The following is a 57,671-nucleotide window of genomic DNA, read 5'->3' on the forward strand; positions in this document are numbered from 1 at the left end:
GAGAGGCGGAGTTGGAGCTGCGCGTGCGGGACAACGGGCCCGGGCCCGCGCCCGGCTCCCCCGGTCATGGCCTGCTCGGCATGCGCGAGCGCGCGGCGACCGTGAGCGGGACTCTGCGTACGGGGCCCGCTCCCGGTGGCGGCTTCCTCGTCGAGGCGCGGCTGCCGGTGCGGGCGGAGGTGCCGGCGTGAGTATCCGGATCGTCGTCGCCGACGACCACGAGATCGTCCGGGTCGGATACGCCGGACTCCTCGCCACCCAGGCCGACTTCACGGTCGTGGGTACGGCTCCCGACGGCGCCGAGGCGGTGCGGGTGTGCCGGGAGCAGCTGCCCGACGTGGTGCTCATGGACGTACGCATGCCGGTCATGGACGGCATCCGGGCGACCGCGCAACTGCAGGGCCCGGACGCGCCACGTGTGTTGGTGCTGACCACCTTCGACCTGGACGAGCACGTGTACGACGCGTTGACCGCGGGGGCGAGCGGGTTCCTGCTCAAGGACGTGACGGCGGAGCGGCTCTTCGACGCGGTGCGGGTCGTGGCGGCAGGCGAGGCCCTGCTCGCGCCCGCGATCACCCGGCGGCTGATCGCCGAGTTCGCCCGGCAGCGTCCCCGAACCGGCCCCGCGCGCCCCGGACTTGACGCCCTCACACCTCGCGAGACCGACGTCCTGCGGCTGTTGGCCCAGGGCCTGTCCAACCCCGAACTCGCCGTCCGGCTGCACGTCGGCGAGGAGACCGTGAAGACCCACGTCAGCCGCATTCTGTCCAAGCTCGGGCTGCGCGACCGCACACAGGCGGTGGTGATGGCGTACGAGACGGGGCTGGTGGTGCCGGGGGTGGGCTGACGCCGGAACAGAGGTGGGCGAGACGGCCCGGGGACCCGAGCGGGTCAGAAGCCGCCGCCGAAGTCCCCTCCTCCACCGAAGTCGCCGCCCCCGCCGTCGCCGAAGCCGCCGCTGAAGTCGCCGGAGTCGAAGTCGGCGCCGGAGACGTCGCCGCCGCCGTAGCCGCCGGTGTTGAAGTCGCCGTATCCGGTGCCGTAGTCGGAGGCGTAGGACGGGGTGGCCATCATGCTGCCGAGCAGGGTGCCGACGAGGAGGCCGGGGAGCAGGCCGCCGCCGAAGTAGCCGCCCGCCCACGGGCCGTAGGCCGGGCCCGCGTCCCAGTAGGGGCGGCGGCCGTAGTCGGTGTCGACCTCGCGGATCGCCGGGTCGTGGCCGTCGGCCAGGCGGGCCTGGTCGGCGGCGCAGACGGGCACCTCGCGCGGGGCGCCGCCGGACGGTGTCCACACGGCGTCGGCGGCGGACGGGCCGTGGCGCGGGTCGAAGAAGCAGGGCGGCCGGCGCTCGGGCAGCGGGCGGCCCTCGCGGCGGGCGGCGAGCTGGGCGAGCGAGAAGCGGCCGTCCTCCAGAGCCTCGGTGACCGGACGTACGTCCTCCGGTTTCGTGGCGGCCGCCATGGCCGACTTCGCCTGCTCGTAGGCGTCCAGCGCGCGTTCGTAGTCCGCGCGCATGGCGTCGTCGGCGCCCGCCTCCGCGGGGTGGAAGTCGAGACGGTCCAGTTCCTCGCCGAAGGCCGTGATGTCCTCGTCGACCACGACCCGCAGCCGGTCCAGGGCGGCCCGCCGCTCCTCGGCCTTGCGGCGCCGGCTGCGGCGGACGAGGGCGTACGCGCCTCCGCCGCCGAGCAGCACGACCGCGCCCACGCCGATCAGCGCGCCGGTCGACACCCCGCCGTCGTCGGACGAGGAACCCCAGCTCGCCGGGGCCGAGCCGCCCATGTTGGCGAGGGCGCGGTCGGTGAAGTCGGTCAGCTGGGACTTGGCGTCGGTGTCGCCCTTGACGCTGGTGACCAGGTTCGTCACGGCCGTGCGTGGCAGGACGGCGGAGTCGCCCTTCGCGTCGAAGCGGTCGCCGAGGCGGATCGCGTACAGGCCCGTCACGCCGGTGTCGGTGCGCAGGTTCTGGAAGAGGTCCTGGGTCGGGAAGCCGGCCGGGAGAACGGCGACGAACAGCGGCTTGTCGGCGTCCTCGATCCGCTTCGCGAGGGCGTCGGCGTCGGCGGTGGACAGCTGCGCGGACGCGGCCGGGTCGACGTAGACGGGGCTCTTGCGCAGGGCGTCGGCGATCGTGCCGACGCCGGTCGCGGTGGTGGTGGCGGAGGCGGGTGCGGGGCCCATCGACAGGACTGTCAGGGCGGCTAGCAGCAGGGCCAGGAGCAGCCCCGGGAGGCTTCGGGTCCGTGCGACGACCTTCATACGTCGACGCTACCCGAAGCCTCCCAGAACCCGCCGTTCATGCAGGTGGCAGACCTGTGATCAGGCCGCCCGGTAGGCAGTGACCAGCTTTTCCACCGCCGCTCCGTACTTTCCGGTGAGCGAGAGGTGGTCCGCGTCGGCGAAGGGCTTCGCGGTCGCGGCCGTGATGTTCTGGCCGATCTTCTGCTGGACGATCAGCCGGGCCTTGTCGACGAGCGCGCGGCCCGCCTCGTCGGCTCCGTGCCGGTCGGCGAGCGCGGCCGCCACCGCGAGCGCCTTCAGCGTCGTCGTGCCGCCGCCCGGGACCTTGGTCTTCGTGGTCAGGCCCCAGCCGTACGGGAACTGCGGGTCGTAGGCCGTGTCGCCGACGTTGATCGGCAGCTGGGCCTCCGACTTGGGCCAGGTGACGGGGAGTTGGCCGGTGAAGGACCGCTTGCCGTAGAGGACGTCGGCGACGCCGTCGCCCTCGGTGCCCGGCAGCCAGGACGCCACCAGCGCGTCGATGTCGCCGAGTCGGTCGCCGATCAGCTGCGGGCGCCCGGAGACGATCAGCACCGCGCACTTCATGGCCGCGCACACCTTGTCGACGGCTGCCTGGTCGGCCGGGGTCAGCGCCAGGTCGTTGCCGTTGCCGACGTCTCCGATGCCTTCGGCGTACGGGGTCTCGCCGACGACGACCACACCGACGTCGTAGCCGCTGGTCGCGGCCGAGGCGTCCTTGGAGTAGGTGACGTCTCCGCCGGCGTTCTTCATGCCCTGGAGGATCGTCGTGCCCGTGGTGTTGGTGCCGGACGCGCCCTGCCAGGTGATGGTCCAGCCACCGGTCTGGTTGCCGAGGTCATCGGCGTTCGAACCGGCGACGTAGACCTTCTGGTTCTTCTTCAGCGGTAGGACGTTGTTCGCGTTCTTCAGCAGGACCTGCGACTCGGCGGCCGCCTGCCGGGCCACGGCCCGGTGCGAAGTCGAGCCGATCTTGGAGGCGTTGCTGGTGTCGGCGTACGGCTTCTCGAAGAGGCCGAGCTTGAACTTCTGGGCGAGGATGCGGGACACGGCGTCGTCGATCCGCTTCTCGGTGACGGCACCGGCCTTGACCTGGGCGATCAGGGTCGTCGTGAAGTCCTTGTAGCTGTACGGGACCATCATCATGTCGACGCCCGCGTTGACCGAGGTGCTGACGTGGGCCGCGTAGTCGCCGGGGAGTTGGTCGATGGCGTTCCAGTCGCTGATGACGAACCCGTCGAAGCCCATCCGGCCCTTGAGCACGCCGTTGATCATGTCGGCGCGGGCGTGCATCTTCACCGGGCCCTGGCCGTCGCCGAGGATGTCGAGCGACGAGTACGAGGGCATGACCGTGCCGATGCCCCGGTCCACGGCGGTCTGGTACGGCGCCAGGTGGACGGCCTCCAGCTGCTGCCGGGTGACCTTGGTGACGCCCTGGTCGATGGTGTAGGTGCCGGTGGTGGAGGAGCCGTACTCGGTGCCGCCGTCGCCGACGAAGTGCTTGGCGGTGGCGAGGACCTTGTCGTCGTCCTTCAAGTCCTTTCCGTTGGCGGCTCCTTGGAGGCCCTGGATGACCGTCTCCATGGACTTGACCAGTGCCGGGTCCTCACCGAAGGACTCGTAGGAGCGGCCCCAGCGTTCGTCACGGGTGACGCAGAGGCAGGGGGCGAAGTCCCAGGGGACGCCGGTGGCGCGGACCTCGGAGGCGGTCACCGACCCTGTCTTCTGGGCGAGTTGGGGGTCGCGGGTGGCGCCGATGCCGATGTTGTGCGGCATGACGGTGGCGCCGGCCAGGTTGTTGTGGCCGTGCACCGCGTCCACGCCGTAGATCAGCGGGATCTGGAACCGGGTCGCCTGGGTGCGGAGTTGGAAGCCGTCGATCATCTTGGCCCAGGCCGCTGCGGTGTTGGGCGTGGGTGTCGAGCCGCCGCCGGAGAGCAGCGAGCCGAGGTCGTAGGAGGCGATGTCCGAGGGCGTGCTCATCGCGCCGCGCTCGGCCTGGGTCATCTGACCGGCCTTCTCCTCCAGCGACATGCGGGACAGGAGGTCGGCGACGCGCTTCTTCACCGGCAACTTGCTGTCCAGGTACGGCAGTCCGTGCGCGTTGACGACGACCTCGGGCTGCTCGGCCGGGGCCTTGGCGCCGGTGACCGTGAGCTTGAGCGGGATCGTCTCGGCGTTCTCGGCCGACCTGTCCTTGAGGGTGGGGACCTTGACGGTCCGGGTCGCGCCGGAGGCGGTGCCCGCCGGGAAGGTGAGCGTGCCGGTGACCGGGGTGTAGTCCTTGCCGGGCTGGGCGGTGCCGGTCGCGGCGGTCTCGTAGGCGACGGTCACCGGGTCGTCGATCGGGGCCGAGCCGGTGGTGGCGACGGTGACCTTGACGCTCGCGGTGCCGCCCTCCTTGACCGGGTAGACGGCGGCGTCGGTGGTGACGTTGGCGCGCAGGGACTGGTCGGCCTTGCCGTACAACTCGACGTCGTCCATGGCGAATTGACCTGGAGCGCCGACGGGGAGGGTGACGGCGTACCCCCACGTCTGGGTGAGTCCCAGGACGTGGTCGATGCCGCCGACGGGTTGGTAATCGGTTCGGTATACGAAGTCGGTGAAGGGGATCTCGATCTGTCTCCAGCCGCTGAAGTCGTCCGTGAAGGACGTCGTCCACAGCTCGGAGGCCTCGCCGTGGGCGCCGCCGTCCTTGAGTTCGAGGGCGATCTTCTTGGCATTGTTCTGGCCGTCCCACCAGAATCTGATGCCCTTGTGGGCGGACCAGTCGTGGGCGGGCTCGGTCGCGGCGAAGTCGTGGGTGAAGCCGCCGTAGCCGCTGATGTCGTAGGTCCCGGAGAGGACCTTGACGCCCTCGGGGGCGTCGGCGCGGTCGGCGAACTGGAGTTGGGGCGGGTCGTCGTTGTCACTGCCCCAGGTGAAGATGCCGTCGGCGGGCTGGCTCGCGAACGGGACCTCGCCCTCGAAGCGGTCGACGGGTGCCGGAGCGGGGTCATCTGCCGCCTGGGAGACGGTTGGGGACAGCAGAGCGGTGAGCAAGGCGGCGGAGACGAGCAGAGCGGTTCTTGGCATAGACCATTCCTCGACTCTCTGGTTCACTCATGACTTAGATCACGCCGTGAGTTAACTAACGGCCCACACACCCGTCAAGACGTCACGTCAGACATTTCGGGAAGGGCGACCAGCATGAGGAGAACCCCCCGCGCGATCCGGCTGCTGTTGGCCGGTCTGCTCTCCACGGCCGGCATCACCGCGGCCACCGTCCCCGCACAAGCCGCAGGTGAGCAGGTGACCGCCTATCTCACCACCACCGACGACTCCGGCGGCCGCCACGTCACCCGCGGCCTCCAGGCACAGACGCCGTTCGCCTTCCAGTCCGGTTCGGGCGGCACCGGCGAGAACATCACCGTCGACGAGAACACCCGCTATCAGACCTTCACCGGCGGCGGCGCGTCCTTCACGGACACCGCGGCCTGGCTGATGAACAGCAGCGGGGCGCTGTCCGCGTCGACCCGCAACGCGACCATGACGAAGCTGTTCTCACCGACGGACGGCATCGGTCTATCGTTCCTGCGCAATCCGATGGGCGCGTCCGACCTGGCGCGGTACGGGTACTCGTACGACGACGTGCCGGCCGGGCAGACCGACCCGAACCTCAACTCCTTCTCGATCGCGCACGACCTCGCCGATGTCGTGCCGCTGACCAAGCAGGCGGTGAGCCTCAACCCCTCTCTGACTGTCATGTCCTCGCCATGGACGGCGCCGGCCTGGATGAAGGACAGCGGGTCGCTCAACGGGGGCTGGCTGAAGTCCGAGGACTACGGGGCGTACGCCAACTACTTCGTGAAGTACCTGCAGGCGTACAAGGCCCAGGGCGTCAACGTCTCGTACGTGACCGCGCAGAACGAGCCGACGTGCTGCTCGGGGTATCCGTCGATGAGCTGGAACGGGAGCGGGCTCGCGTACTTCACCAAGAGCGAGCTGCTGCCGAAGCTCCAGGCGGCGGGGCTGACCACGAAGGTGCTCGCGCACGACTGGAACTGGGACGTCTACGACTCCTACGCGGCGCCGACCGTCGACGACGCGGCGGTCCGTTCGCACCCGAACTTCGGCGGGATCGCCTGGCACGGGTACGGCGGCGACATCAACAAGCAGACGACCGTGCACAACCAGTACCCGACGCTGGACGCCTTCGGGACCGAGCACTCCGGTGGCACCTGGATCGCCAACCAGCAGCGCGAGGACATGAACAACATCATCGACTACACCCGTAACTGGGCGAAGTCGGTGACCAAGTGGTCGCTGGCCGTGGACCAGAACATGGGGCCGCACAACGGGGGTTGCGGTACCTGCACCGGGCTGATCACCGTGCACAACGGGGACGGTGCGAGTGGCACGGTGGATTACACCGTTGAGTACTACACGATGGGGCACCTGACGAAGTTCGTTCGGCCGGGGGCTCAGCGGATCGCCTCCACGGCTTCTACGTCCGTGCCCAACGTTGCCTGGCGTAACCCTGACGGGTCCAAGGCGCTCATCGCCTACAACGATGGGTCTGCCGCCAAGACCGTGACCATCAACTGGGGTGGGCAGCACGCGACTTACTCCCTGCCGGGGAAGACGTCCGCGACGTTCACCTGGGCGGGGACGCAGTCGGGGGGCGGCGGTCAGGCCGGCGCCTTCGTCGGGCTGGGGAGCAAGTGCCTTGATGTGGCGGGCGGTTCGAGCACCAACGGGACCGCCGTGCAGCTCTACGACTGCAACGGCTCGACGGCCCAGCAGTGGACCGTGGGGACCGATGGGTCGGTGCGGTCGCTTGGCAAGTGCCTGGATGTGACGTCGGCTTCTACCGCTGATGGGGCGAAGGTGCAGCTGTACGACTGCAATGGGACCGGGGCTCAGCAGTGGGCGTACAACGCGACCACTGGTGACGTGGTGAATGCCGCGGCCAACAAGTGCCTTGATGTGACCGGGAATTCTTCGGCCAACGGGGCTCGGGCGCAGATTTGGACTTGTACCGGGGCTGCCAATCAGAAGTGGCATCTGCAGTAGGTTTTCGCCCCCGCCGCCCCTACCCGTCCCGTCCTTCTGGGGCTCCGCCCCAGACCCCGCTCCTCAAACGCCGGAGGGGCTGGATCTGCCGGAGGGGCTGGAGTTTCCAGCCCCTCCGGTGCTTCAGCCTTCTTACTCCGCCGGCTCCACGCCCGCCCGCAACAACCCGTACGTGTACGCGTCCTCAAGAGCCTGCCACGACGCCGCGATGACGTTCTCCGCCACCCCTACCGTCGACCACTCGCCCGTGCCGTCGGACGTGGAGATGAGGACTCGGGTGGTGGAGGACGTGCCGTGCACGCCTTCCAGGATGCGGACCTTGTAGTCGACCAGGTCGAGCTTGGCGAGTTGGGGGTAGAGCTTTTCGAGGGCTACTCGCAGGGAGCGGTCCAGGGCGTTGACCGGGCCGTTGCCCTCCGCGGTGGCGACGATTCGCTCGCCCTTGGCGTAGAGCTTGACCGTCGCTTCGTTGGCGTGGGAGCCATCGGGGCGGTCCTCGACGATGGCTCGCCAGGACTCGACCTCGAAGTACTTCAGGGGGCGGCCCTCCACCTCGCCGCGCAGGAGGAGTTCGAAGGAGGCGTCGGCGGCCTCGTAGGTGTAGCCCCTGAGTTCGCGCTCCTTCACGCGCTCGACGACCCGGCCCACCAGCGCGCGGTCGCCGCCCAGGTCTACGCCGAGTTCCTTGCCCTTGAGCTCGATGGAGGCGCGGCCCGCCATGTCGGAGACCAGCATCCGCATGGTGTTGCCGACCTGCTCGGGGTCGATGTGCTGGTACAGGTCCGGGTCGACCTTGATCGCGGAGGCGTGCAGTCCTGCCTTGTGCGCGAAGGCCGAGACACCGACGTAGGGCTGGTGGGTGGAGGGGGTGAGGTTCACGACCTCCGCGATGGCGTGCGAGATGCGGGTCATCTCGCGGAGCTTGCCCTCCGGCAGGACCTTCTTGCCGTACTTCAGCTCCAGGGCCGCCACCACCGGGAACAGGTTGGCGTTGCCCACGCGTTCGCCGTAGCCGTTCGCCGTGCACTGGACGTGGGTCGCGCCCGCGTCGACGGCGGCGAGGGTGTTGGCCACCGCGCAGCCGGTGTCGTCCTGGGTGTGGATGCCGAGGCGGGCGCCGGTGTCGGCGAGGACCGTGGCGACCACGGCCTGGATCTGGGCCGGGAGCATCCCGCCGTTGGTGTCGCACAGGATCACGACCGAGGCGCCGGCCTCGGCGGCGGTCCGTACGACCGCCTTCGCGTACTCGGGGTTGGCGCGGTAGCCGTCGAAGAAGTGCTCGCAGTCGACGAAGACGCGGCGGCCCTGGTCCTTGAGGAAGGACACCGTGTCGCGGACCATCTCCAGGTTCTCGTCCAGCGTCGTGCGCAGCGCGAGCTCGACGTGCCGGTCGTGGGACTTGGCGACCAGCGTGATCACCTCGGCGCCCGAGTCCAGGAGCGCCTTGACCTGCGGGTCCTCGCTCGCCTTGCCACCGGCCCGACGGGTCGCGCCGAAGGCGACCAGCTCGGCGTGCCTGAAGTCGATCTCCTGCCGGGCGCGGGCGAAGAACTCGGTGTCCCGCGGGTTGGCGCCCGGCCAGCCGCCCTCGATGAAGCCGACGCCGAAGTCGTCCAGGTGCCGAGCGATGGCCAGCTTGTCCGCGACGGTGAGGTTGATGCCCTCGCGCTGGGCGCCGTCGCGCAGGGTGGTGTCGAAGACGTGGAACGAGTCGTCGAGCTCGCTGGGTTCCGTCATGGTGTCAAGGCTCCTGTGTTGGATCTCGGTCTGTACCGGAATGACCGGCTCCACCGTCCTCCAATGATCCCTCGCGCTCCGCTCCCGGCTTGAGGTGGGCCAGAAAAGCGAAAAACCTCTCGCGGGTGCGAGAGGTCTGCGCGCGGGTCGAGAACGACGGTGTCCGCCCGTACCTGGTCGTACGTGGCGGTCACTGCGGACCGGCGCGCCTGCTGCCAATAATCATGGCGAACGAGAGCACGGGGGCAGTCTGGCACAGCCCCCGTGCTCCGCTCACGGGTGTCTCAGGATGCGGTCGATCACTTCAGACGATCACTTCAGATGACGTACGAACGCGTCCTTGGCGTCGTTGGTGTCGCCTGCCGGGATCAGCGCCGGGTCGCTGGACAGGAACGCGATGCGGCGGGCGCCGTCGGCGATCCGGCCGGGGAGGACGTCGGCCGTGGCCGTGCCGCCGGTGCGGTCCGGGGTGACGAGGGTGGTGGTGTCCTTCCTCAGGTCCCGGACGTAGACGGGATTCTCCGTGCCGTACTGGCTGCCGGGCTCCGTCACCGACGTCATGAACGTGACGTACCGGCCGTCGGGGCTCACGGCGGGGCTACGGGTGTAGGCCTCACCCGCGCCGCCTTGGGTGCCGTGGATGCGCTGGTTCTTGCCGGTGGCGATGTCGTGCACGAAGACGTTCCAGCTGGCGTCGTTGTCGTCGGGGACGAGGTGGGTGTCCCGGGACTCGAAGACGACGGTGCGGCCGTTGCCGCTGATGGACGGTTCCAGGGACTCCTTCTCGGTCCCCGAGCCGTCGTAGGAGCGGTCGATCTGCGTGTACGCGCGCGTGGTGCGGTCGTACATCCAGACGTCGCCCCAGTCGTCGCCGCGCGGGCCGTTCGCGTAGTTGTACTGGTAGACGACCCGGCGTCCGTCGTCGCTGACCGTCGGCTGGAAGGCGTTGCGCGGCTCCCAGGTCGGGCGGGGGTGGCTGATCCGCTCGGTGGTGCCGGCGACGCGGTCGCACAGGAAGACCGCGCTGGTGTTGCCGGCGGTCTCGGTCAGCGTGTAGACGGCGTAGCGGCCGTTGGGGCTGACGGAGAAGGCGCCGGCCGGTCCGGTGAACCCCTCGGGGATCTCGATGCCGAACGCCTTCTGCCCGGGTGTGCCCGGGGTGATCAGGTACGCTTCGTTGTTCTGGTGGTAGACGTAGCTGCCGTCGTTCAGGACCGCCACGATGCCGCCGAAGCCGGCGAAGCGGGTCTTTCCGGTGTGCAGGTCCCGGACGTAGAAGTGAAGGCGACGTAGCGGCCGTTGCGGCTGATCACCACGTTGCCCGTCGCGCCGTTGCCCGCCTTTCCCTCGGGCGTGACGCTGACCGGCTCGGTGTGCGGAGCCCTGGGTGCGGCGCTCGCCACGGTTCCCGTCAGCGCCACCGTGACGGCGACGGCGACGGCCGTGAGCGCGGCGAGCCGCTTGTTCCTGTGCATGGTTGTTCCCCCGCAGTGATCACTGCTTGTCATTGCACTGTCCGCAGGAAGACGTCCGACACCCCGTTGGTGTCTCCCTCCACCAGATCGGGTGATGCCGACTCGAACGCGACGACCGTGCCGTCGTAGTCGACGGACGGGTGCCGGGCCGGGAGGTCGTTGCGGCCGCCCTTGCGGTCGACACTGATGAACTGGGTTTTGCCGGTGGTCAGTTCGCGCAGATACACGGCCTTGCCCCGGACGTACGCGAGGTGGGTGCCGTCACCGGCGAGCGAGGGCTGGGTGCCGCGGACCTTGGTCGTGGTCCGGGCGTCGAGGTCACGGACGTAGATGTCCCGGCCGTGCTGGAAGGCGACCCTGCGGCCGTCCGCGCTGATCGAGGATGCCGACGAGCCGGTGCCGGCCTTCTCCAGGGTGCCGGTGTCCAGGTCGCGGACGTAGACGGCGCCGCCCTGCTCGAAGGCGATGTACCGGCCGCTGTAGTCGATGGACGGGTTGGTCGCCGCCTCGCCCGTGGGCGCGCTGACGACGTCGAGGTCACCGCCGTTGAACTTGAAGCGGTAGACGCGGGGTTGGGGGTGCGGGTCGGCGTCGGTGGCGGGCAGGGTGGCGGCCCAGGTGACCCACTGGCAGGTGGGGTTCACCTGGGGGTGTCCCATCCAGGTGAAGCGGACACCGTCGAGGGACGCGATGGCGGTGACCTTGCCGACCGAGCGGTTGAGGACGAAGACCTCGGGGGCACCGTCCGTCGCATGCGGTGCCACATAGCTGACCATGCGTCCGGAGGTGCAGGGGGTGCCGTCGGACGAGGGTTTCTGCGTACTGGAGTTGACCCCTGAGACGCCGCCGGGCGCGTTGACGAGCACATCGTCGCCCGACGTGAAGGAGACGACGCGTCCGTCCGCCATCACCGGGTCGTGGGACGCCACGGCGAGTTGCCGACCGTCCCGGGGCGTGCTGATCCGTTCGGTGACGGAGGGCATCGGGGGCGGGTTCTTCGCGAGCCCGCCCGAGAAGACGAACACGTCCGCCTCGTCGTTGGTGTCCCCCGGCACCAGGCTGGAAGCCGTCGAAGTGAACGCCACCGCACGCCCGTTGTCGGCCAGCATCTCCGCTCCCGGCGTGGCGTTCGGCGTGAGAGCGGCCCCGCGCAGCCCCGTCCGCAGGTCGCGCACCCGCATGCCGTCCTCGCCCGAGACGACGGCGTACCGCCCGTCCGCGGTGGCCGACGCGGGATTCCCGTCGGCCACCCGCCGGTCCTGGCCGGTGCGCAGGTCGTGGACGTACACACCGCTCTCGGCGTCGAGGAGGACGCGGTCGCCGTCCGCGGTGATGCGGACCAGGAAGGCGGTGCCGAGGTTCTTGTCGACCTGGATCCGCTCGCCCGTCGTCCGGTCCTTGACGAAGACGTCGTTCGGGTCCGTCTCGGAGTCGCTGCGGACGCTGTACGCGACCCGCTCGCCGTCGCCGCTCACCGAGGCCCCGCCCTTGCCGCCCTCCTCGGCCGGCGAGATCAGTTCGTCGGTGCCGGTGGCCGTGTCGCGGACGTACAACAGCCGGGAGTTCTCCGAGCCGTTGCGGTTGCCGATGGTGTACGCGACGTGCGTGCCGTCCGGACTGATCGACTCGATGTGGCCCAACTCGTTGGATCCGGGCGGGTTTTCGGGCCACAGCTTCGTCGAGGTGCCGGTGGCGCGGTCGTACAGGTACGGCGCGGGGAAGCGGGTGCCCGCGGAGAAGGCGACCCGGCTCCCGTCGGCGCTCGGAATCGGTGAGCTGTAGGTGTTTCCGCTGCCGAGGTCGATCTTCGTAACCCCGCCGTCGGCCAGGTCCTTGACCAGCAGGCACGGGGTGAGGCGCGCGCAGCCGAAGCTCGGCGCGTTGGACGTGAACGCGACATGGCGGCCGTCGGCGCTGATCGAGGCGCTGCCCGACGGTCCGTCGGCCTGGCTGCCGTCGGCGGCCGTGCTCGCCCTCTCCACGCGGGGCGCGTGCGATGTGTGCGGTGTGGCGGACGCCGTGGTCGTGGCGTACGCGGTGGTCGCGGCGGTCGCGGTGGTCGCGGCGGACGCGGTGGTCGCGGCGGACGCGGTGGTCGTGGCGGACGCCGTGGTCGCGGTGAGCGCGAGCATCACCGCCGTCCCCAAGCAGACGCCGGACACGCCTGCGGCTCTCGACATGATTCCCCCTGAAGTCCCCGTGGACGCTTCTCCCCCGGCCCTGCGCCGAGGGCTCTCTTCGAGGCAAACGCACCGCCCGCTACAGGGTCAATCGGTCGTGTCGCGTACAACCAGGGCACAACCTCAGACGTCCGCGAGGAGGCTTTCGTCCAGGAACTCCCGTACATGGCCGATAACTTGTGCCCGGTCCGTGCCGCGCAGCCCGATCGCCACGTGGATGGAGAAGCCGTCCAGCAGCGCGCGCAGGCGGGCCGCGAAGCGGTCGGGGTCGACGCGGCGGAACTCGCCCCGGGAGACGCCCTCGGCGAGCAGCGCCACCAGGTCGCGGTGCCAGGCGCCCTCGATGGCGGCCTGCCGGTCGCGGGCGCCCTCGTCGGCGTTCTGCGAGCGGTTCCAGACCTCCAGCCAGAGGGTCCAGTGCGGGTCGCGGTGGCCGTCGGGGACGTACAGGTCGACGTACGCGTCGAGGCGCTCGCGGGCCGTGCCGGCACCGACCAGCAGCCGGCCGCGCTCGGTGCCGAGGCGGCCCTCGCTCCACTCCAGGGCGCGCAGCAGGAGCTCGTCCTTGGAACGGAAGTAATAGAGGAGGTGACCGCTGCTCATGCCGACCTCGCGGCCGAGCGCCGCCATGGTGAGCTGCTCCAGACCGCGCTCGGCGATCATGCCCATGGCTGCGGCGAGGACCTCCTCGCGCGGCGGCGCGTTCTTCCGCGCACCGACCATCGCCCGTCTCCCTAGACCCTCGGCTGCTGTTGCGTGATGCAGTGGATGCCTCCCCCACCCGAGAAGATCGTACGGGCGTCCACCGGCGCCACCGTCCGCTCCGGGAACAGGCGCCGGAAGATTCCGGCCGCGGTCTCGTCCCGCGGGTCGTCGAAGGCGCACAGCACCACGCCGTCGTTGCAGAGGTAGTGGTTGATGTAGGAGTAGTCGGCCCAGTGCCCGTCGGCCTCCAGGACGGTGGGGGCCGGCACCTCGACGACCTCCAGGGCACGGCCCCGGGCATCCGTCGCGGACTTCAGGATGCCGATCGTCTCCTTCGTCACCTCGTGGTCGGGGTGCGCGGGGTCGGGCTGGTGGTGGGCGACCACCACACCCGGGCGGGCGAACGCGGCCACGATGTCCACATGGCCCAGCGTCCCGAAGCCGTAGGGCGGGTAGTCGCCGGTCAGGCCGCGCGGCAGCCAGATCGCCTTGGTGGTGCCGAGCTTGGCGTGGATCTCCGCCTCGACCTGCTCGCGCGTCCAGCCGGGGTTGCGGCCTGCGCCGAGCTGGACGGTCTCGGTGAGCAGGACCGTGCCCTCGCCGTCGACGTGGATCGCGCCGCCCTCGTTGACGAGTTTCGAGGTGTACGTCTTCGCGCCCGCGAGGTCCGCGACGTACGAGCCGATCTTCGCGTCGTGCTCCCAGCGGGCCCAGCTCTGAGCGCCCCAGCCGTTGAACGTCCAGTCCACGGCGGCCAGTTCACCGTTGCCGTCGGTGACGAACGTGGGCCCGATGTCCCGCATCCACGCGTCGTCCAGCTCACGCTCGGCCAGTTCGACGTCCGGGCCGAGCAGCTCGCGCGCCGACTCGCCCTGACCCGGCCCGTGCACCATCGTCACCGGTTCGAAGCGACGCACGGCACGGGCGACGGAGGCCCAGGCGATGCGCGCCTCCGCCAACTCCTCGGCATCGGAGAAGGTCGGGTTGGGGCCGGGCCAGGCCATCCAGGTGCGCTCGTGCGGGGCCCACTCGGGCGGCATACGGAAGCTCATCAGAAGTCCCAGGTTCTAGAGGAAGTACAGGCGGTTGAGGGAGACGGACTCGGCCGGTTCGGAGCGCAGCGGCTCGCCGTCGAGGGTGACCAGACCGGTGCGCTGGTCCACGTCGACCGCTCCGGTACGGGAGTTGAGGCGCAGGTCGGCCGGTCCGATGCCCCGGGTGCCGCGAACGGCCACGCGCCTGCGCCGAGTCGGCATCGAGTCGTTGCCCTGGTCGAGGGCGGCCTGGGCGACGAAGGCCACGGAGATGTCGGCGGGCGTGGAGCCGTGCGCGCCGAACTGCGGTCCCAGGACGAGGGGTTCGCAGGTGTCGGTGGCCGCGTTGGGGTCGCCGACCACGCCGTACGCCGGGAACCCGGACTTCAACACCAGCTGCGGCTTGGCGCCGAAGTACTCGGGGCGCCACAGCACGAGGTCGGCGAGCTTGCCGGCCTCGATGGAGCCGACCTCGTGCGAAAGGCCGTGTGCGATGGCGGGGTTGATGGTCAGCTTGGCGATGTAGCGCAGGACGCGTTCGTTGTCGTGGTCGTCCGGGGCGCCGAGTTCGGCCTTCATCTTCCCGGCCATCGCGAAGGTACGGCGGACGGTCTCACCGGCCCGGCCCATGCCCTGCGCGTCCGACGAGGTGATACCGATCGCGCCCAGGTCGTGCAGCACGTCCTCGGCGCCCATCGTCCCGGCGCGGATGCGGTCGCGGGCCATGGCCGCGTCGCCGGGCAGGTCGGTCTTCAGGTCGTGGACGGAGACGATCATGCCGTAGTGCTCGGCGACCGCGTCCCGGCCGAAGGGGAGGGTGGGGTTGGTGGACGAGCCGATGACGTTCGCGACTCCCGCCATCTTCAGGACGTTCGGCACGTGTCCGCCGCCGCAGCCCTCGATGTGGAAGGCGTGGATCGTGCGGCCGTCCAGCACGCGCAGGGTGTCCTCGACCGACAGGCACTCGTTCAACCCGTCGCTGTGCAGGGCGACTTGGACGTCGTACTCCTCGGCGACCCGCAGAGCGGTGTCCAGGGCGCGGGTGTGGGCGCCCATGTCCTCGTGCACCTTGAAGCCGCTGGCCCCGCCTTCGGCGAGCGCCTCGATCAGCGGGGCGTCCGAGGACGACGAACCCCGGCCCAGGAAGCCGATGTTGACCGGCCAGGCGTCGAAGGCGTTGAAGGCGTGGCGCAGCGCCCAGGGCGAGTTGACGCCGACGCCCCACACCGGGCCGAACTCCTGCCCGATGATCGTCGTCACGCCGGACGCCAGCGAGGCCTCCATGATGCGCGGTGACAGCAGATGGACGTGCGTGTCGACGGCACCGGCGGTGGCGATGAGCCCCTCGCCGGACACGATCGAAGTGCCCGTACCGACGACGACGTCCACCCCGTCGAGGGTGTCGGGATTGCCGGCCCGCCCGATCGAGCAGATCCGGCCCTCCCGGATACCGATGGACACCTTCCGGATGCCCTGCGCCGCGTCGATCACGACGACATTGCTGATCACGACGTCGCAGGTCTCGCGCACGGCGGCGGCCTTGAGGTGCAGTCCGTCACGGGCGGTCTTGCCGAAACCGGCCAGGAACTCGTCGCCGTAGCGCTGGGAGTCGGACTCCACTCGGATCGTCAGGCCCGAGTCGCCGAGGCGGACGCGGTCGCCGGCGCGGGGGCCGTGGGTGGTGGCGTACGCGTAGGGGTCGATGCTCATCGCTCTGCCCCCAGATATCCGCAGGCGGCGGCCCTGCGCAGCGCCTCGTCCCGCGCGCCGGGCGCGTCCAACGGTCCGTCCACGAGCCCCGCGAAACCGATGGCGATCCGCTCGCCGCCGATCGGCAGCAGACCGACCTCGACGCTCTCGCCCGACCCGAAGCGGACGGACGATCCGGCGGGTACGGCGAGCCGCATGCCGTAAGCCTCGGCGCGGGGGAAGTCGAGGCGCGGGTTGGCCTCGAAGAAGTGGAAGTGGGAGGTGACGGAGACGGGGACGGTCGCGGTGTTGGTGACCGTGAGCCGGACGACCGCCTCGGGCTCGGCGTGCACGGGCCCCGGCAGCAGCGCGCCCGGAGCCCGGTTCCCCAGGCTGCCGCCGATGGGGTCGGAGACGACCGCGAGGCGTGAGCCGTCGTCGAAGACGGCCTCGACATGCACCTCGGTGACGACGTCGGCGACACCCGGCAGGACGTCGTCCGGCCCCAGGACCGACCGAGCACGCTCGATCGCGCAGGCCAGTCGAGCACCGTCACGAGCCGCCTCGCACACCGTGTCCGCGATGAGCGCGGTGGCCTCCGGCACGTTGAGCCTCAGGCCGCGCGCCTTGCGGGCGCGGGCCAGTTCGGCGGCCGAGAACAGCAGCAGCCGGTCACGTTCCGTGGGGGTCAGTCTCACGACACGGCACCTCCTAATAATTTAGAGCACCACTCTAAACGGCAGATTCATGGAACGGAAACATTGACGCACGAGCTTGGCACGGGTCACATTGAACGCCGATCTAAAAAACTTGGCGGCCGTCGAAGGGGACCCACCATGCCGATAGAACAGCGCGGAGTCGACACCATCCCCGATGAGGAGCGCACCAGCGGTCCGCAGGACCTCGTGTCGATCCTGCTCGGCTCCAACCTCTGTCTCGGCGTGATCATCTTCGGCTGGCTGCCGCCGTCCTTCGGGCTCGGCTGGTGGGACTCGGTCGGCTCGATCGTCGCGGGCACGGTGGTCGGCACGCTGTTCACGGCCCCACTGGCGCTGGTCTCCCTGCGCACCGCGACCAACCTGTCGACGTCGTCCGGCGCCCAGTTCGGGGTGCGGGGGCGGCTGGTCGGGTCGGTCGTGGGCCTTCTCCTCGCCCTCGGCTACACCGCGCTGACCGTGTGGATCGGCGGCGATGTGATGGTGGGTGTGCTGGGGCGGCTGTTCGGGCTGCCGGCGGGCGGCGGCTCGTACGCCGTCGTGTACGGGCTGCTCGCGGCGGCGACCGTGGCGGGCGCGGTGTACGGCTACCGGGTGCTGCTGGCCATGTCCCGCGTTCTCTCCATCGGCATGACGGCGCTGCTGATCCTGGGCGTGATCGCGTACACCCCGCACTTCACGACCGGCGCGCTGCCGGAGGCGGGCGGGTATCTGCTGGGCGGGTTCTGGCCGACGTGGTGTCTGGCGGCGGTGGCGGCGGGACTGTCCGGACCGGTCGCGTTCATCACCCTCCTCGGTGACTACACGCGCTACATCTCCCCGGCCCGCCACACCTCACGCCGGGTCCTGCACGCGACCTGGCTCGGCCTGATCGCCGGCCTCCTGGTCCCCCAGCTCTTCGGCACCTTCACGGCGTACGCGGCCCACGCGGCCCTCGACTACGCGGGCCCGCTGGTGCAGGCCTCCCCCGGCTGGTACCTGGTCCCGCTGCTGCTCGCCGCCTCCGCGGGGTCGGTCGGCAACGCGGGCCTGATGCTCTACTCCATGGGCCTCGACCTGGACGCGATCCTGCCGCGCGCGTCCCGGGCCCGGGCCACCTGCACGGTCGCGGTCGTCGCCACGGTCTGCGTCTTCGTCGGCCACTACGCGTGGAACGCCCAGTCCGCGATGACGTCCTTCGTCCTGCTCCTGACGGCGATCGGCACGCCGTGGGCGGTGATCACCCTGATCGGTTTCGTCCGTTGCCGGGGTGTCTATGATGCGGACGCCCTCCAGGTCTTCAACCGCCGCTCCCAGGGCGGGATCTACTGGTACCGCGCCGGCTGGAACGCCCCCGCGACGGTGTCCTGGGCGATGGGCGCGGCGGTCGGTCTGCTCGCGGTGTCGTTGCCGTCGTACGAGGGGCCGTTGTTGTCGATGACCGGCGGGGTGGACTGCAGTTTCCTGTTGTCGGGGGCGGTCGGCGGCGCGGGGTATCTGGTGCTCGGCCGGCGTCCGGCGGTTCAGCGGGGTGTCGCCTCGTCCACGTCGGAGACCCAGCGGGCCTCGGCGGTGTCGTAGCGGACCGGGTCTTGGGTGGTGTGCGTCAGGCCGAGGGCGCGGACCGTGCCCGGCAACCCACCGTGCCACGGCGAAGCCCGTCCCTGGACAGGGACGGGCTTCTTCGTCAACTCCGCACGTCGTCCTCCGGAGGTCAGCCCAGCTGGTGCATCCACCCGTGCTTGTCCTCGGCCGTGCCCCGCTGGATGTCGAGAAGGGCCTCACGGAGGCGGACGGTGACCTCGCCGGGCTCGCCGCCGGACTGCTGCCACTCGGCGCCCGTCCGCTTGACCGTGCCGACCGGGGTGATGACGGCGGCGGTGCCGCAGGCGAACACCTCGGTGAGGCTGCCGTTCTCCGCGTCGCGTTGCCACTGGTCGACCGAGATCCGGCCCTCCTCCGCGGTGTAGCCGAGGTCGCGGGCGACGGTGAGGAGGGAGTCGCGGGTGACGCCCTCCAGGATGGAGCCGGTGAGGGTCGGGGTGACGATCCGGTCGCCGTACACGAAGTAAAGGTTCATGCCGCCCAGTTCCTCGACCCACTTGTGCTCGACGGCGTCGAGGTAGCAGACCTGGTCGCAGCCCTTGGCGGCGGCCTCGGCCTGGGCGAGCAGGGAGGCCGCGTAGTTGCCGCCGGTCTTGGCGTCGCCCATGCCGCCGGGGACGGCGCGGACGCGGTCCTCGGAGAGCCAGATCGACACCGGCCGCACTCCGCCGGGGAAGTAGGCGCCGGCCGGCGAGGCGATGACCAGGAACAGGTACTCGTTGGCGGGCTTCACACCGAGACCCACCTCGGTCGCGATCATGAACGGGCGCAGGTAGAGGGACTCCTCGCCGCCGTGCGCCGGGACCCACGCCTCGTCCTGACGCACGATCGCGTCACAGGCCTCGATGAAGGTCTCGACCGGCAGCTCGGGCATGCCGAGACGGCGGGCGGAGGCCTGGAAGCGGCGGGCGTTCTTCTCCGGGCGGAAGGTGGCCACCGAGCCGTCGGGCCGGCGGTACGCCTTGAGGCCCTCGAAGATCTCCTGCGCGTAGTGCAGGGTCATGTTCGCGGGGTCGAGGGAGAGCGGGCCGTACGGCACCAGCTGGCCGTCGTGCCAGCCGCGGCCCTCGGTCCACTTGATCGTCACCATGTGGTCGGTGAAGTGGCGGCCGAAGCCGGGGTTCGTCAGAATCGCGTCGCGCTCGGCGGCGGAGAGTGGCGAGGCCGAGGGCTTGAGCTCGATGGTGGGCGTCGTCATGAGTAGGTGTCCTTCACCGGTTGTGTAGTGACGGGCCGCGCTCACGCCCGCTACTGCCAGTGGCCAGTGTTAGGACGTCCGAGCATTCCCTCATACCGCGGCTCCGCGTTCGATTATCGCGCGCGGGCTGCCGTGGACAAAAACGGCGTGAATGCGACCCAGAGGATGATGGTGGCACCCGGCGGGGACATAGCGAAAGCCGCCGGGTGCGGATGCGACCCGGCGGCTTCGAAAGACTGCGAGAGTTTTTCGAGTGAGTCGGCGGGTCAGCCGGCTACTCGTACGGACAGCGCGTCGCCGATCTCCGACGTGCTGCGGGCGGGCTTGCCGGTGCGCTCGGCGAGGTCGGTGGCGACCGCCTCGTCGATGCGGGCGGCCTCGGCCTCGTAGCCGAGGTGACGCAGGAGCAGGGCGACGGACAGGACCGTGGCGCTGGGGTCGGCCTTGCCCTGGCCCGCGATGTCCGGCGCCGAGCCGTGCACGGGCTCGAACATCGAGGGGTACTCGCCGCTCGGGTTGATGTTCCCGCTGGCGGCGACGCCGATGCCGCCGGAGACGGCCGCGGCGAGGTCGGTGATGATGTCGCCGAAGAGGTTGTCGGTGACGATCACGTCGAAGCGGGCCGGGTCGGTGACGAGGTAGATCGTCGCCGCGTCGACGTGGATGTAGTCGGTGGTGACCTCGGGGAACTCCTCGGCCACCTTGTTGAAGACGTTCGTCCACAGGTGACCCGCGAAGGTCAGCACGTTGTTCTTGTGGACCAGCGTGAGCTTCTTGCGCGGACGGGCCTGGGCGCGGGCGAACGCGTCCCGGACGACCCGCTCGACACCGAACGCCGTGTTGACGGAGACCTCGGTGGCGACCTCGTGCTCGGTGCCCTTGCGGATCGTGCCGCCGTTGCCCGTGTACGGGCCCTCGGTGCCCTCGCGGACCACGACGAAGTCGATCTCCGGCTCGCCGGCCAGCGGGGTGGCGACACCCGGCAGCAGCTTCGACGGACGCAGGTTGACGTGGTGGTCGAAGGCGAACCGGAGCTTCAGCAGGAAGCCGCGCTCCAGGACACCGGACGGGACCGACGGGTCGCCGATCGCGCCGAGGAGGATCGCGTCGTGCTGCTTGAGGGAGTCCAGGTCGGCGTCGGTGAGGGTCTCACCGGTGGCGCGGTAGCGCTTGGCACCGAAGTCGTACTCCCGGGTCTCCAGCTTCACATCCTGCGGAAGGACGGCGGAGAGGACCTTCAGACCTTCGGCCACGACTTCCTGGCCGATGCCGTCCCCGGGGATCACTGCGAGATTGATGCTGCGAGACATGTCGGCACCCTACTCCTCGTCCCATGGGATGACACGAGGTGTCCGCGATACGGACAGCCATGGGCCGCCGGGAAGGAGCGGGCGCCAGCCGTTCGACATGCGTTCACCCTTACGCATGGCCCCCGTTGAGGTTCACTGGGAACTTCATCGACATGGAGACACCCGACGTCGGCATCCCGGAACACCTCGCGGCCCGGATGAGCATGGCCGAGCAGTACGAGTACCTGCGCACCAAGCTGTCCCGGCGCCGCACTCTGGTGACCGCGGGCGCGGTGGCGGGCGGGCTGCTGACGGGGTGCGCCGGTACGGGAACGACCGACGGCAGGGCGAGCGGCCCGGCCGCACCGAGCAGCCCCGCCACCTCGAAGGTGCCCGGCGCGGTCGTCACCCCCTTCGGCCGCCATCTCGCCTTCGGCGCCGACCCGAAGTCGCAGATGCGCGTCTCCTGGCAGGTGCCGTTCGCGGTCAAGAAGCCGTACGTACGCGTCGGCACGAAGCCGGACGACCTGGGCCGCAAGATCAGCGCCGAGATCCGTGACCTGCACACCCCGGGCCTCACCGGCGTCCGCTCCGCCCTGGAGCAGTACTACGTGCACGCGGCCCTGGACGGCCTGCGCCCCGGCACCACGTACTACTACGGCGTGGGCCACGACGGCTTCGACCCGACCGCACCCGCGCACCGCTCGACCATCGGCTCCTTCCGTACGGCGCCGGCGAGCCCGGAGAAGTTCGTGTTCACGGCCTTCGGCGACCAGGGCGTGAGCCAGGCCGCGGCCGCCAACGACCATGTCCTGCTGCGCCAGAAGCCCGCCTTCCACCTGCACGCCGGCGACATCTGCTACGCCGACACCAACGGCCGGGGCGAGAAGGGCGACGGCTACGACCCCGGCTACTGGGACCTGTTCCTCAAGCAGAACGAGTCGGTCGCGAAGTCGGTGCCGTGGATGGTGACGACCGGCAACCACGACATGGAGGCCTGGTACTCGCCGGACGGCTACGGCGGCCAACTCGCCCGCTGGTCCCTCCCGGACAACGGCTTCGACCCGCACACCTCGCCGGGCGTCTACGCGTTCACGTACGCCAACGTCGGCTTCGTCGCGCTGGACGCCAACGACGTGTCGTACGAGATCCCCGCCAACTTCGGCTATTCGCAGGGCAGGCAGACCGAGTGGCTGGACAGGAAGCTGGGTGAACTGCGCGCGGCGAAGGGCGTCGACTTCGTGGTCGTCTTCTTCCACCACTGCGCTTACTCGACCTCGGCCCACGCCTCCGACGGCGGGGTGCGCGACGAGTGGCTGCCGCTGTTCGCGAAGCACGAGGTGGACCTGGTGATCAACGGCCACAACCACGTCTACGAGCGCACGGACGCCGTCAAGGGCGACAGGGTCGGCCGGGCGGTGCCCATCGGCGCGTCGACCGATCCGACGAAGGACGGGATCGTCTACGTCACCGCGGGCGGCGGCGGCCGTGACCTGTACGGCTTCCCGTCAGGCGTGAAGGAGAGCTACGAGGGGCACGTCACGCGGCACGACTCGGTCGACACCTTCCAGTGGACCAGGTCGCACGGCTCGGCCCAGGAGAGCGTGGAGTGGTCGCGGGTCCGCTACCGCGGCTTCTCCTTCCTCTCGGTGGAGGTGGAGAGCGGTACGAGGCCGGTCCTGAAGGTCTCGGCGCTCGCCCAGAGCGGCGAGCGCATCGATCACTTCGAAGTGCGGCGCGGGAGCTGACCCCCGCGCCGCACCCCTTGCGGGCGGCTCCCGGCTTATGGGTGTGCGCTCGGCTTATGGGCGTGCGCTCAAGAGTCGCGCCCAGACGTCACGTCGGCTCAGTGGCCGGTCTCGCCGCCGTTGTCCCTGCGGTCGAGGGCGCGCTGGAGGGCTGCGGCGGCGTTCTTGCGGTCGGACTCGCTCGTCCGGGACGTGTGACGGACTCGGCGGCGTGCGGTCGTCTCGGCCATGAGAAATCGACTCCTTCGACATCAACGGAGTGCGGGAATGGGGGGATTCGAGACGCCGGGTGGGGCGGAGAGCGGAGCCGCAGGGGTTACCTGCTCGGGGCCCGACTCACAACCGCCATTCGCTTGATCGAGCGAGACGTTCGGCTCCTACAAAGTTAAGTGAGGAGAGCCGGTCTGTCTCCACAATTACTCGGACTTCCTACTATCTGAGACGGCGGATTGGGTCACACCGCACTGACCTGCTACTTCTTACCGGCCCGCAGCTCGCGCACGAGGGCCCGGACAGCGGCCGTCGCCGCCAGTTCGGGAGTGGTCACATAGCCGACGGTCCGGGTCGGCCGCTCCGCCCCCAGATCGGTGACCTCGACCGAGGACGGCGCCGCGGTGAGCGAGAGCCTGGGCATGATGGCCATCCCGAACCCGCTGCCCACCATCGAGAGAACCGCGCCGTCGTCCTCCGCGCGCACGCTCGCGGCCGGGATCCAGTCCTGCGCGGCCCACCACGCGCGCGTGTAGGAGGAGCAGTTCTCGGCCCAGTCGACCAACGGCAGCGAGCGCGGCGCCGGATGACCGGCCGGGTGCACCAGCGCGTACGGCTCCTCCAGGAGTACGTCGCCGACCAGCTCCGGCGGGATCGGCGAGCCGGTGCCGATGGTCGCGATACCGAGGTCGGCGCGCCCCTGGGCCACCTCACCGGCGGTGCCGGGCCCGATCTCGCGGACCACGTGCACGGTCGGCTCGATCGCCGGGTGGGCGGCGGTGAGCCGTTCCAGCACGGGCGGCAGGAGATGCAGGGCCGCGCTCCGGAAGGCGGCGATACGCAGCGGCCCGCCGACGGCGCCCGTCCCCGGGCCCCTGGTCTCGGTGACCATCACCTCCAGCATCCGCAGCACACGGCGTGCGTGCGCGACGGCCCGGGCACCGGCGGGCGTGGCCCTGGCCCCGTACCGCCCGCGCTCGAACAGCACGACGCCCAGCTTCCGTTCGATGCCGCGCATCGCGTGCGAGACGGCGGACTGGGTGCTCCCGAGCGGTACCGCGGCGGCCGAGAAGCCACCCGCGTCGGCCACCGCGACCAGGGTCCTGAGCTCCTGCGGCGCGAGATCGACCGTGCCGTCCATCCGGGCCACCACCTGCCGCTATGAGGGCGGTTCATGGATCCGCCCGTTCCATGAACCCAACCCTCTGCCCGCGTCGGCCATTCCTCCCTACGGTCGCCCTCATGACCGCGCTCACCGTGCACCAGACCGCCCGCCCGACCGGCTTCCCGGCCCCCGGCCACTTCCGCTTCACGGAGTCCCCCGTCCCCTCCCCCGCGCCCGGAACTGCCCTGGTCGAGAACCTCTACTGGTCCGTCGACCCCTACCACCGCGAAATGATGGACGGGGACTTCGAGTTGAACGCCCCGCTGGAGGGCCGCGCACTGGGCCGGATCGTCGCCTCGCGCGAACCGTCCCTGCCCGAGGGCGAGATCGTCTTCCACCGCAAGGGCTGGCGGACGCACTCGGTGGTGACCCCGGCCGAGGTGAGACGCCTGCCCCTGTACGAGGGCGTGCCCCTCTCCGCGTACTTGAGCGTCCTCGGCGGCACGGGCCTGACGGCGTACGTCGGTCTCACCCGGATCGCCCGACTCCGCGAGGGGGACGACGTGTTCGTCTCCGCGGCGGCGGGCGGGGTCGGCACGGCGACCGGCCGCTTCGCCCGGCTCCTGGGCGCGGGCCGCCTGATCGGCAGCGCGGGCTCGACGCAGAAGGTCAACTACCTGACGGAACAGGTGGGTTACGACGCGGTCTTCGACTACCACACCGCCCCCGTGGCCGAACTCCTCACCAAGGCGGCCCCCGACGGCATGGATCTCTTCGTCGACAACGTCGGCGGCGAGCATCTGGGCGCGGCGATCGGCGCCCTGCGAGAGCACGGACGGGTGGTACGGATCGGCACGGTCGGCCAGTACAACACCCCCGAAGCACCCCCGGTCGTCTTCAACCACGCCGACGTCGTGGAGAAGAGCCTGCGCGTCGAGGGCTTCCTGGTGCGCAACCACCTCGACGCACAGCAGGAGTTGTACGACTTCGCCGTACCGCACCTGCTCAGCGGGGCGCTCGCCCTGGACGAGACGGTGGTGGACGGCTTCGAGCGGATCGTGGAGGCGTTCCTGCTGATGCTGCGGGGCGGGAACACGGGGAAGATCCTGGTGCGGGCGACTTCCTGATCCGAGGGGCAGCGGGCATGCGTCGGGGGCCGGGCAAGTACCCGGCCCCCGCTGTCACCTGACAGACCGTCAGCCCATGTGCGGGTACCCGTAGTCGGTCGGTGCGACCAGGGTCTCCTTGATGGCGCGGGTCAGGGTCCAGCGCATCAGGTTCTGGGGGGCGCCGGCCTTGTCGTTGGTGCCGGAGGCGCGGCCGCCGCCGAAGGGCTGCTGGCCGACGACGGCGCCGGTGGACTTGTCGTTGATGTAGAAGTTGCCGGCCGCGTAGCGGAGCCGCTCCATCGTGTACGCCGCCGCAGCGCGGTCGTTGGAGATGACCGAGCCGGTGAGGGCGTAGTCCGACACCGACTCCATCTGGGTCAGCATCTCGTCGTAGGCGTCGTCCTCGTAGACGTGCACGGCGAGGAACGGGCCGAAGTACTCGGTGCGGAAGACCTCGTTGTCGGGGTCGCCGCACTCGACGACGGTCGGGCGGACGAAGTAGCCGACCGAGTCGTCGTAGGAGCCGCCCGCGACGATCGTGCAGGTCGGGTCGGACTTGGCGCGGTCGATGGCGGCCTTGTTCTTGGCGAAGGACCGCTCGTCGATGACCGCGCCGACGAAGTTCGACAGGTCGGTGACGTCACCCATGGTCAGGTAGTCGACCTCGGCCGCGAACTCCTCCTTGAAACCGGAGTTCCAGATGGAGGCCGGGATGTACGCGCGCGAGGTGGCGCTGCACTTCTGGCCCTGGTACTCGAAGGCGCCACGGGTCAGCGCCGTCTTCAGGACCGCCTTGTCCGCGCTCGGGTGGGCGACGAGGAAGTCCTTGCCGCCGGTCTCGCCGACCAGACGCGGGTAGGAGCGGTACTTCTCGATGTTGTTGCCGACCGTCTTCCACAGGTACTGGAAGGTCTTGGTCGAGCCGGTGAAGTGGATGCCGGCCAGGTCCCGGTGCTCCAGGGCGACCTTGGAGACCTCGATGCCGTCGCCGGTGACGAGGTTGATGACGCCCTTGGGCAGCCCGGCCTCCTCCAGCAACCGCAGGAGCAGCACGGCCGCGTGGGTCTGCGTCGGGCTCGGCTTCCAGACGACGACGTTGCCCATGAGGGCGGGCGCGGTCGGCAGGTTGCCCGCGATCGCCGTGAAGTTGAACGGCGTGATCGCGTAGACGAAGCCTTCGAGCGGGCGGTGGTCGAGCCGGTTCCACACGCCCGGGGAGTTCGCCGGGGGCTGCTCGGCGAGCAGGTCACGGGCATACTTGACGTTGAAGCGCCAGAAGTCGACCAGTTCGCAGGGGCAGTCGATCTCGGCCTGCTGGGCGGTCTTGGACTGGCCGAGCATGGTGGAGGCCGCGAGGGTCTCGCGCCAGGGTCCGGAGAGGAGTTCGGCGGCGCGCAGGATGATCGCGGCGCGGTCGTCGAAGGCCATCGCGCGCCAGGCGGGCGCGGCGGCGAGGGCCGCGTCGATCGCGTCCTGGGCGTCGGCCTGGGTGGCGTTGGCGTACGTACCGATGCGGGCCTTGTGGTTGTGCGGCTGGACGACGTCGACACGCTCGCCGCCGCCCATCCGCCGCTCGCCGCCGATGGTCATCGGCAGGTCGATCGGGTTCTCGGCCAGCTCCTTGAGCTTGACCTCCAGACGGGCACGCTCGGGCGAGCCGGGGGCGTAGCCGTGCACCGGCTCGTTGACGGGGGTGGGGACCTGGGTCACAGCGTCCATGAGATCCGTAACTCCTTGTACGTGAGCGGGTGTTCGGTCAGCCCTTGGTGAGGGTGGATCGTGCGAAGAAGAGGAGGTTGGCCGGCTTCTCGGCGAGCCGCCGCATGAAGTAGCCGTACCAGTCGGTGCCGTACGCGGTGTAGACGCGCATGCGGTGACCCTCGGCGGCGAGGCGCAGGTGCTCGTCGCTCCTGATGCCGTACAGCATCTGGAACTCGTACTCGTCGAGCTTGCGCCCGGCGCGCCGGGCAAGTTCCTGGGCGATGGAGATCAGCCGCGGGTCGTGGGACCCGATCATCGGGTACCCGTCGCCCTCCATCAGAGTCCTCAGGATGCGGACGTACGCCTTGTCGATCTCGTGCTTCTGCTGGTAGGCGACCTCGGCGGGCTCCTTGTACGCGCCCTTCACGAGCCGCACGCGGCTGCCGGCCTCGGCCAGGCGGCGGGCGTCGGTCTCGGTGCGGAAGAGGTAGGCCTGGATGACGCAGCCGGTCTGCGGGAAGTCCTTCCGCAGTTCCTCGTGGATCGCGAACATCGAGTCGAGGGTGGTGTGGTCCTCGGCGTCGAGCGTGACGGTCGTACCGATGGCGGCGGCGGCCTCGACGACGGGCCGTACGTTCGCGAGGGCGAGCTCGTGACCGCCGTCCAGCGCCTGCCCGAACATGGACAGCTTGATCGACATCTCGGCCCGGGTGCCCAGCTCCAGCGCCGCCAGCCGGTCGACGAGCTGGAGGTACGCGTCCCGGGCGGCGGCGGCCTGCTCGGGGGTGGTGATGTCCTCGCCGACGACGTCCATCGTCAGCTCCAGGCCCCTGGCGGTGAGGTCCTGGATGATCGGCACGATCTCGTCCACGGTCTCACCGGGGATGAAGCGGTCGACGACCTGCTTGGTCACCGGCGCCGCCGAGATCAGCCGACGCATCTGATCGCTGCGCGAGGCGGCGAGAATCACGGGACCCAGCACGGGGCACCTCCACAACGGAACAGGCGGGACGAACAGACGGAGAACCACCGTGAAACCTAGGGATGTCTCCGATCGTCGACCATCGACAGCTGTCACGCATCCGTGCCGCAGATCTCAGACAGATGTATGAAGGCACGGCGGGAATGCGGGAGAATGCATAGGTGACATCCGATTCCACCGGCGACTACCAGGAGCTGGTCGACGAGATCTCGGAACTCCTCGGCGCCCCGGCGACCCTGGAGAACCGCGACTTCGAGCTGATCGCCTTCGGTGCCTACGACAGTGAGGGCGACCTCGACGCGTCCGCGCTGGACCCCGTGCGCACCCGCTCGATCCTGACCCGGCGCTCCACGGCCACGGTCCGGACCTGGTTCGAGGGCTTCGGCATCACCCGCGCCACCGGCCCGGTCCGCATCCCGCGCACCCCCGAGGCGGGTGTCTATCGCGGGCGGATCTGCCTCCCCGTCCGCCATCGGGGTGTCGTCCTCGGCTACGTCTGGCTCCTGGAGGACGATCCCGGCCCCACCGAGGACCAGCTGACGGCGGCCATGCGGGTGAGCGGCCGGATCGGCGCCCTGCTCGCCGACGAGGCACAGCACGGGGCAGACCTGACCCGGGAGCTGCGGGCCGTACTGACCGCGGATCGGGGCTGGCAGCGGGACATGGCGGTGGCCGAACTGCGCACGGCCCTCGGCGCCCGCGCGAACGGCCCCCACACGGTGGTCTGCGTCGCCCCCTGGCCCTCCCCGGACCCCTCGGACGCCCCGTCGGTCCGCACGATCCCGGGCGCGACGGCCCTCTGCACGGTCCCTTGGGGGACGACGGCCCATTCCCTGGCCCTCCTGGTCCGCCTGCGCTCGCCGGACACGCTGACGCCGGCCACTTCGGCGGCGGCTCGGCTGTTGGACCAAGAGCCGGGGTCGGGTACAAGCGCCGGCGAGGTCACCGGGACGGCCGCCGCCGGAATCGCCGCCGGCCGGGTCGGGATCGCCGAGTTGGGGGCGGCCTGGCAGGAGGCCTCGGCGGCGGCGCGGGCCGCGCTGGCGGAGCCCAGGCTCGGGCCGGTCGCCGAGTGGGCGCACATCGGCCCGTTCCGCCTGCTGACCTCGCTCCCCCCGGACTCCGCCCATGACCCGGCGGTCGCTCCCCTCCTCGCCCCCGCCCACCGCGAACTGGCCCGCACGGCGGAGGTCTACCTCGACTGCGCGGGCCAGGCCGGCCGCACCGCCGCGGAACTCGGCATCCACCGCCAGACCCTCTACTACCGCCTGTCCCGCGTGGAACAACTCACGGGCCTGGACCTCGACGACGGGGAGGACCGGCTGCTGCTGCACATGGGGTTGAAGGGGGCGCGGCTGTAGGCGTGTTCAAGGCTCAAGGCTCTGTCACATATACGCCTGGACATGGAACAGCGCGTTTCCGAAGTTCCCTTCGGCCAGGTCCCGGGGGTGGATCAGCCAGGACGCGGCGCAACTGAGCGGAGTGTCCACGAACGTGTAGTCCGCGTGCGCCAGCAGGATGAGCGCTTCGTCATCGGCGGCGGGCCAGGGAGCCGGGTCGCCATGGATGACGGACGCGTATCCGCCCAGGGTGAGTTCGCCGTTCAGGGTCTCGTCGACGTGGTCCCGCAGGTACGGGTGGATGAGACGCACGGTTTCCTGGTCGGCGACCTCGTTGTTGGAATCCGGCATGAACCAGTCGAGCCGGCCTCGCAGGGGGTACGCCTCGCACGTGTAGGACGCGTTCTCCTCGGAGGGAACGCACTCCGTCGTCACCGTCCCGGCCGGGACGTACACCACCCCGCCCTCCTTCGTGGGCCCGGGGACGTGACTCGGCTCGCTGTTGTTGGCGAAGAACAACAGACGCCCGTCCTTCGGCAGCGGTATGTCCAGCTCACCGACCGGAACCGCCGCACAGTCGACCGACGCGACGAAGCCCGGGAAACCGTCCCATTCGACATCCGGGGGAAGCTCGGGATGGCCCCCATACTGTCCGCCGACAGGCGCATCGGAGTCCTCCATCGCCCGTAACTCGATGCGCGGGCGGGCAAGCCGCAGCGCCCTGCCGAGAAGCTCCTCGGGCACGCCATGCCTGCGAGCCGCCTCGGAGTATTCGTCAAGTGCGTTCATGGCCGACAGTCTTGCTCAAGGGTCTGACACACCCCGCTTGGCGGGGTACGGGTCGCGCCGGATGCCGCGGCTGCCGTCCGTCAAGTCCTCGCCGGCTGAAGCAGATCCGCCGCAGCGGCAATGCCCTCCGCGATCCCACGATCCGTCACATTGCCGAATCCCAGGACCAGTTGGGGTGGATCCGCCACCCCCGAAGCACGGCACGCGCTCATGCCGTACAGGCCGACTCCACGCGCGCGGGCCCCAGTCACGACCCTCTCCTCGTCCGCGTCCGACGCGAGGTGGGCCACCGCGTGGAAGCCTGCCGCGAGGCCCGACAGGCGTACCGCCGGGGCGTGTTGGGCGAGGGCGTCGACCAGGGCGGTGCGGCGGGTCGCGTACAGGGTGCGCATGCGGCGCAGGTGGCGGTCGTAGCGGCCGGACTCGATCAGGCGGGCGAGGGCGAGTTGGTCGAGGGTGGGTGAGCCGCGGTCGGCGATGTGTTTGAGGTCGGTGAGCGCTTCGGTGAGCGCGGGTGGGGAGAGGAGCCAGCCGATGCGTAGCGCGGGGGCCAGGGATTTGCTCACCGTGCCGATGGAGATCACTCGGTCGGCCGCCAGGCCCTGGAGTGTGCCGACCGGCTCCCGGTCGTAGCGGAACTCCGCGTCGTAGTCGTCCTCGATGACGTACGCGTCCCTGCGCGCCGCCCACTCGACCAGCGCGTGCCGGCGTTCCGGTGCCAGCACCACCCCCGTCGGCCACTGGTGTGCCGGCGTCACGATCACCGCGCGGGCGCCGGTCGCGTCCAACTCCCGTACGTCGAGGCCCGATTCATCGACCGGAACCGGGACCGCCACCAACCCCGCCGCGTCCGCCGCCGCCATCGCCGTGTCCGGGCCGCCCGGGTCCTCGTACGCCACGACCCGTACGCCGGCCCGGGCCAGGACGCGCAGGGTCAGGGCGAGGCCCTGTGCGTAGCCGGAGCAGACGAGGGTGTGCGCGGGGTCGGCGGCGGCTCCGCGCACCCGGCGCAGATAACCGGCGACGATCTCGCGCAGGGCCGAACTCCCGCGCGGATCGCCGTAGTCGAGGTCCGAGGTCGGCATGGTCCGGGCCGCTTCCCGGGTCGCCCACAGCCAGTCCGAGACCGGGAAGGAGCCGAGGTCCGGGACGCCGTGGCGGAAGTCGGCGAGGTGGTGGGGGGACGGGGGCTGGGGCGGCGCCTTGGGTGCTTGCTCAACCTGCGCGCACGCTGCCACTCGCGTGGCCGAGCCGACCCGGGTAACGAGGTAGCCCTCGGCCTGGAGTTGGGTGTAGCAGTCCTGGACCAGGCCGCGGGACAGGCCCAGTTCGCGGGCGAGTTCGCGGGAGGAGGGGAGGCGTTCGCCGGACTGCAGTCGGCCCGAGCGGATGGCGTCGCGCAACTGCCGTTCCAACTGCGCGCACAACCGCTCCCCGCCGTCCCGGTCGACGGCCAGGAGCAGCTCGGGCGACAAACCGGCCCACTGTACTGGCATGGAATTGGATCTTACCGGCGATCCGGTCGGTCTCTAACGTCGCTGGTATGACGACTTCGCCGAACACCCCGCCCTCGGCCTCGACGGATGCCCGGCCCCCGGCCGCGTCCCCGAAGACCGTCCGCCCGCCTCTCCTCAGCCGCCCCCTCCTCCTCCGTTTCGTCAGCATGATCGGCGCGAGTCTCAGCTTCTTCCTGCTGCTGTCGGTGGTGCCCGCCTACGCGGCCGAGGCGGGCGGCGGCGGAGCGGCCGGCCTGGCCACCGGCTCCCTGATGGCGGCCACGGTGCTCGGCGAACTGATCACCCCGAGGCTCGTCGCGCGGTACGGATACCGGACCGTCCTGATGGCCGGCCTGTTCCTGCTCGGCGCCCCGGCCCTGGTGCTGACGGTCTCCGGGAACGTGGCGTGGATCGTGGCGGTGTGCCTCGTCCGCGGACTCGGTTTCGCGCTCACGATCGTCGCGGGCGGCGCCCTGACCGCGACGCTGATCCCGGCCGAACGCCGGGGCGAGGGGCTGGCGTTGGTGGGTGTGGTGTCCGGCGTTCCGTCGCTGGTCGCGCTGCCGCTGGGCCTGTGGCTGGCCGGGCACGCGGGGTACGGGACGGTCGCCGTGATCGGCGGAGTCGCGTCACTCGCGGCGATCGTCTCCGTGCTCGGGCTGCCGGACCGGCAGGCGAAGTCGGAGGAGACGGTGGGCGTCCTCCGGGGCCTCCGCACCGGCGCCCTGCTCCGGCCCGTCATCGTCTTCGCGGCCACCGCCACGGCCGCCGGAATCCTGGTCACCTTCCTGCCGCTGGCCGTTCCGTCGGCATCCGCCGGACTCGTAGCGGTGGCCCTGTTCGTGCAGACCGCGGCCTCGACCCTGTTCCGCTGGGTGTCGGGCCGCTTCGGCGACCGGCACGGCAGCGCCCGGCTCGTCCTGCCCGGCCTGCTCCTGTCCGCCGCGGGCCTGCTGATCACCGCCGCGACCGGGAGCGCGCTCGCCGTCGTCGCGGGCGCCGCCGTCTTCGGAGCCGGCTTCGGCCTCGCCCAGAACGCCACCCTGACCCTGATGTACGCCCGCGTCTCCGCCTCCTCCTTCGGCACGGTCAGCGCGCTGTGGAACCTCGCCTACGACGGTGGCATGGGCGTCGGCGCCGCGGGTTTCGGCATCCTCGCGGGCGTCACCGGGTATCCGTGGGCGTTCGCCGTGACGGCGCTGCTGATGCTGGGCGCGCTGGTCCCGGCCCTGCGCGACCGCCGGATCACCGGCACCCCCACCGTCACCGCCGCCGCTACCTCCGTACACCCTCCAGTACCTGGCGCAGACCCTCGGTGAGTCGCTCGGCGTCCGGCGCGGTCTTCGGGTCGAAGGTCCACTGGGCGATGAGGCCCGTGATCAGCGTCATGTAGAAGCCGCCGAGGGAGTCCGCGGTGTCGTCGGAGACGTCCGCCTCGGGCACGGTCGTCATCAGCGCGACCATGGCCCGCCCGCCCCCGCGCTGGGCCCGGGCCAACTGGTCGCGCACCTCGGGCATCTTGTCGCCCATGGTCATGACCTCCATGCCGAGCCGCCACATCGAACCGGGCTCGCTCATGGTGGAGACGACGTTCGTGAACACCGCCCGGAACCGCTCCAGCGAACCGGGCTCGCCCACCGGCTCCTCGCCCTCGGCCCCTTCGAAGCCGTCGCTCGCCCGCTCCACCAGCGCGATGTAGGCCTGCGCGAGCAGGGCGTCCTTCGAGCCGTAGTGGTAGCCGATGGACGCCAGGTTGGTCGCCGACTCCTTCACGATGTCGCGCGCCGTCGTCCGCGCGAACCCCTTCTCCAGCAGGCAGCGCTTGGCGCCTTCGAGCAGATCCTCACGGTGTCCCATGGCCGCCACCCTACCCCCGATCCATACGCTCGTCCCATACGCATGACTTACACATTCGTTCTATACAAACGTTTAAGACGTGTGTACATTCACTGCCATGACGAACTCGAAGAGCACCACCGCGCCCCCGGCCGGCCCCCTCGCCGGTCGCCGTGAATGGACCGCGCTGGGCGTGCTGATGCTCCCGCTGCTGCTGGTCTCGATGGACGTCTCGGTCCTCTACTTCGCCATCCCCTCGATCAGCGCCGACCTGGAGCCCAGCGGCACCCAGCAGTTGTGGATCTTCGACATCTACGCGTTCGTCCTGGCCGGCCTGCTGATGACCATGGGCTCGATCGGCGACCGCATCGGCCGCCGCAGGCTCCTCCTGATCGGCGCCGCCGCCTTCGGCACCGCGTCCCTGATCGCGGCGTACGCGAACAGCGCCGAGACCCTCATCGCGGCGCGCGCAGTGCTCGGCCTCGGTGGCGCGACCCTGATGCCGTCGACCATGGCGCTGATCCGCACGATGTTCACCGACTCCGGGCAGCGCGCGAAGGCGATCGGCCTGTGGTCCGGCGTGATGACGGCCGGGATCGCGCTCGGCTCGGTGCTCAGCGGCGTACTCGTCCAGTACTTCTGGTGGGGCTCGGTCTTCCTGATCAACCTGCCGGCCATGGCCCTGCTGCTGCTCATCGGCCCGTTCCTGCTCCCCGAGTCCAAGGACCCCGACCCGGGCCGCTTCGACTGGCCGAGCGTCCCCCTCTCGATGGCCGCCGTGCTCCCCGTCGTCTACGGCCTCAAGGAGATCCCGTCCGAGGGCTGGCACCTGCGGTACGTCGCTTCGATCGCCGTAGGACTGCTCTTCGCCGCGCTCTTCGTCCACCGCCAGCGCACCGCGGCCTCGCCGATGATCGACCGGGCCCTGTTCCGCGGTCGCGGCTTCGCGCCCTCGGTCGTCCTCAACCTCGTCGCCTCGTTCGCCATGATGGGCTCGGCGTTCTTCACCACGCAGTACCTGCAGTCGGTGCTCGGCAAGAGCGCGATGGAGGCGGCCCTGTGGGCGCTGCTCCCCTCGGTGCCGATCGGCATGGCGGCCCCGCTGGCGACGAGCCTCGTCCAGAAGGGCGTCAACCGCGCCTACGTCGTCACCGCGGGCTTCGCGATCGGCGCCGCCGGCTACGCCCTGCTGGCCCTCGCCGGCACCGACTCCCTCTGGCTCGTCCTGACCGCCTGCGGCATCCTCGCCTCCGGCATCGTCATGGTCATCTCCCAGATCACCGACCTCGCGATGAGCAGCGCCCCGGTGGAGCGGGCGGGCTCGGCGTCCTCGCTGCTGGAGACCGGCGCGGAGTTCGGCGGCGCGCTCGGCATGGCGGTCCTCGGCTCCATCGGTACGGCCATCTACCGCCACGACATCCCGAGTTCGGCCCCGACCGCGGCCCACGAGACCCTGGGCGGCGCACTGGCCATCGCCCAACGACTGCCCGGGCACACGGGAGATGCCCTGGCTTCGGCGGCCCGTGAAGCCTTCACCAACGGGATGCAGGGGGCGTCGACAGCGGGCGCGGTACTGCTGGCGGGGGCGGCGGTGCTGGCGGCGGGGGCACTGCGGAGGATCCACGTCAGCGACAACTGAGGGAAACGACAAACGCCGGACGGGCTGATCAACTCAGCCTGTCCGGCGCTTGCTTGTTCTACGTCAGACCAGTTACGTCAGACCAGGTTCACCGAGCGGGCGAACGTCGCCCCGATCTCGACCTCGACCTCGCCCAACACCCCGGCGGGAACCGTGTCGTCGACCGTCAGGATGGCCAACGCCTCGCCACCCGCGACCGATCGGGAGACCTGCATGCCGGCGATGTTGATGCCGGACTCGCCGAAGATACGACCCACCGTGCCGACGACACCGGGACGGTCCTCGTACCGCAGCACCACCATGTGGTCGGCGAGCGCGAGGTCAACGTCGTACTCGCCGACGGCCACGATCTTCTGGAGGTTCTTCGGGCCGGCCAGCGTGCCGGAGACGGAGACCTCCTCGCCGCTGCCGAGGGTGCCGCGCACCACGACCACATTGCGGTGGTCGCTCGACTCCGAGCTGGTCGTCAGCCGTACCTCGACGCCGCGCTCCTGCGCGAACAGCGGGGCGTTGACGTACGACACCGTCTCGTCGACGACGTCCTCGAACACGCCCTTGAGCGCGGAGAGTTCGAGCACCTTGACGTCATGCTGGGTGATCTCGCCGTAGACCTCGACGTCGAGGCGGACCGCGACCTCGCCGGCGAGCGCGGTGAAGATGCGGCCGAGACGCTCGGCGAGCGGCAGGCCGGGCTTGACGTCCTCGGCGATGACACCGCCCTGCACGTTCACCGCGTCCGGGACCAGTTCACCGGCGAGGGCGAGGCGGACCGAGCGGGCGACGGCGATACCGGCCTTCTCCTGCGCCTCGTCCGTGGAGGCGCCGAGGTGCGGGGTGGCGACGACCTGGTCGAACTCGAAGAGCGGGGAGTCCGTGCAGGGCTCCTTCGCGTACACGTCGAGGCCGGCGCCTGCGACCCGGCCCTCCTTGAGCGCCGAGTACAGCGCCTCCTCGTCGACGATCCCGCCGCGCGCGGCGTTGACGATGCGCACGCTCGGCTTGACCTTGCGCAGCGCCTCGTCGCCGATCAGACCGACCGTCTCGGGGGTCTTGGGCAGGTGGACGGTGATGAAGTCGGAGACCTCGAGCAGCTCGTCCAGGGTCAGCACCTTGACGCCCATCTGCGCGGCCCGCGCGGGCTGCACGTAGGGGTCGTAGGCGACGACCTTCATACCGAAGCCCGACATGCGCTGCGCGACGAGCGCGCCGATGCGGCCGAGGCCGACGACGCCCAGCGTCTTCTCGGCGAGCTCCACACCCGTGTACTTGCTGCGCTTCCACTCGCCGTTCTTCAGAGCGGAGTTGGCCTGCGGGATGTGGCGAGCGGTGGCGAGGAGGAGACCGCAGGCGAGTTCGGCGGCGGTCACGATGTTGGAGGTCGGGGCGTTGACGACCATCACGCCGGCCTTGGTGGCGGCGGAGACGTCCACGTTGTCGAGGCCGACGCCGGCTCGTGCGACGACCTTCAGTTTGTGCGCCGCGGCGACCGCCTCGGCGTCCACCTTGGTGGCGGAGCGGATCAGGATGGCGTCGACGTCGGCGATGGCCGGGAGCAGTTCGGCTCGATCCGCTCCATTGCAGTGCCGGATCTCGAAGTCCGGGCCAAGCGCGTCCACGGTCGCTGGCGACAGCTCTTCAGCGATGAGTACGACAGGTTTCGAGCTCACGTGAGTCCTCACATGTCCATTGCGGACGGCCGTCCCGACGGCCGCTGGCGGTGGAGGGTACTGGCCGCGTTGGAGACGCACGACGCTGTGGGCCTGACGCGTATGTAGTACGGCAGTGTAGTGGCGCGGCGAACGGCGTCTTGCGCCTCTGCGGAAGGATCACCCGTCCGTGGCCGGACGAGGTGGACAAAGGGCCGGAGCGCTCGCTCCGGCCCCTCGGCCCCGAGGCTTACGCCTCTTCGTCGACCCAGCTCATCAGCTTGCGGAGCTGCTTGCCGGTGGTCTCCAGCAGGGACTCGGCGTCCTTCTGCTTGTACTCGTTGTACTTCTTCAGGCCGCCGTGGTACTCGGCCATCCACTCGCGGGCGAAGGTGCCGTCCTGGATCTCGGCGAGGACCTGCTTCATCGTGGCCTTGGTGTCGTCCGTGATGATCCGCGGGCCGGTGACGTAGTCGCCCCACTCGGCGGTCTCGGAGATCGACCAGCGCATCTTCTCCAGGCCGCCCTCGTACATGAGGTCGACGATCAGCTTCAGCTCGTGCAGGCACTCGAAGTACGCGATCTCCGGCTGGTAGCCGGCCTCGGTCAGCGTCTCGAAACCGGCCTTGACCAGCGCGGCCGTACCACCGCAGAGAACGGCCTGCTCACCGAAGAGGTCGGTCTCGGTCTCCTCGGTGAAGGTCGTCTTGATGACGCCGGCGCGGGTGCCGCCGATGCCCTTCGCGTAAGACAGCGCGAGCGCGAAGCCGTTGCCGGTCGCGTCCTGCTCGACGGCCGCGATACACGGGACGCCGCGGCCCTCCTCGTACTGGCGACGGACGAGGTGGCCCGGGCCCTTGGGGGCGACCATGCAGACGTCGACGCCGGCCGGGGGCTTGATGAAGTCGAAGCGGATGTTCAGGCCGTGGCCGAAGAACAGGGCGTCGCCGTCGTTCAGGTTCGGGGCGATGTGCTCCTCGTAGACCTGGGCCTGGATCGGGTCCGGGACGAGGATCATGATGACGTCGGCCCAGGCGGAGGCCTCGGTCGGGTTGAGCACGGTCAGGCCCTGCTCCTCGGCCTTGGCCTTGGACTTGGAGCCCTCGTGCAGGCCGACTCGGACGTCGACACCCGAATCGCGCAGGGACAGCGCGTGGGCGTGGCCCTGGCTGCCGTATCCGATGACCGCGACCTTGCGGCCCTGGATGATGGACAGGTCGGCGTCGGCGTCGTAGAACAGCTCGGCCACTTTGGGTTCTCTCCTTGAGTGCAGGTGTTGCGTCCCACCGTATGACGGCGGTCGGAATCGAAGTCCGGGGGTCTCGCCATGCGGGCGGCCGGGGCCGCCCGCACGCGGCCTTACGCGGAGCGGTCCAGGGCGCGCAGCGAGCGGTCGGTGATCGACCGCGCACCACGGCCGATCGCGATCGTGCCGGACTGGACGAGCTCCTTGATGCCGAACGGCTCCAGCATCTTGAGCATGGCGGACAGCTTCTCGTTGCTGCCGGTGGCCTCGATCGTGACGGCCTCCGGGGAGACGTCGACGGTCTTGGCGCGGAACAGCTGGACGATCTCGACGATCTGCGAGCGCGTCTCGTTGTCGGCGCGCACCTTCACCAGAACGAGTTCGCGCTGAACCGCGGAACCCGGCTCCAGTTCGACGATCTTCAGCACGTTGACGAGCTTGTTGAGCTGCTTGGTGACCTGTTCGAGGGGGAGTTCCTCGATCACGTTCACCACGATGGTGATGCGGGAGATGTCGGGGTGCTCGGTGACACCGACGGCGAGGGAGTCGATGTTGAATCCGCGCCGGGAGAACAGGGCGGTGATCCGGGCGAGGACACCGGGCTTGTTCTCGACGAGGACGGAGAGGGTGTGCTTGCTCATGGGTCTGACTCGGCTCTCTCTCAGTCGTCTTCGTTGTCGCCGAAGTCGGGGCGGACGTCCCGGGCGAACATGACCTCGTCGTTGGAGGTGCCGGCCGCGACCATCGGCCACACCATCGCGTCCTCGTGGACGATGAAGTCGACGACGACCGGGCGGTCGTTGATCGAGTTCGCCTCCTCGATGCACTTGTCGAGGTCGTCCGGGGACTCGCAGCGGATCGCGTAACAGCCCATCGCCTCCGACAACTTGACGAAGTCGGGGACGCGCGTGCCGGCGCTCGGCTGCTTGCCGTCCGCGTCCGGGCCGCTGTGCAGCACGGTGTTGGAGTAACGCTGGTTGTAGAAGAGGGTCTGCCACTGGCGGACCATCCCGAGGGCGCCGTTGTTGATGATGGCGACCTTGATCGGGATGTTGTTCAGGGCGCAGGTGGTGAGTTCCTGATTGGTCATCTGGAAGCAGCCGTCGCCGTCGATCGCCCAGACCGTCTGGTCCGGCGCGCCGGCCTTGGCGCCCATCGCGGCGGGGACCGCGTAGCCCATCGTCCCGGCGCCACCGGAGTTGAGCCAGGTCGCGGGCTTCTCGTACTGGATGTAGTGCGCGGCCCACATCTGGTGCTGGCCGACGCCCGCCGCGAAGATCGTTCCCTGCGGGGCGAGTTGACCGATGCGCTCGATGACCTGCTGCGGCGAGAGCGAGCCGTTGTCGGGCTGCTCGTAGCCGAGCGGGTACGTCTCGCGCCAGCGGTTGAGATCCTTCCACCAGGCGGTGTAGTCGCCGGTGTGGCCGTCGCTGTGCTCCTTCTGGACGGCCTGGACCAGGTCGGCGATGACCTCGCGGGCATCCCCGACGATCGGCACGTCGGCGGCGCGGTTCTTGCCGATCTCCGCGGGGTCGATGTCGGCGTGGACGATCTTGGCGTACGGGGCGAAGCTGTCCAGCTTGCCGGTGACGCGGTCGTCGAAGCGGGCTCCGAGGGCGACGATCAGGTCGGCCTTCTGCAGCGCGGTGACGGCGGTGACCGCACCGTGCATGCCCGGCATTCCCACATGCAGCTCGTGACTGTCGGGGAATGCGCCGAGCGCCATCAGGGTGGTGGTGACGGGCGCTCCGGTGAGTTCTGCGAGGACCTTCAGCTCGGCGGTGGCGTGTGCCTTGAGGACACCGCCGCCGACGTAGAGGACGGGCCGCTTCGCGGCGGTGATCAGCTTGGCGGCCTCGCGGATCTGCTTGGCGTGCGGCTTGGTCACCGGCCGGTAGCCGGGCAGGTCCGTGGTGGGCGGCCAGCTGAAGGTGGTGCGGGCCTGGAGGGCGTCCTTGGCGATGTCGACCAGGACCGGTCCGGGGCGGCCGGTGGAGGCGATGTGGAAGGCCTCCGCGATGGTCCGCGGGATGTCCTCGGCCTTGGTGACCAGGAAGTTGTGCTTGGTGATCGGCATCGTGATGCCGACGATGTCCGCCTCCTGGAAGGCGTCCGTGCCGATCGCCTTGGACGCGACCTGGCCGGTGATCGCCACGAGCGGCACCGAGTCCATGTGCGCGTCCGCGATCGGGGTGACCAGGTTGGTGGCGCCCGGGCCCGAGGTGGCCATGCAGACGCCGACCTTGCCGGTGGCCTGCGCGTAGCCGGTGGCCGCGTGCCCGGCGCCCTGCTCGTGGCGGACCAGGACGTGGCGGACCCTCGTCGAGTCCATCAGCGGGTCGTAGGCGGGAAGGATCGCACCGCCGGGAATGCCGAATACCGTGTCGGCCCCGACCTCCTCGAGAGAGCGGATGAGGGACTGCGCGCCCGTGACGTGCTCGGGGGCGGACTGGTGTCCTCCGGATCGGGGCCGCGGCTGCGGATGGTGGGCCCCGGTGGCCTGCTCGGTCATCGGCATTCTCTTCTCGATGCTGAGGGTTTTTGCGAGGTTTGTGCTGTGTTCAAGCGGTGTGCGACGGGCACTTGTGCAACAAAAAACCCCTCGTGCCGTAAGGCAAGCGAGGGGAGCGCGCCGGGAGTGGGTCGCTGGGAGTTCCGGGTCCGTCCGGAGGTCACCAGCTTCAGCCGACGCGCTTTCCAAGTACGAGAATTCGGGTGCGCATGGCACAGACCCTCCCCCCGGCACGCACCACGTGTCAAGCGGGTGGGACGGGAGTCTCATTATGTGAGCGCAGACCGCTCCCGCCTCCCAGAACGGCGGGCACACCGGCTGTGTACACCCCCGCTCCCCTGTCCATGGCCAGTTCACCCCCAGGGCGCCCGAGGGGCTCTCGAAGGCCGCCCGCGAACGCGGGTTCGGCCGGACCGTGCGGTACCGGATAGTGGCCCGAGCCGAGCGCCCGGCGCAGCCGGTACTCGTCCAGCGGCCCGGAGAACGCCATGCCCTGGCCGTGCGTGCAGCCCATCGCGCGCAGCGCCACGACCTGCTCCGGCAGATCCACGCCGTCGGCCACGGACTGCAGCCCGAGGTCGCCGGCGATCCTGAGCAGCCCGCTGGTGATCTTGTGCAGCCGCGCGGACTCGACGACGCCCTCGACCAGACCGCGGTCGAGCTTGAGCACGTCGACGGGGAGCCTGCGCAGCGCCGTGATGGCCGCGTAGCCGCTGCCGAAGCCGTCCAGGGCGATCCGGACGCCGAGCCTGCGCAGCGCGCCCAGTCTCCGCTCCAGCTCGTCCAGGGACCCGAGCGGGTCGGTGTCCGACAGCTCGATCACCAGGGCACCGGACGGCAGACCGTGCCGGGTCAGCAGGGCCTCTATCGTGCCCAGCGGCATCGACCGGTCCAGCAGGCGCCGGGCGCTCATCCGGACCCCCACGGGCACGGACAGGCCCGTGGCGGTGCGCTCGGCGGCCTGTTCGACGGCCTCCTCCAGGATCCAGCGGCCCAGCTCCTGCGTCCTGTCGCTGTCCTCGGCGACCCGCAGGAACTCCGCGGGGGTGAACAGCACCCCCTGCGAGGACCGCCAGCGCGCCTGGGCGCAGACCGAGGTGATCCGGCCGTCCGCCAGGCACACCACGGGCTGGTGCAGCAGGGTGAACTCGCCGTCGTGCAGGGCGGCACGCAGGCGCGTGGCGAGCTCCGCCTTCCGTACGACGTCCTGCTGCATCTGGGGCGCGTACAGCTCGACGCGGCCCTTGCCGCCCGCCTTGGCGCGGTACATGGCGAGGTCGGCGTTGCGCAGCAACTCGCCCGCGCCGAGGCCCGGTTCGGCGAAGGCGACGCCGATGGAGGCGGCGACCCGGACATCGTTGCCGTCGATGAGATAGGGCTGCGAGAGCGTGACCCTGAGGCGGTCGGCGAGCTCCAGGATGTGGCGCTCTCTGGCGGTGCGGTCCCGGGAGCCGTCGCCGACGATCAGGGCCGCGAACTCGTCGCCGCCGAGCCGGGAGGCGGTGTCCCCGTGCCGGACGGCGTCCTGGAGTCTGCGGGCGGCCTGGACGAGCAGCTCGTCCCCGGCCTGGTGGCCGATGGTGTCGTTGACGGCCTTGAAGCCGTCGAGGTCGATGAAGAGGACGGCCGTGCCGCGCAGGGCGGCGCCCCGGTCGGAGACGCGGCGGCCGGACAGCGCCTGCTGGACGCGTTTGGTGAACAGGGCACGGTTGGGCAGGTCGGTGAGCGGGTCGTGTTCGGCGTTGTGCTGCAACTGGGCCTGCAGGCGTACGCGTTCGGTCACGTCCCGGCTGTTGAAGATCAGGCCGCCCTGGTGGCGGTTGACCGTGGACTCGACGTTCAGCCAGCCTCCGTCGCCGGAGCGGAAGCGGCACTCGATGCGGGTGATGGGTTCCTCGGGCGGTCCTGCGGCGAGGAAGCGGCGCACCTCGTGCACCACGCAGCCCAGGTCCTCGGGGTGGATGAGATGCGCCAGTTCGGTGCCCACCAGTTCCTCGGCGGGCCGGCCGTAGACCCCGGCGGCGGCCGGGGAGACGTAGCGGAGGATGCCGTTCGGTGCGGCGATCATGATGACGTCGCTGGAGCCCTGCACCAGGGAGCGGAAGTGGTTCTCCTTCTGCGCCAGTTCCTGGGTGAGGGCGATGTTGTCGAGCAGCATGATGCCCTGGCGCACCACGAGGGCGAGCACGACCGTGCCGCCGGTGAGGAGCACCACGCGGTCGACGCTTCGGCCGTTGAGGACGTTGTACAGAATCCCCAACGTGCAGACGGCGGCGGCGAGATAGGGCGTGAGGGCGGCCAGCGAGCCGGCGATGGGCCGGGCCGCCGGATAGCGGCCGGTCTCGCCGCCCGGTGCGGGGGCGTGGTGCTGGTGCGTGCCGCCGCGCGGTCCGGGGAGGTGTTCGTGCACCACGCGCGTGTACCCGTCGCCGGCCGACCGGTCGCCGTCCGGCAGATGACGTGGCGTGGCCCAGGGGGCGTAGGCGAGCAGCAGGGAGCCGGCGAACCAGCCGGCGTCGAGGAGCTGGCCCGAGCGGTAGTTGTTGTGCAGCAGCGGTGAGGTGAACAGGGCGTCGCACATCACCGTCAGGGCCAGCGCGCCGATCGCGGTGTTCACCGCGGTGCGGTTGACCGACGAGCGCCTGAAGTGCAGCGCGAGCACCATGCTGACCAGGGCGATGTCCAGCAGTGGATACGCGAGCGACAGCGCGGTGTGCGCGACGCTCGGGCCGTCGAACTTGGCGGCCTGGGCGAGCGCGAGGCTCCACGAGAGCGTCAGCAGCGAGCCGCCGATCAGCCAGGCGTCCAGCCCGAGACAGACCCAACCGGCCTTCGTCACCGGCCGCTTGGCGAGCACCAGCAGCCCCACGATGGCGGGCGGTGCGAAGCACAGGAAGAACAGGTCGGCGAAGCTGGGTGTGGGCACCTGACGGCCCAGGACCACCTCGTACCACCCCCAGACTCCGTTGCCCAGTGCCGCCATCGCCGAGGAGAGGGCGAACAGCAGCCAGGCGGGTCGAAAGCGGATACGGCGGCTGCGCGTGTAGATGAAGCAGGACACGGCGGCCGCGCCCGCGGCGGCGCTCAGCCCGAAGTCGCCCATGACCAGCGCGACTTGCTCCGAACCCCAGCCGAGCGCGGAACCGACGGCGTATCCCGCGCAGACCAGGGCCAGGACGAGTTGGTGGACCAGGCTGAGCCCGCCGGCGGCCGGCGGACGAGGCAGCGGCGTCCCGGACGAAGGCTGAGCCCGCAGCGCTCCGTCGAGGGTGGTCGCGGAAGGCCGTGGCGAGCTCACCGGGCCCTCCCGGTCCGCGCCGCTCCCGGGTCCCGCGGGTCCCGGTGCGCTGGATGCGCATGCCTTTTGCGACTGCTGTGCCTGCGGTGGTGATGGCCGTGCCGGCAGCCGTGACTGCCATGGTGACCGCGTCTGCGCGCGGTGGCACGCCAGGGCCGCCGCCGGCGGCCCCGCCGCGTCGGGTCGTTCGTCCATAGGCCGTGCATCGCCCGTCGCCCCCCTCACAGTCTCAATGTCCATCCCCGGCGCCGAACGGTGCACGGCGCAGCCCCTGTCGGGACGATACACCAGTCTCGTCACTCAGGGACATAGTTCCTCTACGCTCCGTAACGACCAACGGAGTTGGCTGCACCCACCGCATCCGGAAGGTTGCGGAGGGTACCGGAATCGGATTACGCGCCCGTTGCGCCGGTCGCGTGGGTCGCGCGCGCGACGCTCAACTCGCAGGAGTCACGCACTGTTTGCGCCTGTCGTAAGGATCACGTTGCGCAGCGGCTCCCGGTTCACGAATCGGGTCAACTGGTCCACGAGCAGGCGTTTGGCACGCGGCAGGAACGCGGACGTGGGACCGCCGACATGGGGGCTGATGAGCAGGCCGGGTGCCCGCCACAGCGGGTGCTCGGCGGGCAGGGGTTCGGGATCGGTGACGTCGAGGGCGGCGGTGATACGGCCGCTCTCCAGCTCGGCGAGCAGCGCCTTGGTGTCGACCACGGGACCGCGGGAGACGTTCACCAGGAGCGCGCCGTCCTTCATGCGCGCGAGGAAGTCGGCGCCGGCCAGGTGACGGGTGCTCTCGGTGAGGGGCGTGATGAGAATGACGACGTCCGCTTCGGGGAGCAGTGCGGGCAGTTCGGTGAGCGGATGCACCGGTCCGCGCTCCGTGGTGCGCGCGGAGCGCGCGACGCGCGCCACCCGCGCGACCTCGAAGGGAGTGAGCCGGTCCTCGATCGCGGAGCCGATCGATCCGTACCCCACGATGAGCACGTTGCGGTCGGCGAGCGCCGGCCGGAACCCGCCGCGCCACTCCCCCCGGTCCATGGCCCGGACGAAGTCGGGCACCCCGCGCAGCGAGGCGAGGATCAGCGTGAGCGCCAGCTCCGCGGTGCTCGCCTCGTGCACCCCACGCGCGTTGCACACGCGCACGCCCGCGGGCAGCTGCTTCAGCCCCGGCTCCAGGGTGTCGATGCCGGCCGACAGCGTCTGCACGACCTGGACGGAGCTCAGCTCGGGCAGCGGACGCAGCGCGACCTCGGCGGACTTCATGTAGGGGACGACGTAGTAGGCGCACGCGGACGGGTCCGCCGGGAAGTCGTCACCGCCGTTCCAGAAGCGGTAGTTCGGGCCCTCGGGAAGGCCCTCGATCTCTTCCGGCGGGATGGGAAGCCACACGTCAGCAGTCATGTCAGGAGGCTATGTCAGGTGCCCGGGAGCGCAGAGGTTAGGTTGGGGGCTCGGCAGAGGGAGGGTCACGAGCAGGTGGAGCGCAGGACGATCGGCGCGGGGGCACTCGCGGTGGGGGCCGTGGGCCTTGGGTGCATGCCGATGAGCTGGGCCTACAGCGGGTCGCGGCAGCGGGGCGACGAGTCGGTCAGAGCGGTGCACCGGGCGCTGGACCTGGGTTCGACCCTGCTGGACACCGCGGACATGTACGGCCCGTTCACCAACGAGCTGCTGCTGGGGCGGGTGTTGAAGGAGCGGCGCGAGGACGCCTTCGTGTCGACGAAGGTCGGCCTGCTCGTCGGCGAGCAGCACATCGTCGCCAACGGCCGCCCCGGGTACGTGAAACGGGCCTGCGACGCGTCGCTGCGCCGTCTGCAGACGGACGTGATCGATCTCTACCAACTGCACCGGTCCGACCCCGAGGTTCCCGTCGAGGAGACGTGGGGCGCGATGGCGGAGCTCGTACAGGCGGGCAAGGTAAGGGCGTTGGGCCTGTGCGCGGTGGGCGCGCGGGCCGGCCGCCGCTCGGGCACCGGGCTGCACGACACCACGCTCGGCCAACTCCGCCGCGTCCAGCAGGTGTTCCCGGTGAGTGTGGTCGAGGCGGAGCTGTCCGTGTGGTCGCCGGAGGCCCTCGACTCGCTGCTGCCGTGGTGCGAGGCGCGCGGGGTCGGCTTCCTGGCGGCGATGCCGCTCGGCAACGGTTTCCTGACCGGCACGCTCACCCCCGGCGAGGGCTTCGAGTCGGACGACGTCCGCGCCCGCCACCCCCGCTTCACCGCCGAGATGATGGCCGCCAACCAGCCGATCGTCGCCGGCCTGCGCCGCATAGCCTCCCGGCACGGCGACACCGTCACCCCGGCCCAGGTGGCCCTGGCCTGGGTCCTGACCCGCGGCCCGCACGTGATCCCGGTCCCGGGCACGAAGCGGGAACGCTGGGCGACGGAGAACGCGACGGCCGCCGCCCTGCGCCTGACCCCCCAGGACCTGACCGAGGTGAAGGAGCTGCCCGCGGTGCAGGGGTCGTGGGAGTGAGGGAGCGCGGCGATGCCGGACCTTGTGGGACCCGGCCTTGGGGGATCTGAACCTGCGGAGCCGCGCCCTGCGGGGATGGGCCCTGCGGAGTCGGGCCCGTCACACCTCGTTCGTGCATCGGCTGCTGAAGATCGGGAACCTGGGGGGCTCGGGCGGTGTAAGACAAGTAGAACCCGCCGCTTCGAAGGGACCGAGATCGTGCGACGACGAGTTGCGTCGGCCGTGCTGGCCGCGACCGCACTCCTGCTGAGCGCCGGATGCTCCTCCGATTCGGACGGTGGAGGAACACCGGGCGACGGCGACAGTACGACGGCAGGGGGTACGACGGCCCGGTCCTCCCCCTCCGAGCAGGCCGCCGACCAGGCCCCGCCCGCCAAGGGCTCGGTCAAGGTGGTAGGGACGGTCACCACGGGACTGAACAGCCCCTGGGGCCTCGCCCCACTTCCCGAGGGCGACCTGCTCGTCTCCTCCCGCGACAAGGGGACGATCACACGGGTCGACGGGAAGTCGGGCAAGAAGACCGAGCTGGGCGAGGTCGCGGGCGTCTCCCCGGCCGGCGAGGGCGGCCTCCTCGGCATCGCGCTCTCCCCGGACTACGCCTCGGACCACATGATCTACGCGTACTTCACCTCGGCCTCGGACAACCGCATAGTCCGCGTGCTGTACGACGAGAAGAAGCCCGCCGACGAGCAGTTGGGCGCTCCGGACACGATCTTCAAGGGCATCCCCAAGGGCTACATCCACAACGGCGGCCGGATCGCCTTCGGCCCGGACAAGATGCTCTACGCGGGCACGGGCGAGAGCGGTGAGCGGGGCCTGTCCCAGGACAAGAAGTCCCTGGGCGGCAAGATCCTGCGCCTGACCCCGGAGGGCGACCCCGCCCCGGGCAACCCGTTCCCGAACTCGCCGGTGTACTCCTACGGCCACCGCAATGTGCAGGGCCTCACCTGGGACCCCGAACAGCGCCTGTTCGCCTCGGAGTTCGGCCAGGACACCTGGGACGAGCTGAACGCGATCAAGCCGGGTGGCGACTACGGCTGGCCGATCGCCGAGGGCAAGTCCGGCGACGCGAAGTTCCAGAACCCGATAGCCCAGTGGCACACGGACGAGGCCTCCCCCAGCGGCGCCGCCTACGCGCAGGGCTCGATCTGGATGGCGGGTCTGAAGGGCCAGCGTCTGTGGCGCATCCCGCTGAAGGGCACGGAGGCCTCGGCGGCCCCGCAGTCCTTCCTGGACGGCAAGTACGGCCGGCTGCGCACGGTGGTCTCGGCCGGCGGCGACAAGCTGTGGCTCACGACCAGCAACACGGACGGCCGGGGCGACCCGAAGTCGGGGGACGACCGGATTCTGGAACTGGAGGTGAAGTAGGACCCGGGCCCGGGGTCAGGCCTCGGCGCCGCCCGTCTTCTCGGCGCCACCTGTCTCGTCCTCGCCGTCGCCTTCGCCTTCGCCGCCCTCGTCCGCCTCGTTCGGGTTCGCTCGGCGGACGACGACCTTCCCGGACGCGAGGTCTATCGGTCCGCGCCCGGGGTCGTTGTCGCCGATGTCCTCCCGGGACAGCTCCAGCCGTTTCTGTTCGTCATGGGTGTGCTTGCGCCCTGGTGCGAACAGTTCCTCGAACATGTTGAACACGGCGCCTCCGCTGCCGGTCGGTCACAGGGTCGAACCCAGCGCGTCGGAGGGAAACAGCTCCAGCCGATGAGCCAGTGCCGCCGCCTCTCCCCTGCCTGAGACGCCCAGCTTGCCCAGTATGTTCGATACGTGGACGCTCGCCGTCTTCGGGGAGATGAAGAGTTCCTCGGCTATCTGCCGGTTGGTGCGGCCGGCCGACACCAGGCGCAGCACGTCGCGCTCCCGGCTGGTGAGGCCGAGGGCCTCGACGGGGTCGGCGGGCCGCGGGCCCGGGACGTGGGTCAGGGCGAGGCGGGCGCGCTGGGCCAGCTGGGCGACGGCGTCGGCGAGCGGGCGGGCGCCGAGGTGGTCGGCGACGGCGTGGGCCAGGCGCAGCAGCTCCGTCGCGCGGTCGCGTTCGTCGGCACGGTCGCGTTCGTCGTCGCCGCCGGCCACCAGCAGGGCCTCGGCCAGGCGGTGGCGGGCTCGGGCGAGGTCGTAGGGGCGGTCCAGGCGTTCGAGTTCGGTGACCACCTCCGACCAGGTGTCGACGGTGTCGCGGCCCTCGGCGCGGGCGAGTTCGGCGCGTACCCACTTCTCGTGGGCGAGCCAGAGCGGGAAGTCGGTGGTGGCCGTCTTGGCGGCTTCACGGAGGCGTTCGAGGACGGCGGCGCGGCCCTCGGTGGCGGCGGGCAGGGCGCGGGCGTCGGCCTCGGCGGTGGCGGCGGCCAGGAGCAGCGGCCAGCCGTACTGCTGGGTGCCGGGCGGCATGCCGGAGTCCAGGGCGCGGACCAGCTCGGCGCGGGCGTCGCGGATACGGCCCTCGGCGGCGGCGACGCCGATCTCGATGCGGGAGAGGAGGAGCGTGTGCTGGGGCATGGGGTCGTGCGTGCCCAAGTAGCCGTGGGCGGCGGCCAGTTGGCGGGCCGCTTCGGGCAGGTCGCCCCGGCCGAGGGCGATATGGGCCAGGCAGACGGCACCGCTGCCCTGGGGTTTGACGTTGACTCCGACGCGCAGGGCGGACGCGGCGGCGTCGGTGGCCTCGTCCCAGCGGCCCAGGGTGTACAGGGCTTCCGAGAGGTTGGCCCACACCCAGGACTCGGAGTCCAGCTGGCCGAACTTCCGGGTGTAGGCGAGGCCTTCCTGGAGGAGGGACACGGCTTCCCGGGTGCGGCCGACGGCGTCGAGTTCGGAGGGGAGGTTGACGTAGGCGCGGCCCGCGACGTGGGCGATGCCTTCCGCCAGCGCCTGTTCCTTGACCTCCTGCATCTCGGCGAGGCCCGCCTCGACGGAGCCGGAGTCGACCATGAGGCCGCCGAGGGTGAGGCGGGCGTTGAGCTCGATCTCGCGGGCGCCGACCATGCGCGCGTACTCGACGGCGCGCTCGGCGGCGACGAGGGCGTCGGGGCCGGGCTCGTGGAGCATGGACCAGTTGGCCGCGTTGGCGAGGACGTCGGCGTGCACCTCGGACGGCGGCAGGCCGCGGACCAGGTCCTGGGCGGTGCCCAGTTCCTGCCAGCCGTCGCCGCGGGCCTGGGCCTGCACCAGCCGGGAGCGCTGGACCCAGAACCAGGCGGCGCGCAGCGGGTCGCCCTCGTCCTCCAGCAGGTGCAGCGCCCGCTTGGTGATCTTCAGGGCGCGTTCGCGTTCCCCGCAGAGCCGGCCGGCGACGGCGGCCTCGGCCATCAGGTCGAGGTAGCCCAGGGGTGTGGTGGCGGGGTCGCAGCCGCAGGGAGGGTAGATCTCGGTGTAGTCGACCGGGCGCAGCTCGGCGCGGATGTCCTCGGGGGCGGTGTCCCACAGCTCCATCGCCCGCTCCAGGAGCCGCAGTTGCTCGCTGTAGGCGTGCCGGCGGCGGGCCTCGACGGAGGCGTCCAGGACGGCGGGCAGGGCCTTGGCGGCGTTGTGGGAGTGGTACCAGTAGCTGGCCAGGCGCATCACGCGCTCGTCGGCGGGGACGAGTGTGCGGTCGGCCTCCAGGGCTTCGGCGTAGCGGCGGTTGAGGCGGGAGCGTTCGCCGGGCAGCAGGTCGTCGCCGACGGCCTCGCGGACCAGGGAGTGGCGGAAGCGGTAGCCGTCGCCGGCCGGGGTGGCGAGCAGGATGTTGGCGTTCACGGCGGACCGCAGCGCCTCGATGAGGTCGTCCTCGGCGAGCCGGGAGACGGCGGCGAGCAGCCGGTACTCGACGGTGGAGCCGCCCTCGGCGACGATCCGGGCGACCCGCTGGGCGCTCTCGGGCAGGCCCTCGACGCGGACCAGGAGGAGGTCGCGGAGGGTGTCGGTGAGACCGGTGCAGCAGCCCTCGTGGGCGGCGACGGCGAGTTCCTCGACGAAGAAGGCGTTGCCGTCGGAGCGTTCGAAGATCTCGTCGACCTGGGCGGGGTCGGGTTCGGCGGCGCGGATGCCGGCGATCTGGCGGGCGACCTCGGCGCGGTTGAAGCGGCTCAGGTCCAGGCGGCGGACGGTGCGCAGGCGGTCGAGTTCGGCGAGCAGGGGGCGCAGCGGGTGGCGGCGGTGGATGTCGTCGGCGCGGTAGGTGGCCAGGACGACGAGGCGGCCGGTGCGCAGGGTGCGGAAGAGGTAGGCCAGGAGGTGGCGGGTGGAGGCGTCGGCCCAGTGCAGGTCCTCCAGGGCGACGACGACGGTGCGGTCGGCGGCGACGCGCTCCAGGACGCGGGCGGTGAGTTCGAAGAGACGGGCCATGCCCTCCTCGTCGTGCCGGCCGGCGCCTCGGGCGGTGACCGCCTCGCCCAGTTCGGGCAGCAGCCGGTTGAGCTCCTCCTCCTGGCCCGCGGCCGCGGCGGCGAGTTCGTCGGGCAGTTCGCGGCGCAGGGCGCGCAGGGCGGTGGAGAAGGGGGCGAAGGGCAGTCCGTCGGCGCCGATCTCGACGCAGCCGCCGAGCGCGACGACGGCTCCCCGGCGGCAGGCCGCGGTGGCGAACTCCTCGACGAGGCGCGTCTTGCCGACGCCTGCCTCCCCGGCGAGCAGCAGGGCCTGTGGCTCGCCCGCGGCGGCACGGGTGAGCGCGTCGTTCAACGTGTCCAGCTCTTCGGTACGGCCGACGAACACCGGACTGACGGACTTGGTCTCCACGAGCCCGAGCATCGCACGGGGGTACGACAACAGGGCACCTGTTTTCGGTGTGGGGCCAGGGGTACGCGCGGCAGCGGCCTCCCGGAGAACGACGGTGTTCTCCGGGAGGCCGCTGCCCGAGGCTCGGCGGGGATCCCCTCGAAGGAGATCCGGAGCGCGGCCGTCCCCCGTGCGGCCGCGCTCACCGGGCCCCGCGTTCACGCGGCGCGGGATCGTAGCCGCCGGACGAGGGGGGTATGGCTCTCGTCCTCGGCGCGGGCCTCGCGGCGGGCGGCGCGACGGGCGCGGACGGCCTCGCGGACCAGGCGCTCGTGCTCGGCCTGGCGGAGCAGTTCGGCGGACCGGGCCTGCTGGAACTCGTACTCGTACATGGTGTGTCCCTTGTGAGAGGCGGTTTCGGGCTTCGCTTTGTGCGATGCCTCAACCTTCGTCTCCAAGGGGGGTGTGCCACATCGGGAGAGTTCCGCATCTTCGGCGGCCCCGGGGGCCTTAGACGCGCAGGAGGGGCCTCAGGAGCTCCGTAAGGTGCTTACGGATTCCCTAAGACCCCTCAGGACCTGCGGTGATTCAGCTCGCGGAGGGCAGACCCAGCAGGACGTCGGTGTACTTGAGGACCGCCAGGAGCAGTCCGACGACGCCGAGCACGACGCCCGCCCAGGAGACGGACTTGATCCACACCGGCTGCGGCTTGCCCGGGGTGCCGAACGCGGGGCGCACCAGCACCACGGCGCCGACGATCAGGGCGAGCAGCGCGAAGATGCCGGCCCACAGGGCGCTGGCCTTCCACGCGTCGCCGTACACCTCCTTGATCTGGGTGGCGACACTCGCCGTCGAGGAGGTGCCCAGCTGGCCCACGAGGGTCTCGCGCGCGGCGGCCACGGTGCCGATCCAGCCGCCGGTCAGTGAGACCAGGCCGAGCACGGCGGACACGACGGCGGCCGCACCCTGGGCGATGCCGGAGGGCGACGCCTCCTCGGCAAGGACGATCTCGTCCAGCTCGTCGTCCGTGAGGTCGGCGTCGTCGGCCGCCTCGTCGTCGGACCCGATGATCTCCGTGGTTCCGACGACCTCCGTGGAGTCGTCGGCCTTCACGGTCTCGTTGTCCTCGGCCTTGGTGACGTCGACCGCCTCCTCGTCGCGCTTTGCTTCGGTGGCCTCGTTCGCGGCCTCGTCAACTGTCTTGATTCCCATGCCTCGCACCGTACGGACGCAGTCTGAGAAGTCTCTTAATGATCGTCAACGCTTCTTGACGACCAACGAGACCCCTATCGGTCGGCGGCACTCGCGCGTGCTTCACGCCACTCGGGGGCGAGGATCGACCACACCTCCAGGTCGTGCCGCACCCCACCATAGGGGTGCGCCTGGCGATGCACGCCATCGCGGGTCATTCCCAGCCGCCGGGCCACGTTCAGGCTGGGGGTGTTACCTGCCGCGGCGACCCATTCGACCCGGTGGATCCCCCGTTGTTCGACCGCGAAGTCGATCAGTACGCGCATCGCCCGGGTCACCAGTCCGCGCCCGGTGCCGGCGGGCTCCAGCCAGCAGCCGACCTCGCAGTTGCCGTTCTCCGCGTCGAAGTTCAGGAAGAGCACCCCGCCGACCAGCTTCCCCTCCAGCCACAGGCCGTGCAGGGACGCTTTGTCGGCGGCGCGCATGTCGGCGTACCGCTGGAGCATGGCGCGGGCGGAGTCGACGTCCGTGGCCTTGGCCCCGAAGGCGATGAACTGCCCTATGAACTCCCGCCCGCGCTCCAGGTGCGCGAAGAACTCCTCCGCGTGCCACGGCTCCAGCGGCCGCAGCTCCACTCCGTCGTCACCCAGTGATGTCGCGTACATCGAGCTGATCCCCCTCCGCCAGTACGTCCGCCACCTCGGCGTCCGTTGCCGCGGCCAGCCTTTCATGGGCGGCGCGGCACTCGGGCGGCTCGATGCTGACGCGCGGCAGGCGGGCGTCGAGCCAGCGCGGCAGCCACCAGTTGGCGCCGCCGAGCAGGTGCATGAGGGCCGGCACCAGGAGCGTGCGGAGCACGAAGGCGTCGAGGGCGACGGCGGCGGCGAGCGCGATGCCGAACATGGCGATCACGCGGTCGCCGCTGAGCACGAAGGCGAGGAAGACGGAGATCATGATGACCGCGGCGGAGTTGATCACCCGGCTGGTCTCGGCGAGCCCGACGCGTACGGCCCGTCGGTTGTCGCCGGTCTCCAGCCACTCCTCGTACATCCGGCTGACGAGGAAGACCTGGTAGTCCATGGAGAGCCCGAAGAGGACGGACACCATGATCACGGGGAGGAACGGCTCGATCGGGCCGGCCCGGCCGAGGCCCAGCAGCTCGCTCCCCCAGCCCCACTGGAAGATCGCGACGACGACTCCGAAGGCGGCGGCGACCGCGGCGACGTTCATCGCGGCGGCCTTCACGGGGATGCCGATGGAGCGGAAGGCGAGCAGCAGCAGGAGACAGCCCAGGCCGATGACGACGCCGACGAACAGGGGCAGCTTGCCGACGATGACCTCCGCGAAGTCGTCGTAGCCGGCCGTGACGCCGCCGACGCGGATGTCGAGCGAGGTGCCGGTCTCGGCGCGCGGCAGGACCTCGGTGCGCAGCCGGTCGACGAGGTCGCTGGTCCTCTGCGACTGGGGCGCGGAGTCCGGGACGATCGTGAAGTACGCGGTGTCCGCGCCCGAGTTGTACGTCACCGGGGTCACCGAGGCGACGCCGTCGGTGGTGCGGACGGTGGCGTCGAGGTTGTCGAGGGTGAGCTTGTCCTCGGCGCCGTCGACACGAGTCACCAGCGTCAGCGGGCCGTTGACGCCGGGGCCGAAGCCCTCCGCGAGGAGGTCGTAGGCCTGCCGTGTGGTCGACGACTTGGGGTCGTTGCCCTGGTCGGAGGTGCCCAGGTGGAGGGAGAGGGTGGGCAGCGCGAGGACGGTCATGACGGCCAGCGCGACCGCGCCGAGCAGCTTCGGGTGGCGCTCCACGAAGGCCGACCAGCGGGCGGCGAGCCCGGTCGGCAGCTCGGGCTGGGGGCCGTGCTCGGTCAGCCGGCGCCGCTCGCGCCGGCTGAGGGCGCGCATCCCGATGAAGGACAGCAGCGCGGGCAGCAGGGTGACGGAGGCGGCGACCGTCAGCACGACGGTCAACGAGGCGGCGATCGCTACCCCGTTGAGGAAGCTGAGCCGCAGGATCAGCATCCCGAGCAGGGCTATGCAAACGGTGGCACCCGCGAAGACCACGGCCCGTCCGGTGGTGGTGACGGCGTTGACGGCCGCCTCGGCGACGGTGAGCCCGCGTTTCAGCCCGCGCCGGTGCCGGGTGACGATGAACAGGGCGTAGTCGATGCCGACGCCGAGCCCGATCAGCATGCCGAGCATGGGCGCGAAGTCGGCGACGGTCATGCCGTGTCCGAGCAGCGCGATCGCGGCGTACGCGGTGCCGACCCCGACCAGCGCGGTCGCGATCGGCAGCAGCGAGGCGGCGAGGGAGCCGAAGGCGAGGAACAGCACGACCGCGGCGACGACCACGCCGACCACCTCGGCGAGATGTCCGCCGGCCGACTCGGTCAGCGCGACGGCGCTGCCGCCCAGCTCCACCTGGAGGCCGTCGGCCTCGGCTGCCTCGGCGGTGCGGACGACCGCCGCGGCCTGGGCGCTGTCGATGTCCTCGGCCCGGTCGGCGAAGGTGACCGTGGCGTACGCGGTGTGCCCGTCCGCGCTGATCCGGGCGGCGCCCTGGTCGCCGTAGGGACCGGCCACGGAGGCGACTCCGGGCAGCTCCGCGATCGCGTCCAGGGTCTCGGTCATGGTCTGTTCGACGTCGGCGGAGCGGACGGTGCCGGACGAGGTGTGCCAGACAACGGTGTCGCTGTCGCCGCCGAGACCCGGGAACCCCTCCCGCAGCAGCTCGGTGGCGCGGCCCGACTCGGTGCCGGGGACCTCGTAGTCGTTCGAGTACGCCGAGCCCGCGACGGCGGCGGCCGCGGTGACCCCGCCGAAGGCCAGGAGCCACAGCACGACGGCGACGAGGCGGTGCCGAACACACCAACGTGCAAGGGCTGCCACGAACATGCTCCCGGGGGGTTATTTGTGGATCTTTGACCGGGAACAGTCGTTCAGTACATGAACGGCCCGCAAAGAACGCATGAGCAATGCGTGGACCACTCTTGCAGTCAGAAGTGATCGTTTACGCCGTTCGTGCGCTTATTCACAGGAGTGGGAGCCAGATCACAGGACAGTAACGGGAACTCTGTCACCTCAGTCGAACTGGTCCCCCAGCGCCATCACCATGGCCCCGACGACCAGCAGCCACAGCGCCCGTCTGGTGCGGCCCCGGGAGCCCAGGACCGAGGCGAGCGCACAGACCGCGGCCCCGAAGGCGTAGGCGGCCGGCACGACCGTGGGCGCGGATCCGGTACCGCGGAGCACGGCGGCGGCGAGCCCGGCCAGGGCGAGCAGCGCCCCGGTCCCGGCCGACGTCCAGCGGGCCCGTCGCGCGTCCCCGGCCGGATCCTCGACGTCGTCGACGTCAGGTATCTCGGAATCGGCGCGTGCGTTCATGGCGGGCGAGCGTAGCGCGTCCGCCTGGGAAAGCGGCTGCGGTGCGACCCCGGCACCTGCTAGCTTCCGCTGGTCAGACGTCCCCGGCCCCACGCCGACGACCGAAGCGGGTGCATTTTTTGAAGGTCCGATCGAGCTCCTGAGCACGCCTTCCACTACGAAGATCCCAAGGAGCCCGTTCACCGATGTCCGACACCTCCACGTCCGACACCACCTCCAGGACCTCGCCCGACCCGCTCACCGACCGCCTGACGCACCCGAGTTACCCGCGCAGCAGCCGCTACGACGCCCGCTGGACCGTCGAGAACCAGATGGGCCCCCACGCCCTGTGGCTGCTGGAGTGGCTGGCCCCCGCCCTCGGTCTGGACGGCCTGCGCCCCTGCGCGCGCGTCCTCGACCTGGGCTGCGGCCGGGCGATGACGTCGGTCTTCCTGGCCCGGGAGTTCCACGCCCAGGTCACCGCGGCCGACCTGTGGATCGATCCCGACGACAACGCCCGGCGGATCGCCGAGGCCGGGTTCGCCGACCATGTGCTGCCCGTGCGCGCCGAGGCGCACGACCTGCCGTTCGCCGAGGGCAGCTTCGACGCGATCGTGAGCGTCGACGCGTACCAGTACTTCGGTACGAACGACCTCTATCTGCCCACGCTGACCCGGCTGTTGAAGCCCGGCGGGCGGATCGGGATCGTCGTACCCGCGCTGCGCGAGGAGCTTGCGGGCGCCGAGCCGCCCGAGCACCTCAAGGCGCACTGGGACCCCGGCTTCTGGGCGTTCCACACCCCCGACTGGTGGCGGCGCCACTGGACGCGCAGTGGGGCCGTGGAGGTCGAGGCGGCCGACTGGCTGGAGGACGGCTGGCGCGACTGGCTGCTGTGGAGCGAGGTCTGCGCCGAGGAGAGCCCCGACGAGAACATGGCGCGCATGGCGCGTGAGTCGGTGGAGCTGGTGAAGGCCGACCAGGGTCAACTGCTCGGATTCGCGCGGATCGTGGGCCGCCGCAGCTAGCCCGAACACGCGATACGGCCCCGCAGGACATGTCCTGCGGGGCCGTATCCGGCGTGGCTGCTCAGCCCTCGCTGACGCCCAGCTGCTCCAGGATCAGTTCCTTGACGCGGGCCGCGTCGGCCTGACCGCGGGTCGCCTTCATGACCGCGCCGACCAGGGCGCCGGCCGCGGCCACCTTGCCCTTGCGGATCTTGTCGGCGATGCCCGGGTTGCCGGCGATGGCCTCCTGGACGGCGGTGGTGAGGGCGCCGTCGTCGGAGACGACCTTCAGGCCACGCTTGTCGACGACCTCGTCCGGGGTGCCCTCGCCCGCGAGAACGCCTTCGATGACCTGGCGGGCCAGCTTGTCGTTCAGATCACCGGAGTTGACCAGCGCGGTGACCCGGGCGACCTGCTCCGGCGTGATGGCCAGGTCGTCGAGCGGGGTGCCCGACTCGTTGGCACTGCGGGCCAGTTCGCCCATCCACCACTTGCGCGCGGAGGTCGCGTCGGAGCCTGCGTCGATCGTGGCGACGATCGGGTCCAGCGCACCGGCGTTGATGATGGACTGCATGTCGAAGGCCGAGATACCCCACTCGGCCAGCAGCCGGTTGCGGCGGGCCAGCGGCAGCTCGGGCAGTCCGGCGCGGATCTCCTCGACCCACTCGCGCGAGGGGGCCACCGGCACCAGGTCCGGCTCGGGGAAGTACCGGTAGTCCTCGGCCTCCTCCTTCACGCGGCCCGAGGTCGTGGACCCCGTGTCCTCGTGGAAGTGCCGGGTCTCCTGGATGATCGTGCCGCCCGAGTTCAGCACCGCGGCATGGCGCTGGATCTCGAAGCGGGCCGCCCGCTCCACGGAACGCAGCGAGTTGACGTTCTTCGTCTCGCTGCGCGTGCCGAACTTCTCGCGGCCGTGCGGGCGCAGCGACAGGTTCACGTCGCAGCGCATCTGGCCCTGCTCCATGCGGGCCTCGGAGACTCCGAGCGCCTTGATGAGCTCGCGCAGCTCGGCGACGTACGCCTTGGCGACCTCCGGAGCACGCTCGCCGGCGCCCTCGATCGGCTTGGTGACGATCTCGATGAGCGGGATGCCGGCGCGGTTGTAGTCGAGCAGCGAGTGCGAGGCGCCGTGGATACGGCCCGTCGCGCCGCCGACGTGCAGCGACTTGCCGGTGTCCTCCTCCATGTGGGCGCGCTCGATCTCCACGCGGAAGGTCTCGCCGTCCTCCAGCTGCACGTCGAGGTAGCCGTTGAAGGCGATCGGCTCGTCGTACTGGGAGGTCTGGAAGTTCTTCGGCATGTCCGGATAGAAGTAGTTCTTCCGGGCGAAGCGGCACCACTCGGCGATCTCGCAGTTCAGCGCGAGACCGATCTTGATCG

Annotated in this window: 45 protein-coding genes (2 of these 45 running past the window's edge); 12 read left to right on the forward strand and 33 right to left on the reverse strand. The window is 70.6% G+C overall.

The window, feature by feature from the left end:
- Together M2283_RS33390 and M2283_RS33395 are read left to right on the forward strand one after the other, a co-directional pair.
- Positions 1 to 191, forward strand: the end of a protein-coding gene (locus M2283_RS33390; RefSeq protein WP_432423166.1) for a sensor histidine kinase. It extends 952 nt beyond the left edge of the window; the window shows 191 of its 1,143 coding nt (coding positions 953-1,143); the start codon falls outside the window, past its left edge; the stop codon is at positions 189 to 191.
- Positions 188 to 847: a response regulator transcription factor gene (locus M2283_RS33395; RefSeq protein WP_280880191.1), complete on the forward strand. Its 660-nt coding sequence runs from the start codon at positions 188 to 190 to the stop codon at positions 845 to 847. Before M2283_RS33390 ends, M2283_RS33395 begins: the two co-directional genes overlap by 4 nt.
- Positions 848 to 891: 44 nt before the next feature.
- Here M2283_RS33395 and M2283_RS33400 read toward each other — a convergent pair whose 3' ends face one another.
- Positions 892 to 2,259, reverse strand: a complete 1,368-nt coding sequence (locus M2283_RS33400; protein ID WP_280880192.1) for a hypothetical protein — start codon at positions 2,257 to 2,259, stop codon at positions 892 to 894.
- 60 nt (positions 2,260 to 2,319) lie between these two features.
- The gene (locus M2283_RS33405; protein WP_280880193.1) at positions 2,320 to 5,334 is read right to left on the reverse strand and encodes a glycoside hydrolase family 3 protein; all 3,015 of its coding nucleotides are present in this window, start codon (positions 5,332 to 5,334) and stop codon (positions 2,320 to 2,322) included.
- A 114-nt stretch (positions 5,335 to 5,448) separates the two neighbouring features.
- Between M2283_RS33405 and M2283_RS33410 the strand changes: the two genes are divergently transcribed.
- Positions 5,449 to 7,314, forward strand: a complete 1,866-nt coding sequence (locus M2283_RS33410) for a ricin-type beta-trefoil lectin domain protein (RefSeq protein ID WP_280880194.1) — start codon at positions 5,449 to 5,451, stop codon at positions 7,312 to 7,314.
- A 132-nt stretch (positions 7,315 to 7,446) separates the two neighbouring features.
- Here M2283_RS33410 and cimA read toward each other — a convergent pair whose 3' ends face one another.
- The 8 genes from cimA to ureA all read right to left on the reverse strand — a co-directional run bounded on the left by cimA (position 7,447) and on the right by ureA (position 16,832).
- Positions 7,447 to 9,051 (reverse strand): citramalate synthase, encoded by a 1,605-nt coding sequence (gene cimA, locus M2283_RS33415; RefSeq protein WP_280880195.1) that lies wholly within the window; start codon positions 9,049 to 9,051, stop codon positions 7,447 to 7,449.
- A gap of 312 nt (positions 9,052 to 9,363) precedes the next feature.
- On the reverse strand, positions 9,364 to 10,272 hold the full coding sequence (locus tag M2283_RS33420) for a TolB family protein (protein WP_280880196.1): 909 nt from the start codon (positions 10,270 to 10,272) through the stop codon (positions 9,364 to 9,366).
- Positions 10,260 to 10,526, reverse strand: a complete 267-nt coding sequence (locus tag M2283_RS33425; protein WP_280880197.1) for a hypothetical protein — start codon at positions 10,524 to 10,526, stop codon at positions 10,260 to 10,262. Before M2283_RS33425 ends, M2283_RS33420 begins: the two co-directional genes overlap by 13 nt.
- 29 nt (positions 10,527 to 10,555) lie before the next feature.
- On the reverse strand, positions 10,556 to 12,706 hold the full coding sequence (locus M2283_RS33430; RefSeq protein ID WP_280880198.1) for a TolB family protein: 2,151 nt from the start codon (positions 12,704 to 12,706) through the stop codon (positions 10,556 to 10,558).
- 123 nt (positions 12,707 to 12,829) lie between these two features.
- The gene (locus tag M2283_RS33435; protein ID WP_280880199.1) at positions 12,830 to 13,429 is read right to left on the reverse strand and encodes a TetR/AcrR family transcriptional regulator; all 600 of its coding nucleotides are present in this window, start codon (positions 13,427 to 13,429) and stop codon (positions 12,830 to 12,832) included.
- Positions 13,430 to 13,440: 11 nt separating this feature from the next.
- Positions 13,441 to 14,463 carry an agmatine deiminase family protein gene (locus M2283_RS33440; RefSeq protein ID WP_280880200.1) on the reverse strand — a complete coding sequence of 341 codons (1,023 nt, stop codon included), beginning with the start codon at positions 14,461 to 14,463 and terminating at the stop codon, positions 13,441 to 13,443.
- 15 nt (positions 14,464 to 14,478) lie between these two features.
- A complete protein-coding gene (locus M2283_RS33445) occupies positions 14,479 to 16,155 on the reverse strand; it encodes an urease subunit alpha (protein WP_280880201.1) in 1,677 nt (558 codons plus the stop codon).
- Positions 16,152 to 16,832: an urease subunit gamma gene (gene ureA / locus M2283_RS33450; RefSeq protein ID WP_280880202.1), complete on the reverse strand. Its 681-nt coding sequence runs from the start codon at positions 16,830 to 16,832 to the stop codon at positions 16,152 to 16,154. Before ureA ends, M2283_RS33445 begins: the two co-directional genes overlap by 4 nt.
- A 138-nt stretch (positions 16,833 to 16,970) precedes the next feature.
- On the opposite strand from ureA, the gene M2283_RS33455 reads away from it, so the two are divergent.
- The gene (locus M2283_RS33455; protein ID WP_280880203.1) at positions 16,971 to 18,410 is read left to right on the forward strand and encodes a cytosine permease; all 1,440 of its coding nucleotides are present in this window, start codon (positions 16,971 to 16,973) and stop codon (positions 18,408 to 18,410) included.
- A gap of 133 nt (positions 18,411 to 18,543) precedes the next feature.
- Here the strand turns inward: M2283_RS33455 and M2283_RS33460 are convergent, their stop codons facing one another.
- The gene (locus M2283_RS33460) at positions 18,544 to 19,632 is read right to left on the reverse strand and encodes a branched-chain amino acid aminotransferase (RefSeq protein WP_280880204.1); all 1,089 of its coding nucleotides are present in this window, start codon (positions 19,630 to 19,632) and stop codon (positions 18,544 to 18,546) included.
- Positions 19,633 to 19,898: 266 nt separating this feature from the next.
- Positions 19,899 to 20,942 (reverse strand): 3-isopropylmalate dehydrogenase, encoded by a 1,044-nt coding sequence (locus M2283_RS33465; RefSeq protein ID WP_280880205.1) that lies wholly within the window; start codon positions 20,940 to 20,942, stop codon positions 19,899 to 19,901.
- Positions 20,943 to 21,094: 152 nt separating this feature from the next.
- Between M2283_RS33465 and M2283_RS33470 the strand changes: the two genes are divergently transcribed.
- On the forward strand, positions 21,095 to 22,669 hold the full coding sequence (locus M2283_RS33470) for a purple acid phosphatase family protein (protein WP_280880206.1): 1,575 nt from the start codon (positions 21,095 to 21,097) through the stop codon (positions 22,667 to 22,669).
- A 98-nt stretch (positions 22,670 to 22,767) separates the two neighbouring features.
- Here M2283_RS33470 and M2283_RS33475 read toward each other — a convergent pair whose 3' ends face one another.
- Entirely contained in the window at positions 22,768 to 22,899 is a 132-nt protein-coding gene (locus M2283_RS33475; protein ID WP_123997543.1) for a hypothetical protein, read from the reverse strand.
- A gap of 242 nt (positions 22,900 to 23,141) precedes the next feature.
- Positions 23,142 to 24,020: a LysR family transcriptional regulator gene (locus M2283_RS33480; protein WP_280880207.1), complete on the reverse strand. Its 879-nt coding sequence runs from the start codon at positions 24,018 to 24,020 to the stop codon at positions 23,142 to 23,144.
- Between the two features lie 101 nt (positions 24,021 to 24,121).
- Between M2283_RS33480 and M2283_RS33485 the strand changes: the two genes are divergently transcribed.
- On the forward strand, positions 24,122 to 25,111 hold the full coding sequence (locus M2283_RS33485; protein WP_280880208.1) for an NADP-dependent oxidoreductase: 990 nt from the start codon (positions 24,122 to 24,124) through the stop codon (positions 25,109 to 25,111).
- Positions 25,112 to 25,180: 69 nt separating this feature from the next.
- Here the strand turns inward: M2283_RS33485 and pruA are convergent, their stop codons facing one another.
- Positions 25,181 to 26,812 (reverse strand): L-glutamate gamma-semialdehyde dehydrogenase, encoded by a 1,632-nt coding sequence (gene pruA, locus M2283_RS33490; protein WP_280880209.1) that lies wholly within the window; start codon positions 26,810 to 26,812, stop codon positions 25,181 to 25,183.
- A 37-nt stretch (positions 26,813 to 26,849) separates the two neighbouring features.
- Entirely contained in the window at positions 26,850 to 27,776 is a 927-nt protein-coding gene (locus M2283_RS33495) for a proline dehydrogenase family protein (protein WP_280880210.1), read from the reverse strand.
- A gap of 161 nt (positions 27,777 to 27,937) precedes the next feature.
- Here M2283_RS33495 and M2283_RS33500 point away from each other — a divergent pair, with 161 nt between their 5' ends.
- Complete coding sequence (locus M2283_RS33500) at positions 27,938 to 29,137, forward strand: PucR family transcriptional regulator (protein ID WP_280880211.1); 1,200 nt, start codon at positions 27,938 to 27,940, stop codon at positions 29,135 to 29,137.
- 24 nt (positions 29,138 to 29,161) lie between these two features.
- Here M2283_RS33500 and M2283_RS33505 read toward each other — a convergent pair whose 3' ends face one another.
- Positions 29,162 to 29,905: a DUF1963 domain-containing protein gene (locus M2283_RS33505; RefSeq protein ID WP_280880212.1), complete on the reverse strand. Its 744-nt coding sequence runs from the start codon at positions 29,903 to 29,905 to the stop codon at positions 29,162 to 29,164.
- Between the two features lie 80 nt (positions 29,906 to 29,985).
- Complete coding sequence (locus M2283_RS33510; RefSeq protein ID WP_280880213.1) at positions 29,986 to 31,401, reverse strand: PLP-dependent aminotransferase family protein; 1,416 nt, start codon at positions 31,399 to 31,401, stop codon at positions 29,986 to 29,988.
- 47 nt (positions 31,402 to 31,448) lie between these two features.
- Here M2283_RS33510 and M2283_RS33515 point away from each other — a divergent pair, with 47 nt between their 5' ends.
- On the forward strand, positions 31,449 to 32,720 hold the full coding sequence (locus tag M2283_RS33515) for an MFS transporter (protein WP_280880214.1): 1,272 nt from the start codon (positions 31,449 to 31,451) through the stop codon (positions 32,718 to 32,720).
- On the opposite strand, the gene M2283_RS33520 is transcribed toward M2283_RS33515, so the two are convergent.
- Complete coding sequence (locus M2283_RS33520) at positions 32,677 to 33,258, reverse strand: TetR/AcrR family transcriptional regulator (protein ID WP_280880215.1); 582 nt, start codon at positions 33,256 to 33,258, stop codon at positions 32,677 to 32,679. The two genes, M2283_RS33515 and M2283_RS33520, sit on opposite strands and share 44 nt — an antisense overlap.
- Positions 33,259 to 33,355: 97 nt before the next feature.
- Between M2283_RS33520 and M2283_RS33525 the strand changes: the two genes are divergently transcribed.
- A complete protein-coding gene (locus M2283_RS33525) occupies positions 33,356 to 34,876 on the forward strand; it encodes an MFS transporter (protein WP_280880216.1) in 1,521 nt (506 codons plus the stop codon).
- Between the two features lie 77 nt (positions 34,877 to 34,953).
- Here the strand turns inward: M2283_RS33525 and serA are convergent, their stop codons facing one another.
- The 6 genes from serA to M2283_RS33555 form a co-directional block, all read right to left on the reverse strand.
- Positions 34,954 to 36,543 carry a phosphoglycerate dehydrogenase gene (gene serA / locus M2283_RS33530; RefSeq protein WP_280880217.1) on the reverse strand — a complete coding sequence of 530 codons (1,590 nt, stop codon included), beginning with the start codon at positions 36,541 to 36,543 and terminating at the stop codon, positions 34,954 to 34,956.
- 229 nt (positions 36,544 to 36,772) lie between these two features.
- Positions 36,773 to 37,771: a ketol-acid reductoisomerase gene (gene ilvC, locus M2283_RS33535; RefSeq protein ID WP_280880218.1), complete on the reverse strand. Its 999-nt coding sequence runs from the start codon at positions 37,769 to 37,771 to the stop codon at positions 36,773 to 36,775.
- A 110-nt stretch (positions 37,772 to 37,881) separates the two neighbouring features.
- Entirely contained in the window at positions 37,882 to 38,409 is a 528-nt protein-coding gene (gene ilvN / locus M2283_RS33540) for an acetolactate synthase small subunit (protein WP_123997556.1), read from the reverse strand.
- 20 nt (positions 38,410 to 38,429) lie between these two features.
- Entirely contained in the window at positions 38,430 to 40,286 is a 1,857-nt protein-coding gene (locus M2283_RS33545) for an acetolactate synthase large subunit (RefSeq protein WP_280880219.1), read from the reverse strand.
- A 238-nt stretch (positions 40,287 to 40,524) separates the two neighbouring features.
- Entirely contained in the window at positions 40,525 to 43,578 is a 3,054-nt protein-coding gene (locus tag M2283_RS33550; protein WP_280880220.1) for a putative bifunctional diguanylate cyclase/phosphodiesterase, read from the reverse strand.
- A 450-nt stretch (positions 43,579 to 44,028) separates the two neighbouring features.
- On the reverse strand, positions 44,029 to 44,979 hold the full coding sequence (locus M2283_RS33555; RefSeq protein WP_280880221.1) for a 2-hydroxyacid dehydrogenase: 951 nt from the start codon (positions 44,977 to 44,979) through the stop codon (positions 44,029 to 44,031).
- A 75-nt stretch (positions 44,980 to 45,054) separates the two neighbouring features.
- On the opposite strand from M2283_RS33555, the gene M2283_RS33560 reads away from it, so the two are divergent.
- Together M2283_RS33560 and M2283_RS33565 are read left to right on the forward strand one after the other, a co-directional pair.
- The gene (locus M2283_RS33560) at positions 45,055 to 46,053 is read left to right on the forward strand and encodes an aldo/keto reductase (RefSeq protein ID WP_280880222.1); all 999 of its coding nucleotides are present in this window, start codon (positions 45,055 to 45,057) and stop codon (positions 46,051 to 46,053) included.
- A 198-nt stretch (positions 46,054 to 46,251) separates the two neighbouring features.
- The gene (locus M2283_RS33565) at positions 46,252 to 47,421 is read left to right on the forward strand and encodes a PQQ-dependent sugar dehydrogenase (RefSeq protein ID WP_280880223.1); all 1,170 of its coding nucleotides are present in this window, start codon (positions 46,252 to 46,254) and stop codon (positions 47,419 to 47,421) included.
- Positions 47,422 to 47,436: 15 nt separating this feature from the next.
- Here the strand turns inward: M2283_RS33565 and M2283_RS33570 are convergent, their stop codons facing one another.
- The 7 genes from M2283_RS33570 to M2283_RS33600 all read right to left on the reverse strand — a co-directional run bounded on the left by M2283_RS33570 (position 47,437) and on the right by M2283_RS33600 (position 55,308).
- Positions 47,437 to 47,676 (reverse strand): DUF6191 domain-containing protein, encoded by a 240-nt coding sequence (locus M2283_RS33570; RefSeq protein WP_280880319.1) that lies wholly within the window; start codon positions 47,674 to 47,676, stop codon positions 47,437 to 47,439.
- Between the two features lie 30 nt (positions 47,677 to 47,706).
- Positions 47,707 to 50,769 (reverse strand): helix-turn-helix transcriptional regulator, encoded by a 3,063-nt coding sequence (locus tag M2283_RS33575; protein WP_280880320.1) that lies wholly within the window; start codon positions 50,767 to 50,769, stop codon positions 47,707 to 47,709.
- Positions 50,770 to 50,954: 185 nt separating this feature from the next.
- Entirely contained in the window at positions 50,955 to 51,128 is a 174-nt protein-coding gene (locus M2283_RS33580; protein ID WP_280880224.1) for a hypothetical protein, read from the reverse strand.
- Between the two features lie 196 nt (positions 51,129 to 51,324).
- Positions 51,325 to 51,948, reverse strand: a complete 624-nt coding sequence (locus tag M2283_RS33585) for a hypothetical protein (protein ID WP_280880225.1) — start codon at positions 51,946 to 51,948, stop codon at positions 51,325 to 51,327.
- 74 nt (positions 51,949 to 52,022) lie between these two features.
- Complete coding sequence (locus tag M2283_RS33590) at positions 52,023 to 52,592, reverse strand: GNAT family N-acetyltransferase (RefSeq protein ID WP_280880226.1); 570 nt, start codon at positions 52,590 to 52,592, stop codon at positions 52,023 to 52,025.
- Positions 52,570 to 54,813, reverse strand: coding sequence for an MMPL family transporter (locus tag M2283_RS33595; protein WP_280880227.1), 2,244 nt, complete (start codon positions 54,811 to 54,813; stop codon positions 52,570 to 52,572). The genes M2283_RS33590 and M2283_RS33595 overlap by 23 nt, the downstream gene beginning before the upstream one ends.
- A gap of 192 nt (positions 54,814 to 55,005) precedes the next feature.
- Positions 55,006 to 55,308, reverse strand: a complete 303-nt coding sequence (locus M2283_RS33600) for a hypothetical protein (RefSeq protein WP_280880228.1) — start codon at positions 55,306 to 55,308, stop codon at positions 55,006 to 55,008.
- A gap of 185 nt (positions 55,309 to 55,493) precedes the next feature.
- On the opposite strand from M2283_RS33600, the gene M2283_RS33605 reads away from it, so the two are divergent.
- Positions 55,494 to 56,312, forward strand: coding sequence for an SAM-dependent methyltransferase (locus tag M2283_RS33605; RefSeq protein ID WP_280880229.1), 819 nt, complete (start codon positions 55,494 to 55,496; stop codon positions 56,310 to 56,312).
- 61 nt (positions 56,313 to 56,373) lie between these two features.
- Here the strand turns inward: M2283_RS33605 and gatB are convergent, their stop codons facing one another.
- Positions 56,374 to 57,671, reverse strand: partial view of an Asp-tRNA(Asn)/Glu-tRNA(Gln) amidotransferase subunit GatB gene (gene gatB, locus M2283_RS33610; protein ID WP_280880230.1) — the 3' portion only. The gene runs 220 nt beyond the window's last position; only the last 1,298 of its 1,518 coding nucleotides appear in the window; its start codon lies off the right edge, out of view; its stop codon occupies positions 56,374 to 56,376.

Source organism: Streptomyces pseudovenezuelae (assembly GCF_029892565.1).
GTDB lineage: Bacteria > Actinomycetota > Actinomycetes > Streptomycetales > Streptomycetaceae > Streptomyces > Streptomyces pseudovenezuelae_A.

Excerpts from the sequence above, each read along its gene's own strand:
- ilvN (WP_123997556.1), bottom strand. The coding sequence starts at position 38,409 with ATGAGCAAGCACACCCTCTCCGTCCTCGTCGAGAACAAGCCCGGTGTC.
- pruA (WP_280880209.1), bottom strand. The coding sequence starts at position 26,812 with ATGGACGCTGTGACCCAGGTCCCCACCCCCGTCAACGAGCCGGTGCAC.
- M2283_RS33590 (WP_280880226.1), bottom strand. The coding sequence starts at position 52,592 with ATGTACGCGACATCACTGGGTGACGACGGAGTGGAGCTGCGGCCGCTG.
- M2283_RS33400 (WP_280880192.1), bottom strand. The coding sequence starts at position 2,259 with ATGAAGGTCGTCGCACGGACCCGAAGCCTCCCGGGGCTGCTCCTGGCC.
- M2283_RS33425 (WP_280880197.1), bottom strand. The coding sequence starts at position 10,526 with ATGCACAGGAACAAGCGGCTCGCCGCGCTCACGGCCGTCGCCGTCGCC.
- M2283_RS33465 (WP_280880205.1), bottom strand. The coding sequence starts at position 20,942 with ATGTCTCGCAGCATCAATCTCGCAGTGATCCCCGGGGACGGCATCGGC.
- M2283_RS33455 (WP_280880203.1), top strand. The coding sequence starts at position 16,971 with ATGCCGATAGAACAGCGCGGAGTCGACACCATCCCCGATGAGGAGCGC.
- M2283_RS33555 (WP_280880221.1), bottom strand. The coding sequence starts at position 44,979 with ATGACTGCTGACGTGTGGCTTCCCATCCCGCCGGAAGAGATCGAGGGC.
- M2283_RS33485 (WP_280880208.1), top strand. The coding sequence starts at position 24,122 with ATGACCGCGCTCACCGTGCACCAGACCGCCCGCCCGACCGGCTTCCCG.
- M2283_RS33480 (WP_280880207.1), bottom strand. The coding sequence starts at position 24,020 with ATGGACGGCACGGTCGATCTCGCGCCGCAGGAGCTCAGGACCCTGGTC.
- M2283_RS33445 (WP_280880201.1), bottom strand. The coding sequence starts at position 16,155 with ATGAGCATCGACCCCTACGCGTACGCCACCACCCACGGCCCCCGCGCC.
- M2283_RS33410 (WP_280880194.1), top strand. The coding sequence starts at position 5,449 with ATGAGGAGAACCCCCCGCGCGATCCGGCTGCTGTTGGCCGGTCTGCTC.
- M2283_RS33470 (WP_280880206.1), top strand. The coding sequence starts at position 21,095 with ATGGAGACACCCGACGTCGGCATCCCGGAACACCTCGCGGCCCGGATG.
- M2283_RS33430 (WP_280880198.1), bottom strand. The coding sequence starts at position 12,706 with ATGTCGAGAGCCGCAGGCGTGTCCGGCGTCTGCTTGGGGACGGCGGTG.
- M2283_RS33600 (WP_280880228.1), bottom strand. The coding sequence starts at position 55,308 with ATGAACGCACGCGCCGATTCCGAGATACCTGACGTCGACGACGTCGAG.
- M2283_RS33475 (WP_123997543.1), bottom strand. The coding sequence starts at position 22,899 with ATGGCCGAGACGACCGCACGCCGCCGAGTCCGTCACACGTCCCGGACG.
- M2283_RS33440 (WP_280880200.1), bottom strand. The coding sequence starts at position 14,463 with ATGAGCTTCCGTATGCCGCCCGAGTGGGCCCCGCACGAGCGCACCTGG.
- M2283_RS33525 (WP_280880216.1), top strand. The coding sequence starts at position 33,356 with ATGACGAACTCGAAGAGCACCACCGCGCCCCCGGCCGGCCCCCTCGCC.
- M2283_RS33545 (WP_280880219.1), bottom strand. The coding sequence starts at position 40,286 with ATGCCGATGACCGAGCAGGCCACCGGGGCCCACCATCCGCAGCCGCGG.
- M2283_RS33510 (WP_280880213.1), bottom strand. The coding sequence starts at position 31,401 with ATGCCAGTACAGTGGGCCGGTTTGTCGCCCGAGCTGCTCCTGGCCGTC.
- M2283_RS33570 (WP_280880319.1), bottom strand. The coding sequence starts at position 47,676 with ATGTTCGAGGAACTGTTCGCACCAGGGCGCAAGCACACCCATGACGAA.
- M2283_RS33505 (WP_280880212.1), bottom strand. The coding sequence starts at position 29,905 with ATGAACGCACTTGACGAATACTCCGAGGCGGCTCGCAGGCATGGCGTG.
- M2283_RS33585 (WP_280880225.1), bottom strand. The coding sequence starts at position 51,948 with ATGGGAATCAAGACAGTTGACGAGGCCGCGAACGAGGCCACCGAAGCA.
- M2283_RS33515 (WP_280880214.1), top strand. The coding sequence starts at position 31,449 with ATGACGACTTCGCCGAACACCCCGCCCTCGGCCTCGACGGATGCCCGG.
- M2283_RS33460 (WP_280880204.1), bottom strand. The coding sequence starts at position 19,632 with ATGACGACGCCCACCATCGAGCTCAAGCCCTCGGCCTCGCCACTCTCC.
- M2283_RS33605 (WP_280880229.1), top strand. The coding sequence starts at position 55,494 with ATGTCCGACACCTCCACGTCCGACACCACCTCCAGGACCTCGCCCGAC.
- M2283_RS33405 (WP_280880193.1), bottom strand. The coding sequence starts at position 5,334 with ATGCCAAGAACCGCTCTGCTCGTCTCCGCCGCCTTGCTCACCGCTCTG.
- M2283_RS33580 (WP_280880224.1), bottom strand. The coding sequence starts at position 51,128 with ATGTACGAGTACGAGTTCCAGCAGGCCCGGTCCGCCGAACTGCTCCGC.
- cimA (WP_280880195.1), bottom strand. The coding sequence starts at position 9,051 with ATGACGGAACCCAGCGAGCTCGACGACTCGTTCCACGTCTTCGACACC.
- M2283_RS33435 (WP_280880199.1), bottom strand. The coding sequence starts at position 13,429 with ATGGTCGGTGCGCGGAAGAACGCGCCGCCGCGCGAGGAGGTCCTCGCC.
- M2283_RS33575 (WP_280880320.1), bottom strand. The coding sequence starts at position 50,769 with ATGCTCGGGCTCGTGGAGACCAAGTCCGTCAGTCCGGTGTTCGTCGGC.
- M2283_RS33520 (WP_280880215.1), bottom strand. The coding sequence starts at position 33,258 with ATGGGACACCGTGAGGATCTGCTCGAAGGCGCCAAGCGCTGCCTGCTG.